At 67.6% G+C, this 55,701-nt stretch carries 60 protein-coding genes (1 of these 60 only partly in view); 18 read left to right on the top strand and 42 right to left on the bottom strand.

Annotated elements, in window-relative coordinates:
- Positions 1–24, top strand: partial view of a DNA helicase RecQ gene (recQ, locus tag NX068_RS12815; RefSeq protein WP_263461656.1) — the 3' end only. The gene continues 1,836 nt to the left of window position 1, outside the view; only the last 24 of its 1,860 coding nucleotides appear in the window; its start codon lies off the left edge, out of view; it ends in the stop codon at positions 22–24.
- A 93-nt stretch (positions 25–117) separates the two neighbouring features.
- Here the strand turns inward: recQ and NX068_RS12810 are convergent, their stop codons facing one another.
- From NX068_RS12810 to NX068_RS12740, 15 genes are all read right to left on the bottom strand, one after another.
- On the bottom strand, positions 118–462 hold the full coding sequence (locus NX068_RS12810) for an FKBP-type peptidyl-prolyl cis-trans isomerase (RefSeq protein ID WP_004340455.1): 345 nt from the start codon (positions 460–462) through the stop codon (positions 118–120).
- Positions 463–532: 70 nt separating this feature from the next.
- The gene (msrA, locus tag NX068_RS12805; RefSeq protein ID WP_442806737.1) at positions 533–1,117 is read right to left on the bottom strand and encodes a peptide-methionine (S)-S-oxide reductase MsrA; all 585 of its coding nucleotides are present in this window, start codon (positions 1,115–1,117) and stop codon (positions 533–535) included.
- Positions 1,118–1,148: 31 nt separating this feature from the next.
- Positions 1,149–5,318: a translocation/assembly module TamB domain-containing protein gene (locus NX068_RS12800; RefSeq protein ID WP_263461654.1), complete on the bottom strand. Its 4,170-nt coding sequence runs from the start codon at positions 5,316–5,318 to the stop codon at positions 1,149–1,151.
- 97 nt (positions 5,319–5,415) lie between these two features.
- Positions 5,416–6,213 carry an indole-3-glycerol phosphate synthase TrpC gene (gene trpC, locus NX068_RS12795; RefSeq protein ID WP_263461653.1) on the bottom strand — a complete coding sequence of 266 codons (798 nt, stop codon included), beginning with the start codon at positions 6,211–6,213 and terminating at the stop codon, positions 5,416–5,418.
- Complete coding sequence (gene trpD, locus NX068_RS12790) at positions 6,213–7,256, bottom strand: anthranilate phosphoribosyltransferase (protein ID WP_263461652.1); 1,044 nt, start codon at positions 7,254–7,256, stop codon at positions 6,213–6,215. The genes trpC and trpD overlap by 1 nt, the downstream gene beginning before the upstream one ends.
- Before the next feature lie 14 nt (positions 7,257–7,270).
- Entirely contained in the window at positions 7,271–7,858 is a 588-nt protein-coding gene (locus tag NX068_RS12785) for an aminodeoxychorismate/anthranilate synthase component II (protein WP_263461651.1), read from the bottom strand.
- Positions 7,859–7,868: 10 nt separating this feature from the next.
- Complete coding sequence (trpE, locus tag NX068_RS12780) at positions 7,869–9,344, bottom strand: anthranilate synthase component I (RefSeq protein WP_263461650.1); 1,476 nt, start codon at positions 9,342–9,344, stop codon at positions 7,869–7,871.
- A 253-nt stretch (positions 9,345–9,597) separates the two neighbouring features.
- Positions 9,598–10,281: a phosphoglycolate phosphatase gene (locus NX068_RS12775; protein ID WP_263461649.1), complete on the bottom strand. Its 684-nt coding sequence runs from the start codon at positions 10,279–10,281 to the stop codon at positions 9,598–9,600.
- Complete coding sequence (rpe, locus tag NX068_RS12770) at positions 10,278–10,973, bottom strand: ribulose-phosphate 3-epimerase (RefSeq protein ID WP_263461648.1); 696 nt, start codon at positions 10,971–10,973, stop codon at positions 10,278–10,280. Before rpe ends, NX068_RS12775 begins: the two co-directional genes overlap by 4 nt.
- Before the next feature lie 53 nt (positions 10,974–11,026).
- Positions 11,027–11,794: a 3',5'-cyclic-nucleotide phosphodiesterase gene (locus tag NX068_RS12765; protein WP_263461647.1), complete on the bottom strand. Its 768-nt coding sequence runs from the start codon at positions 11,792–11,794 to the stop codon at positions 11,027–11,029.
- Between the two features lie 130 nt (positions 11,795–11,924).
- Positions 11,925–12,647, bottom strand: coding sequence for an FHA domain-containing protein (locus NX068_RS12760; RefSeq protein WP_263461646.1), 723 nt, complete (start codon positions 12,645–12,647; stop codon positions 11,925–11,927).
- Between the two features lie 116 nt (positions 12,648–12,763).
- On the bottom strand, positions 12,764–13,657 hold the full coding sequence (gene sucD / locus NX068_RS12755) for a succinate--CoA ligase subunit alpha (protein ID WP_263461645.1): 894 nt from the start codon (positions 13,655–13,657) through the stop codon (positions 12,764–12,766).
- A gap of 12 nt (positions 13,658–13,669) precedes the next feature.
- Complete coding sequence (gene sucC / locus NX068_RS12750) at positions 13,670–14,830, bottom strand: ADP-forming succinate--CoA ligase subunit beta (RefSeq protein ID WP_263461644.1); 1,161 nt, start codon at positions 14,828–14,830, stop codon at positions 13,670–13,672.
- A gap of 223 nt (positions 14,831–15,053) precedes the next feature.
- Positions 15,054–15,608, bottom strand: a complete 555-nt coding sequence (locus NX068_RS12745) for a DUF2889 domain-containing protein (RefSeq protein WP_263461643.1) — start codon at positions 15,606–15,608, stop codon at positions 15,054–15,056.
- Between the two features lie 61 nt (positions 15,609–15,669).
- Positions 15,670–16,419: a Nif3-like dinuclear metal center hexameric protein gene (locus NX068_RS12740; RefSeq protein ID WP_263461642.1), complete on the bottom strand. Its 750-nt coding sequence runs from the start codon at positions 16,417–16,419 to the stop codon at positions 15,670–15,672.
- Positions 16,420–16,493: 74 nt separating this feature from the next.
- Here NX068_RS12740 and NX068_RS12735 point away from each other — a divergent pair, with 74 nt between their 5' ends.
- Positions 16,494–17,654 (top strand): Do family serine endopeptidase, encoded by a 1,161-nt coding sequence (locus NX068_RS12735; protein WP_263461641.1) that lies wholly within the window; start codon positions 16,494–16,496, stop codon positions 17,652–17,654.
- Between the two features lie 225 nt (positions 17,655–17,879).
- Here NX068_RS12735 and tatC read toward each other — a convergent pair whose 3' ends face one another.
- The 10 genes from tatC to hisB form a co-directional block, all read right to left on the bottom strand.
- Positions 17,880–18,701 carry a twin-arginine translocase subunit TatC gene (gene tatC, locus NX068_RS12730; protein ID WP_263461640.1) on the bottom strand — a complete coding sequence of 274 codons (822 nt, stop codon included), beginning with the start codon at positions 18,699–18,701 and terminating at the stop codon, positions 17,880–17,882.
- Positions 18,698–19,111, bottom strand: coding sequence for a Sec-independent protein translocase protein TatB (gene tatB, locus NX068_RS12725; protein ID WP_263461639.1), 414 nt, complete (start codon positions 19,109–19,111; stop codon positions 18,698–18,700). Before tatB ends, tatC begins: the two co-directional genes overlap by 4 nt.
- Positions 19,112–19,202: 91 nt before the next feature.
- Positions 19,203–19,430 (bottom strand): Sec-independent protein translocase subunit TatA, encoded by a 228-nt coding sequence (tatA, locus tag NX068_RS12720; RefSeq protein ID WP_263461638.1) that lies wholly within the window; start codon positions 19,428–19,430, stop codon positions 19,203–19,205.
- A gap of 10 nt (positions 19,431–19,440) precedes the next feature.
- On the bottom strand, positions 19,441–19,788 hold the full coding sequence (locus NX068_RS12715) for a histidine triad nucleotide-binding protein (protein ID WP_263461637.1): 348 nt from the start codon (positions 19,786–19,788) through the stop codon (positions 19,441–19,443).
- Positions 19,785–20,111, bottom strand: a complete 327-nt coding sequence (locus tag NX068_RS12710; RefSeq protein ID WP_068636971.1) for a phosphoribosyl-ATP diphosphatase — start codon at positions 20,109–20,111, stop codon at positions 19,785–19,787. Before NX068_RS12710 ends, NX068_RS12715 begins: the two co-directional genes overlap by 4 nt.
- The gene (gene hisI / locus NX068_RS12705) at positions 20,108–20,503 is read right to left on the bottom strand and encodes a phosphoribosyl-AMP cyclohydrolase (protein ID WP_263461636.1); all 396 of its coding nucleotides are present in this window, start codon (positions 20,501–20,503) and stop codon (positions 20,108–20,110) included. The genes NX068_RS12710 and hisI overlap by 4 nt, the downstream gene beginning before the upstream one ends.
- Positions 20,500–21,258, bottom strand: a complete 759-nt coding sequence (gene hisF / locus NX068_RS12700; RefSeq protein ID WP_263461635.1) for an imidazole glycerol phosphate synthase subunit HisF — start codon at positions 21,256–21,258, stop codon at positions 20,500–20,502. The genes hisI and hisF overlap by 4 nt, the downstream gene beginning before the upstream one ends.
- Positions 21,259–21,280: 22 nt before the next feature.
- The gene (gene hisA, locus NX068_RS12695; protein WP_263461634.1) at positions 21,281–22,030 is read right to left on the bottom strand and encodes a 1-(5-phosphoribosyl)-5-[(5-phosphoribosylamino)methylideneamino]imidazole-4-carboxamide isomerase; all 750 of its coding nucleotides are present in this window, start codon (positions 22,028–22,030) and stop codon (positions 21,281–21,283) included.
- Positions 22,031–22,081: 51 nt separating this feature from the next.
- A complete protein-coding gene (gene hisH, locus NX068_RS12690) occupies positions 22,082–22,720 on the bottom strand; it encodes an imidazole glycerol phosphate synthase subunit HisH (protein WP_263461633.1) in 639 nt (212 codons plus the stop codon).
- 61 nt (positions 22,721–22,781) lie between these two features.
- Entirely contained in the window at positions 22,782–23,369 is a 588-nt protein-coding gene (gene hisB / locus NX068_RS12685; RefSeq protein ID WP_263461748.1) for an imidazoleglycerol-phosphate dehydratase HisB, read from the bottom strand.
- A gap of 172 nt (positions 23,370–23,541) precedes the next feature.
- Here hisB and hisC point away from each other — a divergent pair, with 172 nt between their 5' ends.
- Positions 23,542–24,615, top strand: coding sequence for a histidinol-phosphate transaminase (hisC, locus tag NX068_RS12680; protein ID WP_263461632.1), 1,074 nt, complete (start codon positions 23,542–23,544; stop codon positions 24,613–24,615).
- Positions 24,616–24,659: 44 nt separating this feature from the next.
- Here hisC and hisD read toward each other — a convergent pair whose 3' ends face one another.
- Together hisD and hisG are read right to left on the bottom strand one after the other, a co-directional pair.
- Complete coding sequence (hisD, locus tag NX068_RS12675; protein ID WP_263461631.1) at positions 24,660–25,967, bottom strand: histidinol dehydrogenase; 1,308 nt, start codon at positions 25,965–25,967, stop codon at positions 24,660–24,662.
- A 10-nt stretch (positions 25,968–25,977) separates the two neighbouring features.
- Complete coding sequence (gene hisG / locus NX068_RS12670) at positions 25,978–26,622, bottom strand: ATP phosphoribosyltransferase (protein ID WP_263461630.1); 645 nt, start codon at positions 26,620–26,622, stop codon at positions 25,978–25,980.
- A 186-nt stretch (positions 26,623–26,808) separates the two neighbouring features.
- Here hisG and rnk point away from each other — a divergent pair, with 186 nt between their 5' ends.
- Positions 26,809–27,216 carry a nucleoside diphosphate kinase regulator gene (rnk, locus tag NX068_RS12665; RefSeq protein WP_068637001.1) on the top strand — a complete coding sequence of 136 codons (408 nt, stop codon included), beginning with the start codon at positions 26,809–26,811 and terminating at the stop codon, positions 27,214–27,216.
- 97 nt (positions 27,217–27,313) lie between these two features.
- On the opposite strand, the gene murA is transcribed toward rnk, so the two are convergent.
- From murA to NX068_RS12615, 10 genes are read right to left on the bottom strand one after another with little or no spacing between them, the layout of a single operon-like run.
- Positions 27,314–28,564, bottom strand: coding sequence for a UDP-N-acetylglucosamine 1-carboxyvinyltransferase (gene murA / locus NX068_RS12660; RefSeq protein ID WP_263461629.1), 1,251 nt, complete (start codon positions 28,562–28,564; stop codon positions 27,314–27,316).
- 7 nt (positions 28,565–28,571) lie between these two features.
- A complete protein-coding gene (locus NX068_RS12655; protein WP_263461628.1) occupies positions 28,572–28,829 on the bottom strand; it encodes a BolA family protein in 258 nt (85 codons plus the stop codon).
- A gap of 10 nt (positions 28,830–28,839) precedes the next feature.
- Complete coding sequence (locus tag NX068_RS12650; RefSeq protein ID WP_263461747.1) at positions 28,840–29,613, bottom strand: ABC transporter permease; 774 nt, start codon at positions 29,611–29,613, stop codon at positions 28,840–28,842.
- Positions 29,614–29,650: 37 nt separating this feature from the next.
- Entirely contained in the window at positions 29,651–30,547 is an 897-nt protein-coding gene (locus NX068_RS12645) for an ABC transporter ATP-binding protein (RefSeq protein ID WP_263461627.1), read from the bottom strand.
- Positions 30,544–30,837: an STAS domain-containing protein gene (locus NX068_RS12640; protein ID WP_263461626.1), complete on the bottom strand. Its 294-nt coding sequence runs from the start codon at positions 30,835–30,837 to the stop codon at positions 30,544–30,546. Before NX068_RS12640 ends, NX068_RS12645 begins: the two co-directional genes overlap by 4 nt.
- Complete coding sequence (locus tag NX068_RS12635; protein WP_263461625.1) at positions 30,834–31,469, bottom strand: MlaC/ttg2D family ABC transporter substrate-binding protein; 636 nt, start codon at positions 31,467–31,469, stop codon at positions 30,834–30,836. Before NX068_RS12635 ends, NX068_RS12640 begins: the two co-directional genes overlap by 4 nt.
- A 54-nt stretch (positions 31,470–31,523) precedes the next feature.
- A complete protein-coding gene (locus NX068_RS12630) occupies positions 31,524–32,255 on the bottom strand; it encodes an MlaA family lipoprotein (protein ID WP_263461624.1) in 732 nt (243 codons plus the stop codon).
- Between the two features lie 33 nt (positions 32,256–32,288).
- A complete protein-coding gene (mlaD, locus tag NX068_RS12625) occupies positions 32,289–32,765 on the bottom strand; it encodes an outer membrane lipid asymmetry maintenance protein MlaD (protein ID WP_263461623.1) in 477 nt (158 codons plus the stop codon).
- 2 nt (positions 32,766–32,767) lie between these two features.
- Positions 32,768–33,568 carry a lipid asymmetry maintenance ABC transporter permease subunit MlaE gene (gene mlaE, locus NX068_RS12620; protein ID WP_263461622.1) on the bottom strand — a complete coding sequence of 267 codons (801 nt, stop codon included), beginning with the start codon at positions 33,566–33,568 and terminating at the stop codon, positions 32,768–32,770.
- Positions 33,565–34,419 carry an ABC transporter ATP-binding protein gene (locus NX068_RS12615; RefSeq protein WP_263461621.1) on the bottom strand — a complete coding sequence of 285 codons (855 nt, stop codon included), beginning with the start codon at positions 34,417–34,419 and terminating at the stop codon, positions 33,565–33,567. Before NX068_RS12615 ends, mlaE begins: the two co-directional genes overlap by 4 nt.
- A gap of 183 nt (positions 34,420–34,602) precedes the next feature.
- Between NX068_RS12615 and NX068_RS12610 the strand changes: the two genes are divergently transcribed.
- The 14 genes from NX068_RS12610 to NX068_RS12545 all read left to right on the top strand — a co-directional run bounded on the left by NX068_RS12610 (position 34,603) and on the right by NX068_RS12545 (position 48,317).
- On the top strand, positions 34,603–36,264 hold the full coding sequence (locus NX068_RS12610; RefSeq protein WP_263461620.1) for a secretin GspD/PilQ domain-containing protein: 1,662 nt from the start codon (positions 34,603–34,605) through the stop codon (positions 36,262–36,264).
- Positions 36,261–37,964, top strand: coding sequence for a GspE/PulE family protein (locus NX068_RS12605; RefSeq protein ID WP_263461619.1), 1,704 nt, complete (start codon positions 36,261–36,263; stop codon positions 37,962–37,964). Before NX068_RS12610 ends, NX068_RS12605 begins: the two co-directional genes overlap by 4 nt.
- Positions 37,964–39,166 (top strand): type II secretion system F family protein, encoded by a 1,203-nt coding sequence (locus NX068_RS12600; RefSeq protein ID WP_263461618.1) that lies wholly within the window; start codon positions 37,964–37,966, stop codon positions 39,164–39,166. Before NX068_RS12605 ends, NX068_RS12600 begins: the two co-directional genes overlap by 1 nt.
- A 13-nt stretch (positions 39,167–39,179) precedes the next feature.
- Complete coding sequence (locus NX068_RS12595; RefSeq protein WP_263461617.1) at positions 39,180–40,577, top strand: hypothetical protein; 1,398 nt, start codon at positions 39,180–39,182, stop codon at positions 40,575–40,577.
- Positions 40,574–41,173, top strand: a complete 600-nt coding sequence (locus NX068_RS12590; RefSeq protein WP_263461616.1) for a hypothetical protein — start codon at positions 40,574–40,576, stop codon at positions 41,171–41,173. Before NX068_RS12595 ends, NX068_RS12590 begins: the two co-directional genes overlap by 4 nt.
- 116 nt (positions 41,174–41,289) lie before the next feature.
- Positions 41,290–41,658 carry a hypothetical protein gene (locus tag NX068_RS12585; protein ID WP_263461615.1) on the top strand — a complete coding sequence of 123 codons (369 nt, stop codon included), beginning with the start codon at positions 41,290–41,292 and terminating at the stop codon, positions 41,656–41,658.
- Positions 41,655–42,887: a hypothetical protein gene (locus NX068_RS12580; RefSeq protein WP_263461614.1), complete on the top strand. Its 1,233-nt coding sequence runs from the start codon at positions 41,655–41,657 to the stop codon at positions 42,885–42,887. Before NX068_RS12585 ends, NX068_RS12580 begins: the two co-directional genes overlap by 4 nt.
- Positions 42,875–43,591, top strand: coding sequence for a type II secretion system protein (locus NX068_RS12575; RefSeq protein WP_263461613.1), 717 nt, complete (start codon positions 42,875–42,877; stop codon positions 43,589–43,591). Before NX068_RS12580 ends, NX068_RS12575 begins: the two co-directional genes overlap by 13 nt.
- A gap of 73 nt (positions 43,592–43,664) precedes the next feature.
- The gene (locus NX068_RS12570) at positions 43,665–44,303 is read left to right on the top strand and encodes a prepilin-type N-terminal cleavage/methylation domain-containing protein (RefSeq protein WP_263461612.1); all 639 of its coding nucleotides are present in this window, start codon (positions 43,665–43,667) and stop codon (positions 44,301–44,303) included.
- Between the two features lie 165 nt (positions 44,304–44,468).
- Positions 44,469–45,449, top strand: a complete 981-nt coding sequence (locus tag NX068_RS12565; protein ID WP_263461611.1) for a KpsF/GutQ family sugar-phosphate isomerase — start codon at positions 44,469–44,471, stop codon at positions 45,447–45,449.
- Positions 45,450–46,028, top strand: coding sequence for an LPS export ABC transporter periplasmic protein LptC (lptC, locus tag NX068_RS12560; protein WP_263461610.1), 579 nt, complete (start codon positions 45,450–45,452; stop codon positions 46,026–46,028).
- Entirely contained in the window at positions 46,025–46,576 is a 552-nt protein-coding gene (gene lptA, locus NX068_RS12555; protein WP_263461609.1) for a lipopolysaccharide transport periplasmic protein LptA, read from the top strand. Before lptC ends, lptA begins: the two co-directional genes overlap by 4 nt.
- A 30-nt stretch (positions 46,577–46,606) precedes the next feature.
- Positions 46,607–47,383 (top strand): enoyl-CoA hydratase, encoded by a 777-nt coding sequence (locus NX068_RS12550; protein WP_263461608.1) that lies wholly within the window; start codon positions 46,607–46,609, stop codon positions 47,381–47,383.
- A 367-nt stretch (positions 47,384–47,750) separates the two neighbouring features.
- Positions 47,751–48,317, top strand: a complete 567-nt coding sequence (locus NX068_RS12545; protein WP_263461607.1) for a phasin family protein — start codon at positions 47,751–47,753, stop codon at positions 48,315–48,317.
- Positions 48,318–48,649: 332 nt separating this feature from the next.
- On the opposite strand, the gene NX068_RS12540 is transcribed toward NX068_RS12545, so the two are convergent.
- The 5 genes from NX068_RS12540 to NX068_RS12520 all read right to left on the bottom strand — a co-directional run.
- Complete coding sequence (locus tag NX068_RS12540) at positions 48,650–49,390, bottom strand: lysophospholipid acyltransferase family protein (RefSeq protein WP_263461606.1); 741 nt, start codon at positions 49,388–49,390, stop codon at positions 48,650–48,652.
- 83 nt (positions 49,391–49,473) lie between these two features.
- Positions 49,474–50,013: a D-glycero-beta-D-manno-heptose 1,7-bisphosphate 7-phosphatase gene (gmhB, locus tag NX068_RS12535; RefSeq protein WP_263461746.1), complete on the bottom strand. Its 540-nt coding sequence runs from the start codon at positions 50,011–50,013 to the stop codon at positions 49,474–49,476.
- A gap of 26 nt (positions 50,014–50,039) precedes the next feature.
- Entirely contained in the window at positions 50,040–52,127 is a 2,088-nt protein-coding gene (gene glyS, locus NX068_RS12530; RefSeq protein WP_263461605.1) for a glycine--tRNA ligase subunit beta, read from the bottom strand.
- The gene (gene glyQ, locus NX068_RS12525) at positions 52,127–53,041 is read right to left on the bottom strand and encodes a glycine--tRNA ligase subunit alpha (protein ID WP_263461604.1); all 915 of its coding nucleotides are present in this window, start codon (positions 53,039–53,041) and stop codon (positions 52,127–52,129) included. Before glyQ ends, glyS begins: the two co-directional genes overlap by 1 nt.
- Positions 53,042–53,182: 141 nt before the next feature.
- Positions 53,183–55,701: efflux RND transporter permease subunit (locus NX068_RS12520; RefSeq protein ID WP_263461603.1), on the bottom strand; the 2,519-nt coding region annotated here is incomplete at its 5' end.

The raw sequence follows: 55,701 nt of genomic DNA, 5'->3' as shown, positions 1-55,701 counted from the left end.
GGCATCGTCGCCGAGACGACCTGAGAGACGCGGCTACCAGCCACATGGAAACGGGGCACGATCCGTCGGATCGCACCCCGTTTCCTGGAACTACGGGAACGCTCTGCGGCAGGCCGCTTACAGCACCTTCAGCAGTTCGACTTCGAACACCAGCGTGGCGTTGGGCGGGATCACGCCGCCAGCGCCGCGGGCGCCATAGCCCAGTTCCGGCGGAATCGTCAGCTTGCGCTTGCCGCCTTCCTGCATGCCCTGCACGCCTTCGTCCCAGCCGCGGATGACGTGGCCGGCGCCGAGCGGGAAGTTGAACGGATCGTTGCGATCCTTCGACGAATCGAACTTGCGGCCGTCGGTCAGCCAGCCGGTGTAATGCACCGACACCATCTTGCCCTTGACGGCGGTTTCGCCGCTGCCGGTTTCGATGTCGTCGATGACGAGGCCGCTGGCGGTGGTGGTCTGGGTCATGCGCTTCTCCTGCTCCGGGGGATAAAGGCTGGGATTCTACCTGCCGCTGCGGCCTTCCTGCCGCCGCCCGTCATCGTTCGCGGCGGCGGCCGGCGAAGCGGCGGCCGGCGAACCGGGCGCGGAACTTCGCCAGCTTGGGCGCCACCACCATCTGGCAGTACGGCTGCTCGCCGTTGCGGGCGAAGTAGTCGTGGTGCTCGACTTCGGCCGGCCAGAATGCAGGCGCGGCTTCCACCGTGGTGACGATCGGCGCGGCGAAGACCTGCTCCGCTTCCAGTTCGGCGATCATCGCCAGCGCGGCCTGGCGCTGCGCTTCGCTGGTGGCGAAGATCGCCGAGCGGTACTGCGGGCCGCGGTCGTTGCCCTGGCGGTCCGGCGTGGTCGGATCGTGGATGGCAAAGAAAACATCCAGCAGCTCACGGTAAGTGATCACTGCGGGGTCGAAGTCGATCTTCACCACTTCGGCATGTCCGGTGGTGCCGGTGCAGACCTGGCGGTAGCTCGGCGAGTCGACATGGCCGCCGCAATAGCCGGACATCACCGCATGGACGCCTTCGACTTCGAGGAAGACCGCCTCCAGGCACCAGAAGCAGCCGCCACCGAAAATGGCGGTTTCCAGCCCCGGATTCACGTTCGTTTCAGTCGTCATGATCATGCCCCCTTGCTTGGCAGATCCGCCGGCACGCTCAGCGGAAGGAAAAACCGTAATGGAGATCCAGCGAAGTATCGGTGCCGCCGCGCGCCACCACCGACAAGCGCCGCGACAGTTGGTAGCTGAGCTTGACCAGGGTTTCGGCGCCGCCCAGGCTCTGCTCGAAGGACAGGAACAGGTCGGGACTCAGGCGCTTGCCCAGGCTCAGCACCTGGCCAGCCACCGACGGGTCGCTGGCGACGGTCGAACCGCTGCCGAGCACCCGGCTGCTGGCTGCGCGCGAAGTGCTGTTGAGCTCGCCCTGGCCGATCGAGAAGCTGTCGAAGCCCAGGCTGCGCGACAACTCTTCGGTCATGCCGCCGCCCGGGCCGCCGAGCAGGGCCTGCGCAGCCGGCAGCAGCAGGCCGAGGTCGGCACCGGAGCCGGAATCGGGCGCGCGGCCGAGCACGATCCACGACAGTTTGTCGGGGTCGGGCACGTTCGGCTCGGACACCAGCCGTATCTGCGGCCGCTTGGCGCTGCCGCTGACGGCCACGCCCGCCTCGACCGCCAGGCCCTTGCGCAGGGCGACGATGTCCAGCCCCGGCGCGTCGAGCGGCCCCTGGAAGTTGACCACGCCGCGGTCGATGACGAGGCTCTGGCCGTAGCCGCGATAGGAGCCGCCGACGGTGGCGATGCTGCCGATCGCCGACATCGGCAGGCCGGGGCGCATGCGCAGCTTCAGTTCGCCCGCCAGCCGGGTCTCCAGCCCCATCGCCGACAAATAGAGCGCATTGCCCAGATTGACGCCGATATCGGCGGTGAGCGCGAAGCCGCCCTCGGCCGGCTTCTCGTCGCGGCCGAGCACGACGACGTCGTCCGACAGGCTGGGCGGCGGCGTTTCGGCAAATTCGATGTAGCCGGCATCGGTACGGAAATCCGCATTCAGCACCAGTGAGGTCCAGGTGCTGCGCGCCGTGCCTTCACCCGACAGCAGCATCCAGCGGTCGTCGCGCTGCAGCAGCGGCAGGCGGTCGGCGCGGAAGCTGAAATCGCCGTCGCCGCTGTCGAGCTTCACTTCGCCGCTGGCGGTGAACGTGCCCGGCGTCGCGGTCAGGCGATCGAAGGGAATGCGGTTCTCGCGCGGGCGCACGCGATTCGGCGACACGAAGGACAACCGGTCGAGACGCACGCGATCGTTGTCGAAGCTGGCATCGAATTCGCCACCGGACAGGTGCAGCCCCTGATCGACCAGCGCAATCTCCAGCGTGCGGCCGCTGACGCGGCCGGAAGCACGTGGCGCGGCCAGCGTGCCGCCCAGCTCGACGCTGCCCTTCAGGCTGCCGCCGGCTTCGATGCTCTCGGGCACCAGGCGGCCCAGCCAGCCGATCGAGGGTACGTCGAGCTCGGCCGAGCCCGCCAGCGCAGCATCCGGCGGCACCGACCACAAGCCGTCCGCGCCGCGCTGCGCCTGCAGCCCGGCATTGGCCTGCAGGCTGCCGATTTCGCTGCCGCGCGCCTGGGCCGTCAGGCTCAGGCGGTTGCCGCTGGCCTTCAGCACCGCCTCCAGCGTCTCCAGGCCGAGCCGGGTGCGGGTTTCGCCTTCGATGGTGATGTCGCCCGATTCACGGAACAGACGCGCCTGGCCGTCCAGTGTCGTGCCGACGCTCAGGTTCCAGTCGGCGCCCAGCACCAGCGGGCCGGGCCCCCGCCTCGGCTGGCCATCGGCGCGCGTCAAGGGGCCGAAGGCGAGGCCGGTCAAGGTCCCGCGCGCCACGCTGCGCTGCGGCGACCAGGCGGTCTCCTGCAGGTGCAGGCGGCCCTTTTCGCCCAGATCGAGCCGTGCCTCGCCGATGCTGGCGGCTTCCGGCGACAGATCGAGCCGTGCCGGCGCCAATAGCCGGGCGGCAAAGCGGCCGGCGCTCTCCAGTGCGCTCAGTTCGCCCAGCCAGCGCGGGCCGGGCCGCTGCGCGCTCGGCGCCTGCAAGCCGCCCTTCAGGCTCAGCTTCAGCGTGTCGCCGGCACCGTCCAGCTCCGGCGTGGCGAGATCGAGCTCGATGTCGTGGCGCGCCCGGGTGCCCGAGGCGGACAGGCGGGCATTGGCCAGCCAGTCGGCTTGCACCCTGCCATCGGCGTCCCTTGCGGTCGGCCCCAGCCCGGACAGCCCCATCGACAGCTGGAACGGACCATCGGCGCCGGCATCGAGCCGGCCGACGCCGTTGACGCCGAGCAGGCGCACGCCGCCCGGCAACCGCAGCGCCTCGCCGAAGAACTGCAGTTCGCCCGACGGCAGCTCCAGCGTGCCGCTCAGCCGTCCGCTGGCACCGGCCTTGCCGGCCAGGCCGTGGCCGAGGGCGTCGAGCTTCAAGGCGTCGAGGGCGAACTTGAGCACATCGCCGGGGGCGCCCCAGGCGCCTTCGGCCACCAGCGAGTTGCCGGCGATGTTCAGATCGAGCGCCACTTCGGGCAGACGCTCGCCCTCCAGCCTCAAGCGGCCCTTGCCGCCGAGCGCGAGATCTTCGAGGCGGCTGTCGGGAATCTGGAAGACGACTTGTACCGCCTGCGGCAGGCCGGCTTCCGGTAGTTCGCCGGAGGCATCGAGATCGAGATTGAGGCGTGCTTTCGGCGCTTCCGGGAGCAGCGCGCGCGGGTCGACTTCGCGCAGGCGGGCATTGACCGAAAAACGCCGTGGGGGCGCAGCGGCCACGGTTTCACCTGCGGCCGGAGCGCCGCCACCGGCCGCAGGTTTGCCGGCCGCCGAAACGTCGACCGCCGGGTCGCCGGCCGCAGCCTCTCCTGCCGCCTGCGCGAGCAGTTCGGCTCGCGCATCGATTCTGGCTGCGCCGAGCGTCAGCGCCAGCTCCGCCTGCTGGCGCTGCGCATCCGCCTCGGCGTCGATGCGGCCCGCCAGGCGCTGCCTGGGCAGGCGGGTATCGAGGGCACGGGTATCGATGCCGGCAAGCTCGAGCACGGCAACGAGTTGCCCGATGTCCGCCACCTTGGACTGCCCTGCTCGATCCGTCTCCGCGCCCGCATCACCGGCGGCCGGCGGCTGCCAGGCAAGCCGGCCGCCGATGCGGCCATCGCCCGGCAGGCGGATGTCGAGCTCGTCGACGTTGATCGCGGTGGGTTTCAGGTCCAGCCGGCCGGACACGGAGGCGACGGGAATGCCGCCCGCATCCACGGCTGCCGGCTGGCGATTCAGCAGGCGGAACGGTCCGGCCAGGTTCGGGCCGGCCGATTGCGGCTCGGCCGGCAGACTGCCGCCCTCGGCGACAGCCGCGAGTTCGGCTTCGAGCCGAAGCGCGGCGTGCGGCAAGCCTTCGACAAAAGCCGAAGGATCGATTTCGCCCGCCTCCAGCTTCAGCGCGCGCAGCGGCATCGGTTCGAAAGGCGCGGCTTCCGCCACCACATGGGCGTTCAGGCCTTCGGCAGCGGCCGTGAGCTCGACATGCGGTGCGAGCAGCGTACCGGAAGCGGCAAGCCTGGCCTCGAGCGGGCGCTCTTCGATGACGCCATCGAAACGGATGTCACCCGTCAGCGCGAAAGGCTTGAGGCCATCGAGCGCAGCTTCGAGCATGACCTCGCCCTGCGGCAACTTGAGCGCCAGTTCACGCACCTGGTGGTGCCTGCCGTCGCTGCCGAGCGCAGCGCTCAGGTCGGCGACCCAGAAGCCTGCCGTGGGCGGCGCATCGCCCGGCTCCGGCGCCCATTCGTGCAGCTCGAAACGTCCCAGCTCCAACCGGCTCAGTTCGATTTCGAGCGGAATCTGCAAGTCCTCGGGCGCCGCCAGCGGCTCGCGCTCGGTCTCGTCCTTCTCCTCACCACGCTGGGAGAAATCGATGCGTTCGACGGCAAGGCGATCGACGGCCAGCTTCCGCCCGAGCAGGGCCGCAGGCTGCCAGGCCAGCTCCAGCGTCTGCAGGTCCAGGCGCAGGTCCTCCGTGTGGTAATGCAGCGCGTCGATCTTCAGCGGCCCCAGCAGCCGGCCCTGCGCACCTTCGATCCGCAGCGCGCCGTCCGTCGCCCGCTGGCCGAGGGCGATCGCGGCGTCCAGCCCCGAGCGCGTGCCGAGCAGCCAGGCGGCCGCGCCCAGCACCAGCGCGACGACGACGAGTACGGCGATCAGCCCGCCGACCAGCCAGCCGCGCAGGCCAAGCCGGCGCCTGGCCGCCGGGGAGTGATTCGCTTGCTCGTTCGTCGAAGGCTGTTCCGGTTTGTCCATGCGTCATCAGGCTGAGGAATTCATGAGGCCGATGCCGTCGCTGCCCTGGCCTCGGACCGGCGATGAATCGCCGGCGAAGGCGACGGCATGAGGCGGTTCAGCCGAACAGGTCGCGCAGGCCTTCGCCCGGCTCGTCGACGCGCATGAAAGCCTCGCCGACCAGGAAGGTCTGTACCGCGTTGCCGCGCATCAGTGCGACGTCTTCGGGTTTCAGGATGCCCGATTCGGTGACGACGATGCGGCCGGCGCCTGCGCTGGCGATGCGCGGCAGCAGGTCCAGTGTGCTCTGCAGCGAGACTTCGAAAGTACGCAGGTTGCGGTTGTTGATGCCGATCAGCGGAGTCCGCAACTGCAGGGCGCTTTCCAGTTCGTCCGCATCGTGTACCTCGACCAGCACCGCCATGCCGAGTTCGCCGGCGATCGTTTCCATGTCGCGCATCTGCGCCAGATCGAGGCAGGCGGCGATCAGCAGGATGGCGTCGGCGCCCATCGCGCGGGCTTCGTACACCTGCCAGGCATCGACGAGGAAATCCTTGCGCAGCGCCGGCAGCGCGCAGGCGGCGCGCGCGGCCTGCAGGTACTCGGGCGCGCCCTGGAAGAATTCGCGGTCGGTCAGCACCGACAGGCAGGCGGCGCCGGCCTGCGCGTACGAGCGGGCGATGTCGGCGGGATGGAAGTCGGCGCGGATCACGCCCTTGGACGGGCTGGCCTTCTTGATCTCGGCGATCACCGCCGGCCGGCCGGCGGCATGGCGGGCGCGGATGGCGCCGACGAAATCGCGCGCGGCGGGTTGGGCCTCGGCTTCGGCACGGATGGTTTCGAGCGGTTTGAGCGCGCGGGCAGCGGCGACTTCTTCGACCTTGACCGCGCAGATCTTGTTGAGGATGTCGCTCATCAGGCGCTCCGGAATTGCTGGGTGAAGCGCACGAAGTCGTCCAGCCTGGCGCGCGCCGCGCCGCTGGCGATGGTTTCGCGCGCAAGGGCGATGCCGGCACCGATCGAATCGGCGATATTGGCGGTGTACAGCGCCACGCCGGCATTGAAGACGACGATGTCGCGGGCCGGGCCGGGGCGGTTGTCGAGCACGCCGAGCAGCACCTGGCGCGACTCGTCGGCGTCGGCGACGCGCAGGTTGCGGCTGCTGGCCATCGGGATGTCGAAATCCTCGGGGTGGATCTCGTATTCGCTGACCTTGCCGTCCTTGAGCTCGCCGACCAGGGTCGCACCGCCGAGGCTGACTTCGTCCATGCCGTCCATGCCATGCACGACCAGCACGTGGTTGGCGCCGAGGCGCTCCATGACGCGCGCCTGGATGCCGACCAGGTCGGGGTGGAACACGCCCATCAGGGTGTTGGGCGCGCTCGCAGGGTTGGTCAGCGGACCGAGGATGTTGAACAGCGTGCGCACGCCCATCTCGCGCCGCACCGGGGCGACGTTCTTCATCGCGCTGTGGTGGGCCGGCGCATACATGAAGCCGATGCCGGTGGCCTCGATGCAGTCGGCGACCTGGGCCGGGGTGAGGTCCAGATTGACGCCGAGCGCTTCGATGACGTCGGCGGCGCCGGACTTCGACGACACGCCGCGCCCGCCATGCTTGGCGACGCGTGCGCCCGCCGCCGCGGCGACGAAGATGGTGGTGGTGGAGATGTTGAAGGTGTTGGCGCCGTCACCGCCGGTGCCGACGACGTCGAGGAAGTGCTCGTGCGGCGGCTTGACCTCGACCTTGGTCGACATCTCGCGCATGACGATGGCGGCGGCGGCGATCTCGCCGATGGTCTCCTTCTTGACCCGCAGGCCGGTGAGGATGGCGGCGGTCATGACCGGCGACACCTCGCCGGCCATGATCTGGCGCATCAGCGACAGCATCTCGTCGAAGAAGATTTCGCGGTGTTCGATCGTGCGTTGCAGGGCTTGCTGGGGCGTGATCATGTCGGGCATCGTCTCGTTCGGCATCAGGCGGCAGCAGGCACGGGCGCGCTGCGGTCGAGGAAATTGCGCAGCAGCTCATGGCCGCACTCGGTCAGGATCGATTCGGGGTGGAACTGCACGCCCTCGACGTCCAGCGTCCGGTGGCGCACGCCCATGATTTCACCGTCTTCGGTCCAGGCGGTCACTTCCAGACAATCGGGCAGGCTGTCGCGTTCAATCGCGAGCGAGTGATAACGCGTGCACACCAGCGGATCGGGCAGGCCGCGGAACACACCGGCGCCCTGGTGGCGCACCGGCGAAGTCTTGCCGTGCATGAGCTGCTGCGCATGCACGATGCGGCCGCCGAAAGCGGCGCCGATGCTCTGGTGGCCGAGGCAGACGCCGAGGATGGGCAGTTTGCCGGCGAAGGCCTTGATCGCCCGCACCGAGACGCCGGCCTCGGCCGGCGAGCACGGTCCGGGCGAGATCACGAGCTGATCGGGCTTCATCGCCGCGATCTGGTCGAGAGTGACCTCGTCGTTGCGGTAGACCTCGACCCGGGCACCCAACTCACCGAAATACTGCACCAGGTTGTAGGTGAAGCTGTCGTAGTTGTCGATCATCAATAGCATTTCGCGCTCCTCACTGCACCTGGGTGTCCAGTCCGCCTTCGGCCATCTCGGCAGCACGCAGCATCGCGCGCGCCTTGTTCCGGGTTTCCTCCCATTCGGAATCGGGATCGGAGTCGGCAACGATGCCGGCGCCCGCCTGGACGTGGATCTGGCCGTCCTTGACGACGGCGGTACGGATCGCGATGGCGAGGTCCATGTCGCCATGGAAGCCGAGGTAGCCGACCGAGCCAGCGTAGATGCCGCGCTTGACCGGTTCGAGCTCGTCGATGATCTCCATCGCCCTGACCTTGGGTGCGCCCGACACCGTGCCTGCCGGGAAGGTGGCGCGCAGTACGGCGAGCGCATTGAGCCCGCTCTTGAGCCGGCCCTCGACGTTGGAGACGATGTGCATCACGTGGGAATAGCGCTCGATGCTGAAGCGCTCGGTGACCTTGACCGTGCCGGTCTGCGACACCCGGCCGGCATCGTTGCGGCCGAGGTCGAGCAGTTGCACGTGTTCGGCGATTTCCTTGGCGTCCGCCAGCAGCTCCTTCTCGAGCGCAAGGTCCTCGGCCACCGTGGCGCCGCGCTTGCGCGTGCCGGCGATCGGGCGCACGGTGACGACATCGTCCTCGAGCCGGGTCAGGATCTCCGGCGAGGCGCCGACGACGTGGAAGTCCTCGAGGTTGAAATAGAACATGTAGGGCGACGGGTTCAGCGAGCGGATCGCGCGGTAAAGCGCCATCGGGCTGGCCGCGTAGGGCTTGCTCATGCGCTGCGACAGCACGACCTGCATGACGTCGCCGTCGACGATGTACTGCTTGGCGCGGCGCACCGCGTCCTTGAAGGCGTCCTCGCCGAAGCTCGACACCGCCTCCGCGGGCTCGGCGCAGCATTCCTCGGGTATCCGCACCGGTGCCCGTAGCCGCGCCAGCAGTTCACGCAGGCGCTTCTGGGCGCGCTTGAAAGCGCCAGGCACTTCCGGTTCGGCATAAACAACCAGGGTCAGCTTGCCGCTGAGGTTGTCGACGATGGCGACTTCCTCGGACAGCAGCAGCAGGATGTCGGGCGTGCCGATGGTGTCGGTCTTCTCGGTCTGCGCCAGCTTCGGCTCGATGTAGCGCACGGTGTCGTAGCCGAAGTAGCCGACCAGGCCGCCGGCGAAGCGCGGCAGGTGCTCGCGCGGCGGCACCTTGATGCGGTTCATGAATTCGGCGACGAAGTTCAGCGGGTCGCCGTAGTCGCGGCGCTCGACCAGGCGGTTGCCGGTGAGCAGCAGCGCGGAACGGCCATAGACTTCGATGCGGGTCGGCGAGGACAGGCCGATGAAGGAATAGCGGCCGAAGCGCTCGCCGCCCTGCACCGATTCGAGCAGGTAGGTGTAGGGCTCGTTGGCGAGCTTCAGGTAGATGGACAGCGGCGTGTCGAGGTCGGCAAAGGTCTCGAGCGTGACCGGGATGCGGTTGTAGCCCTGCGAGGCAAGGGCGTTGAATTCCTGTTCGAGCATGGGGGCTCCACGTAAGTCGATTCGATCGGAAGGTGCTGCAGCAGGCGGGGTGGTGCGCAAGGCGCAGCCGACACCCCGCGGAGGGAGGTCGCGTCAGTGGCCCAAAGGCCAACGCCAGCCGCCGCGCCAGCCCTGCTGGACGGTTGCGGAAGCGGCGAGGAAGCGATCCCGGAGTGCGAGCATCACGATGTCGAGTATGAGTGGAGTGCCTGGCGAAACTCGTCTGGACCGGCCCATCGGAAGCCCGGGCCGGCTACTGTGCCGGAACGATGTGATCCAGCAGTTGAAGCGCGTCCGATAGTAGCCCATCGCATTCGATGGTGTCCACCGGCACGCCTTCGCTGTAACCGTAGCTGACGAGCAGCACCGGCATGCCGGCGCCCTGCGCCGATAGCGCATCGTTGGCAGAGTCGCCGATCATCAGGGCTTCGGCCGGGGCGACGCCGAGGCGCTCGCAGGCCAGCCGTACCATGGCCGGATCGGGTTTCTTGACCGGCAAGGTGTCGCCGCTGACCACGGTGCCGAAGTAAGCGGCGATGCCCATGCGTTCGAGCAGCGGCAGCGTGAAGGCTTCGGCCTTGTTGGTCACCACGGCGAGCGGGATGGCGCGGGCATCGAGCGCCCGCAGCACCTCTTCGATACCGGGATAGATGCTGGCACGCCTGCCGTTGACCACCACGTAGTGGCGGCGGAAGACGTCGACGGCGGCGTCGATCTCGGCCTCGCTCGCAGTCGTGCCTTCGGTCATGCAGCGCCGCACCAGGTTCGGGATGCCCTTGCCGACGAAGCGGTGGATCTCGTCCTGGGGGCGCTGCGGCCGGCCCAGCTCGGCCAGCATCAGGTTGGCGGCGTCGGCCAGGTCGCCGATGGTGTCGAGCAAGGTGCCGTCGAGGTCGAACAGCACCGCCCGCGGCGAAAAGCGCACCGCCCCGCTCATGCCGCCACCCTGGCCAGTTCGCCGCGCAGCGCGCCGATGATCGAGTCGTAGCGGTTGGGGTCCTCGTCCCTGCCGGCGCCGAACACCGCCGAACCGGCGACGAAGGTGTCCGCTCCGGCACGGGCGATTTCGGCGATGTTGTCGGTCTTCACGCCGCCGTCGATCTCGAGCAGGATGCGCCGACCGCTGCGTGCCGCGTAGGCGTCGATCCTGTCGCGCGCGGCACGCAGCTTGTTGAGCGTCTCGGGGATGAACTTCTGCCCGCCGAAGCCGGGGTTGACGCTCATCAGCAGCACCACATCGAGCTTGTCCATGACGTGGTCCATGTGGTGCAGCGGCGTGGCCGGGTTGAACACCAGGCCGGCCTGACAGCCGGAGTCGCGGATCAGACCGAGGCTGCGGTCGATGTGCTCGGACGCTTCGGGGTGGAAGGTGATGATGTTGGCGCCGGCCTTGGCGAAGTCGGGAATGATGCGGTCGACCGGCTTGACCATCAGATGGACGTCGATCGGCGCGCTGGTATGGGGGCGGATGGCTTCGCAGACCAGCGGCCCGATGGTCAGGTTGGGCACGTAGTGATTGTCCATCACATCGAAGTGGATCCAGTCGGCGCCCGATGCAACGACGTTGCGGACTTCGTCGCCGAGGCAGGCGAAATCCGCGGACAACAGACTGGGGGCGATGCGGTACATGGGAATCTCCGGGAAGGCTTTCAAACCGGGATTCTAACCGCCAGCCGCAGCACTCAGAAGTTCAGCACCTGGCCTTGCAGCAGACGGCGGGGTTTGAGCGCTGCATCGCCCGCTTCGATCTGGGCCATGATGCGATCGTCCACGCCCGGCTTGAGGTGGGTGACATGCACTTCCGGCTGCCCGGTCAGCTCCGCCAGCACTTCGAACAGCATGCTCGGGCACAGGTGGCGCGAGGCGAGCGCAAGCCCTTGCTGCTCGTCGGCGAAGGCAGTCTCGATGATCAGATGGCGCAGCGCCGGCTGGGCGTTGATGGCGGCAATGAGCTCGGGGCAGTAGGCGGTATCGCCCGAGAACACAAGCTGGCCTTCGCCGCTGTCGAGGCAGAAGGCAGCCATCGGCACGGTATGCTGGGCCGGCAAGGCAGTGACGGCGCGTTTGCCGAGCCGAGTGGTTTCCCCCACTTTCAGGGGCTGGAAGCGCATGAAGGGGTGATTCCTGTCCGGTATCGCCGAGAAATCCGGCCACACCAGCCAGTTGAAGATGTGCGAGTGCAGGATGCGGATGGTTTCCGGCAGCGCATGCACGATCAGCGGCGTGGTCCTCAGCTCACCGACGGAGTCGATCAGCAGCGGCAGCGAGGCAATGTGGTCGAGATGGGCGTGGGTGATGAAGACGTGATCGATCCTGCACAGCGCCTCGAACGGCAGATCCCCCACGCCGGTGCCGCAATCGATGAGGATGTCATCGTCCACGAGCAGCGCGGTGGTGCGCGCCTGCGCCCCGCCAATACCGCCACTGCACCCCAGCACCGTCAGTTTCATGCCCGATCGCGGCACGCCTGTCAGGGCGTACGCCGTTACGATTCCCAGTTGTGTCGTCGGAGGAAACCTTATCACTCCACCGGGGGCATCGATAGGCAAAAAATCACGGCCCCCCGGCCGCCTGCCGGGCTCAGGAACGCAGGAAGAATTCCATCTTCACGCCGGCCAGATCGATGATGTCGTGATCCTTGAGCGGATGTGCCTGGGCATCGATCGGCTTGCCATTGACCTTTGGAAAGGAGGCGCCTTCGACATGGGTGATGAAGTAGCCGTGCGGACGGCGGGTGATGACCGCCACCTGCCTGCCCGGCTTCCCCAGCGTGGTCAGGGATTTGGTCAGTTCCAGTTCGCGCCCGCTGTTGGCGCCGCTCAGCACCTGGATCACGCCGACGCGGCCGGCACTGGCGGCGGCGGCCTTTTCCGCACGCTCGAGCGCGCCGGCGGCGACGATCTGCGTTTCGCTGGGACCCGGTTTGGGCTCGGCAGCGGTGTCGGCCGGCGGCAGTTCGAAGGCCTTCAGCGCAACGGTATCGATCATTTCGGCAGCCGCCTGTCCGGCCGGCGGCGCAGTGACGAGATACTTGATCCGGTACTTGCCGAGTTCGACGACGTCGTTGTGGTGCAGCACATGCTTCTTCACCGGCTGGCCATTGACGTAGGTGCCGTTGGTGCTGTTCTGGTCCTCGAGAAAGGCGTCGTTGAGGATGCAGGTGATCACCGCGTGATGGCCGCTGATTGCCAGATTGTCGATCTGGATGTCATTGTCCGGCTTGCGCCCGATCGAAATCCGCTCCCTGTCGAGCTCGATCTCCTTGAGGACGAGTCCGTCCATGCTGAGGATCAACTTCGGCATTGCCTGTACCCGCTTTGATGTTCGTGGCCCGCAGTTCCGCCGGCCGTCCGGGGACATTCTAAAGCAAAAAAAACGCCGGACAGGCCGGCGTTTTCTGGGTCGTGCAGATCAGGCGGTCAGAGCATCGCCTTCAGCAGCTTGCCCATTTCCGACGGATCGCGCGTTACCTTGAAGCCGCACTCTTCCATGATGGCGAGCTTGGCATCGGCGGTATCGGCGCCGCCCGAGATCAGCGCGCCGGCGTGGCCCATGCGCTTGCCGGCCGGCGCGGTGACGCCGGCGATGAAGCCGACGATCGGCTTCTTCATGTTGGCCTTGCACCACTGCGCGGCTTCAGCTTCGTCCGGACCACCGATCTCGCCGATCATGATCACCGCGTCGGTGTCCGGATCGTCGTTGAACATGCGCATCACGTCGATGTGCTTGAGGCCGTTGATCGGGTCGCCGCCGATACCGACCGCCGAGGACTGGCCCAGGCCGATCTCGGTGAGCTGCGCCACGGCTTCATAGGTCAGCGTGCCGGAGCGCGAAACCACACCGATGCGGCCCTTGCGGTGGATGTGGCCGGGCATGATGCCGATCTTGACTTCGTCCGGCGTGATCAGGCCGGGGCAGTTGGGACCGAGCAGCAGGGTTTCCTTGCCGCCGGCGGCAACCTTCTGCTTCATCTTGTTGCGCACGACCAGCATGTCGCGCACCGGGATGCCTTCGGTGATGCAGATCGCCAGATCGAGGTCGGCTTCGCAGGCTTCCCAGATGGCGTCGGCGGCACCTGCCGGCGGCACGTAGATGACCGACACGGTGGCGCCGGTTTCAGCCGCAGCTTCCTTGACCGAGGCGTAGATGGGCACGTCGAAGATCTTCTCGCCGGCCTTCTTCGGGTTCACGCCGGCGACGAAGCAGTTCTTGCCGTTGGCGTACTCGATGCACTTCTCGGTGTGGAACTGGCCGGTCTTGCCGGTGATCCCCTGGGTGATGATCTTGGTATCTTTGTTGATCAGGATGGACATTCGCAACGCTCCTTACTTGACCGCAGCGACGATCTTGGTCGCGGCTTCCGCCATGGTGTCGGCGGTGATGATCGGCAGGCCCGACTCGGCGAGGATCTTCTTGCCGAGGTCTTCGTTGGTGCCCTTCATGCGCACCACCAGCGGGACGGAGAGATGCACTTCCTTGGCCGCGGCGACGACGCCGGTGGCGATGGTGTCGCAGCGCATGATGCCGCCGAAGATGTTGACCAGGATGCCCTTGACCTTGGGGTTCTTGAGCATGATCTTGAAGGCTTCGGTGACCTTCTCGGTGGTGGCGCCGCCGCCGACGTCGAGGAAGTTGGCCGGCTCGGCGCCGAACAGCTTGATCGTGTCCATCGTGGCCATCGCCAGGCCGGCGCCGTTCACCAGGCAGCCGATGTTGCCGTCGAGGCTGATGTAGGCGAGGTCGAACTTGGAAGCCTCGATCTCGTCGGCATCCTCTTCATCGAGGTCGCGGTAGGCGACGATCTCGGGATGGCGGTAGAGCGCGTTGGAGTCGAAGTTGAACTTGGCGTCGAGCGCCTTCACGGTGCCGTTGCTTTCGTGGATCAGCGGGTTGATCTCCGCCAGCGAGGCATCGGTTTCCATGTAGCAGGTGTAGAGCTTCTTCAGCGTGTCGACCGCCTGGGCCATCGAATTGGCCGGCATGCCGATGCCCTTGGCCAGCTCGGTGGCCTGCTCGTCGGTCAGGCCGACCAACGGATCGACGAAGACCTTGATGATCTTCTCGGGAGTGTTGTGCGCGACTTCCTCGATGTCCATGCCGCCTTCGGAGGAGGCCATCATGGCGACCTTCTGGGTGGCACGGTCGGTCAGCGCGGCAACGTAGTACTCGTGCTGGATGTCGGCGCCTTCCTCGATCAGCAGGTTGCGCACCTTCTGGCCTTCGGGGCCGGTCTGGTGGGTGATCAGCTGCATGCCGAGGATTTCGCTTGCGCACTTGCGGACGTCGTCGAGCGACTTGGCGAGCTTGACACCGCCGCCCTTGCCGCGGCCGCCGGCGTGGATCTGGGCCTTGACCACCCAGAAATTGCCGCCGAGTTCCTCGGCAGCCTTCACCGCGCCCTCTACGCTGGTGCAATGGATGCCACGGGGCGTCACGACGCCGAACTTTCTTAGAACTTCTTTTGCCTGATACTCATGAATCTTCATGGTTGCCCTTCGTTCGAAGTCACGACGGCAGGCCCGTCGCAAACAGGTTGATGGCATGCTTCGGAGCGTCCCGCTCCACGGCAGGCGTCGTCTCCCTCGACCGCCACCCGCCGCCTTCGGCCAGCGGAGCCGGCCCAGCCTCGTGACATGCAGGCGCGAGCGCTCGCCTGCCGCAAGACTCCATAATTATAACCAGTTTTGCGCAGTGCACTGTGGGCGCGGATCAGCCGGCCGCGCCGGGCTTCCGGTACCACTTGGGATAGTAGCGGCGCACGGCCTTCGACGATGTGTCCAGGGCATGGCAGCGATCGAGCTGAAAGGGCTTCTCGCCGGTGTCCTCGTTGTCCCGCATGAAGGTGGCGATCGTCTGGATCGCCGCCGTCGGCAGCGAGTTGAGCATTTCCGTCATGTGCGAACAGCCGCGGACGTCGGCGAACATCTCGCCGATGGTGCGGCGGAAGCCGCGCACCAGGTTCAGCCCGATCAACTGCCGGTATGCCGGCCCGATGGTGTCGCAGTAGCCGGGATAGGGCACGCCATCCGAACAGGCCACCGCGTCGCGGACGTTGAAGGTGGTGTCGAAGACGATCCTCAGCCGCATCAGATGGACCGGCACACCCGCAGGGCGGATGCCGGACGCAATCGGATAATCGACATCCTTGACGTCGGTCAGCGAGGCATCGAGTTCGTACAGGCCGTCCTCGCGCAGGAAGCCTTCGACTTCGATGCGCCGGGTGTGGATGCGCCGGCGGGGCGCGGAACTGGCGGGCAGAGGCATCTTCTATTCACGTACGCGGACGTATGGAGAAGCGGATTCTAACCAATCGCGCACGGAAGGCTCAGACCGGATTGGGCAGATCGACGAAATCCGCAGCCAGGCCGAGTTCATCCGCCAGCCAGGCCGCGATCGACTTCGCGCCATAGCGCTCGGTCGCATGGTGGCCGGCGGCGATGTACGGGATACCCGTCTCGCGCGCCAGATGCACCGTCTGTTCGGAAATCTCGCCGGACACGAATACATCGGCGCCCGCCGCGATCGCCTGCTCGAAGTAGCCTTGGGCACCGCCGGTGCACCACGCCACCCGCCGCACCGGCCGCGACGCATCTCCCGCCAGCAGCGGCTCGCGCTGCAGCCGCTCGGCCAGCGCACAGGCGATCTGCCCCGCTGGCTCGCCCGGCCTGGCCGGGCGGCCGAACCAGCCGAGATCCTGGTCGGCGAAACGCCCTTCCGGCACCCAATCCATCAGCTTGCCGAGCTGGGCGTTGTTGCCGTGCTCGGCATGGGCATCCAGCGGCAGATGGTAGGCGAGCAGGCTGATGTCGTTGGCCAGCAGGCTCTTCAGCCGTTGCCGGCGGATGCCGGTGATGCGCCCGTCCTCGCCCTTCCAGAAATAGCCGTGATGGACGAACACGGCGTCATAGCCGCCGGACACCGCGAGATCGACGAGCGCCTGGCTGGCGGTCACTCCGCACAGCACCCGCGCCACTTCGGCGCGTCCTTCCACTTGCAGACCGTTTGGGCAATAATCCTTGAAGCGCGGAGCGTCGAGCAGTGCGTCCAGACGCGCCGTGAGCTCACCGAGTTGCATGCGGCCTCCTGTCGTTCCGGCCTGGCCGGGCACCCCGCCCGCCAGGCTCCACCCTCTTTCGAACCCATCACATTATGCGCCGTCTGTGGCTCATCTTCGCCCAGGCCGTGACCATCAGCGTCGCCGGCCTGTTCGTCCTCAGCACACTCAAGCCCGAGTGGCTGCGCGACAGCGCACCCGCTTCGGTCGTCGCCATCCTGGAAGCGCCTGCCGACAGCGGCGCGCGCGCGCCGGCGTCCGGCTCCTACGCCAGCGCTGCGCAGCGCTCGATGCCTGCGGTCGTCCATATCTTCACCAGCAAGGCCGGCGCCGGCGCCCGCCATCCGCTGTTCGACGACCCGATGTTCCGCCACTTCTTCGGCGAACGCCCGAACAGCGGCCCCAGCCAGCGCCCCTCGGGCCTGGGTTCGGGCGTGATCGTCAGCCCCGACGGCTACATCATCACCAACAACCACGTCATCGAGACCGCGGATCAGATCGAGATCGCGCTCAACGACGGACGCAAGTTCAGCGCACGCCAGATCGGACGCGACCCCGAGACGGATCTGGCGGTGCTGAAGATCGACACCGACGACCAGTTGCCGGTCATTACCCTGGCCAGCGGCGAGGCCCTGAGCGTGGGCGATGTCGTGCTGGCGATCGGCAATCCCTTCGGCGTCGGCCAGACCGTGACGATGGGCATCGTCTCCGCGCTGGGGCGCAGCCAGTTGGGCATCAACACCTTCGAGAACTACATCCAGACCGATGCCGCGATCAACCCCGGCAACTCGGGCGGCGCGCTGGTCGACAGCGCCGGCAACCTGGTCGGCATCAACACCGCGATCTACTCGCGCTCCGGCGGCTCGCTCGGCATCGGCTTCGCCATCCCGGTCTCCATCGCCCGCAACGTGCTCGAACAGATCGTCGCCACCGGCGAGGTCACGCGCGGCTGGGTCGGCGTCGAGATCCAGGACATCACCCCCGAACTGGCGGAATCCTTCGGCCTGCGCGGCACCCAGGGCGCGCTGATCGCCGGCGTGCTGCGCGCCAGCCCGGCCGACCGTGCCGGCATCCGGCCGGGCGACGTGCTGATCGCGGTCGATGGCACCAGCGTCCGCGATCCGCGTGCGATGCTCGACATGGTCGCCGCGCTGCCGCCCGGGCACACGGCCAGCTTCCGCGTCCTGCGCGGCGACAAGGAAGTGGAGCTGGAAGTGGCGGTCGGCCGCCGTCCGACGCCTTCTGCCAATCGCTGAAGAATCCGGCCCGCAGCGGACGATGCGCTTCGCCCTTGGCCCAACCACAACGGCAACCGGCCCTTGTAAGCGGCTTCACAGCCACGAATGCGGGCCGCAGGCCTGCCTTCTTCATCGGGAAAAGGGGCGCTGTCACACCCTACCGCGGCCAGGCGTCCCCGGCTAAATCCACTCCGAAAAGCTGGGGCTCGCCCCATACCGGCACGGCCTCGCCTGCCTGGCCGCTCAGCGCTTGTCGGCGCCCTCACCGGCTTCGATGCGGTCCAGCTCCTTGTCCATGTCCTCGATGGACGGAGGAACGTAGTCTGCCTCCGCTGCGGCAGCGGCAGGCGCCGATTTCACCATCCAGTTGGCAAGGATGATGCCCAGCTCGTAGAGCAGGCACATCGGAATCGCCAGCATCAGTTGCGAAACGACGTCGGGCGGCGTGACGATGGCGGCAACCACGAAGGCACCAACGATGACGTAGGGACGCGCCTCGCGCAGCTTCGCCACGCTGACGATGCCGGCCTTGGCCAGCACGATCACCACCACCGGCACTTCGAAAGTGATGCCGAAAGCGAGGAACATCGACATCACGAAGGACAGGTACTGCTCGATGTCCGGCGCCGGCACGATGCTCTTGGGGGCGAATTCGGCGATGAACTTGAACACCATGCCGAACACGAAGAAGTAGCAGAAGGCCATGCCGGCGATGAACAGCAGCGTGCTGCCGGCCACCAGCGGCAGCGCCAGGCGCTTCTCGTGCGCATACAGCCCCGGCGCGATGAAAGCCCAGGCCTGGTACAGCACCCAGGGCAGGCACAGCACGAAGGCGACCATCATCGTGACCTTGACCGGCACGAAGAACGGCGTCACCACGCCGGTGGCGATCATGTTCGTGCCCGCCGGCAAGGTGTCCATCATCGGCTTGGCGAGGATGTCGTAGATGTCGCCCGCCCACGGCATCAGGCAGACGAACACGATCACCAGCGCGAGCAGCGCGCGGATCAGGCGGTCGCGCAGCTCGATCAGGTGGGAGATGAAAGTTTCTTGTTGGGTGCTCATGCCTGGGTCTTGTCCGCCGTACTGGCCTGCGGTTTGGCATCGAGCCCGAGATCGAGCTGCTTTTCCGTTGCCGCAGCAGAGTCGGTCGAAGGATCCAGGGCCGCCGCATCCGGCAGCGTGGAGCGCAGTTCGTCGACCGTGCTGCCGATCTGGTTCTCGACGCCGGCGACGCCAGTGCGCACCGAACTCTCAAGCTCCTGCGCCTGCTGCTTGACCTGCTCCTGCAGCTTCTTCAGTTCCTCGAGCTGCATCTCGCGCTGGATGTCGGACTTGACGTCCGACACGTAGCGCTGCAGCCGTCCCAGCAGGTGCCCGGCCGTACGCGCGACCTTGGGCAGGCGCTCGGGGCCGACCACGATCAGGAGCACCACCCCGATCACAACGAGTTCAGAAAAGCCGAAATCGAACATGTTTCGCCGCTATGGAGGCACATCATGCATGTGCCGCACGAAAACAAAGGGGCGCTCCCTGATGGGCGCCCCCTCCATCCAGACGCAAGGCTCAGGAAGCGGACTTGTCGACCTTTTCCCGCGCCTCGCCTTCGATCGTCTGCCCTTCGGCGATCTTCTGCTGCGCGGCGGCGTCGGTATCACCTTCCTTCATGCCTTCCTTGAAGCCCTTGACCGCGCCGCCCAGGTCCGAGCCGATGTTGCGCAGCTTCTTCGTCCCGAACACCAGCAGGACGATGACCAGCACGATCAGCCAGTGCCAGATGCTCAATGAACCCATACCGCTCTCCTCAATGCTTCAACATGGGCGGCAGGGGATTGGGGCCACCCAGAATATGAAGGTGCAGATGATACACCTCCTGCAGTCCCACCCTTCCGGTGTTGACGATGGTCCGGAAACCGTCGGTGCAGCCCTGCTCGCGCGCAATGCGCCCCGCCGCAACCATCAGACGCCCCATCGCCACCTCGTGTTCCTCACCGAGCTGCGCCATCGAATCGACGTGGACCTTGGGGATCACCAGCACATGCACCGGCGCTGCGGGATTGATGTCGTGGAAGGCGAAGACGTGCTCGTCCTCATAGACCTTCTTCGACGGAATCTCGCCGCGGGCGATGCGACAGAAGATGCACTCGCTCATTGCGCCGTCCGCGACTTCTTCTCGTCGATGCCCGACACGCCTTCGCGGCGGCGGAACTCGGCCAGCACGTCCTCGACCGACAGGCCGTGGTGGGCCAGCAGCACCAGCGAGTGGAACCACAGGTCGGTGACTTCCCACACCAGGTGCAGCCTGTCCTGGTCCTTGGCCGCCATGATGGTCTCGGCAGCCTCCTCGGCGACCTTCTTGCAGATCTCGTCCGTGCCCTTGGCGTACAGGCTGGAGACGTAGGAGGCGTCGGGGTCCGCCTTCTTGCGCGCGACCAGGGTATCGGAAACACGGCGCAGCACTTCGATATCGATCACTTGTAGATCTCCTTCGGGTCTTTCAAAACCGGTTCGACGGCTTCCCAGCGGCCGTCGGCAAAATATTTCTGGAAGAAGCAGCTGTGGCGTCCGGTGTGGCAGGCGATGCCGCCGACCTGCTCGATCTTCAGCAGCACGACGTCGTTGTCGCAGTCGATGCGGATGTCGAGCACCTTCTGCACATGGCCGGACTCCTCGCCCTTGTGCCACAGTTTGCGCCGCGAACGTGACCAGTAGATGGCTTCGCCGGTTTCCGCCGTGCGCTGCAGCGCGTCGCGGTTCATCCAGGCGAACATCAGCACGTCGCCGCTGGACGCTTCCTGCGCGATCACCGGCACCAGGCCGTTGTCGTCCCACTCGATCTCGTCCAGCCAGGCCGCATTCGCGCTCACAGTCTCACCTCGATCCCGCGTGCGCGCATCAGCTCCTTGGCTTCGCGCACTGTGTGTTCGCCGAAATGGAAGATGCTCGCCGCCAGCACCGCATCGGCGCGGCCTTCGGAGACGCCGTCGGCCAGGTGATCGAGCGTGCCGACGCCGCCGCTGGCGATCACCGGGATGCGCACCGCGTCCGACACCGCGCGCGTCAGCGCCAGGTCGAAGCCGCTCTTGGTGCCGTCGCGGTCCATGCTGGTCAACAGGATCTCGCCCGCACCCAGCGCTTCGATCCTGCGCGCCCACTCGATGGCGTCCAGCCCGGTGTTGCGGCGCCCGCCGTGGGTGAAGACTTCCCACTTGCCCGGCGCGGTCTGCTTGGCGTCGATCGCCACCACGATGCACTGGCTGCCGACCTTGCTCGACGCGTCGTGCACCAGTTGCGGGTTATTCACCGCCGCAGTGTTCATGCTGACCTTGTCGGCGCCGGCATTGAGCAGGCGGCGCACATCCTCGACCGCGCGCACGCCGCCGCCGACGGTCAGCGGGATGAAGACCTGCTCGGCGACATGCTCGACGACGTGCAGGATGATGTCGCGGTCGTCGGAACTCGCGGTGATGTCGAGAAAGGTCAGTTCGTCGGCGCCCTGCTCGTCGTAGCGGCGGGCGACCTCGACCGGATCGCCGGCATCGCGCAGTTCGACGAAATTGACGCCCTTGACCACGCGTCCGGCGCTCACGTCCAGACAGGGGATGATGCGCTTGGCCAGCATCAGCGGTACTCGGCGGAGAAAGTCATTCGGTGGTACCGCGCAGTTCGTCGGCACGGGCCTGGGCGGCGGCGAAGTCGAGCGTGCCTTCGTAGATCGCCCGGCCGGTGATCGCGCCCATGATGCCTTCGTCCTCGACCGCGCACAGTGCGTCGATGTCGCGCAGGTCGGTGATGCCGCCGCTGGCGATGACGGGAATGCGCAGCGCCTGCGCCAGCCGCACGGTGGCTTCGATATTGACGCCGGACAGCATGCCGTCGCGGCCGATGTCGGTGTAGATCACGCCTTCGACGCCGTAGTCCTCGAACTTCTTCGCCAGATCGACGACGTCGTGCCCGGTCAGCTTGGACCAGCCGTCCACCGCCACCTTGCCGTCCTTGGCATCCAGGCCGACGATGATGTGGCCGGGGAAGGCGCCGCAGGCATCGTGCAGGAAACCGGGGTTCTTCACCGCCGCGGTGCCGATGATGACGTAGCTGATGCCGTTGTCGAGGTAATGCTCGATGGTGTCGAGGTCGCGGATGCCGCCGCCGAGCTGCACCGGGATGTCCTCGCCGACTTCGTCGGTGATCGCGCGGATCGCGGCGCCGTTCTTCGGCTTGCCGGCAAAGGCGCCGTTGAGGTCGACCAGGTGCAGGCGGCGGGCGCCGGCGTCGAGCCAGTGGCGGGCCATGGCACCGGGATCTTCGGAAAACACCGTGGCGTCGTCCATTTCGCCCTGCTTCAGGCGAACACAGTGACCGTCCTTGAGGTCGATGGCGGGAATGAGCAGCATACCGGTTCTGGAATGGATGGGACGATGGAAAAAGGCAGTCTGGGCCGGTGCTCAGGGCTGCCAGCGGATGAAGTTCGCCAGCAGGCGCAAGCCGGCCGCAGCGCTTTTCTCGGGGTGGAACTGGGCCGCGAAGATATTATCCCGCGCTACCGCACTGGTAAAGCGAACCCCGTAGTCGGTGTCCGCCGCGGTCAGCGCCTCTTCGGCCGGCACGACGAAGTAGCTGTGCACGAAGTAGAAGCGCTCGCCGTCCGGGATGCCGTCCCACATCGGATGCGGGCCGCGCTGCCACACTTCGTTCCAGCCCATGTGCGGCACCTTCAGGCGGCTGCCGTCCGCTGCCAGCATCGCGGATTCGGGAAAGCGCATCACTTCGCCCCGCAGGATGCCGAGACCGGGCACGTCGCCTTCGGCGCTGTGCTCGAACAGCATCTGCTGGCCGATGCAGATTCCCAGGAAAGGCTTGCTCGCCGCCGCATCCAGCACCGCCTGGCGCAGACCGCGGCCGTCCAGTTCGCGCATGCAGTCGGGCATCGCCCCCTGACCCGGAAAGACGACCCGCTCGGCGGCCGCGACGCGCGCGGGATCGGAGGTGACGAAGACTTCATGGCCGGGTGCCACGTGCTCGATCGCCTTGGCGACCGAGCGCAGATTGCCCATGCCGTAATCGATGATGGCCACGGTGGTCATCGGCTTGACTCGCTTTCGTACAGGATGGCGGCCGTTGCGCACGGCCGCGGAAGGTTCTGGCTCAGAGCGCGCCCTTGGTGGAAGGAATCGTCCCCGCCGCGCGCTCGTCGACCTCGGCCGCCATGCGCAGCGCGCGGGCGAAGGCCTTGAACACGGTTTCGCACTGGTGGTGGGCGTTGTCGCCGCGCAGGTTGTCGATGTGCAGCGTGACGCCGGCGTGATTGACGAAACCCTGGAAGAACTCGCGCGCCAGGTCGACATCGAAGTTGCCGATGCGGGCACGGGTGTAATCCACGAAGTAATGCAGGCCGGGCCGGCCGGAGAAATCCACCACGACGCGCGACAGCGCCTCGTCGAGCGGCACGTAGGCGTGGCCGTAGCGGCGCAGCCCCTTCTTGTCGCCGACGGCCTTGGCGAAGGCCTGACCCAGCGTGATGCCGACGTCCTCGACCGTGTGGTGGTCGTCGATGTGGGTATCGCCCTCACAGTGGATGTCCAGGTCGATCAGGCCGTGGCGCACGATCTGGTCGAGCATGTGATCGAAGAAGGGGACGCCGGTATCCAGTTGTCCCTTACCCGTGCCGTCGAGGTCGATGCGCACGGAGATCTTCGTTTCGAGGGTGTTGCGAGTGACTTCGGCTTGCCGCATGGCTGCTGTGAGGCTCAAGAGTTGCAGGTTCGGGCCATGATAACATCGCCCGGCAAAATGGCCGCCTCGAATGACCGCTCATCAGGTCGGCAATAGCGTGCAGCTCGCAAGGTGGACAGCCACGGTGCGAGATGTTTCCCCCCGCCTTCGAACCCCGCACAGCAGACAGAACATGAGCCGCTTCTGGAGCGCCGTCGTCCACGGCCTGACCCCCTACGTTCCGGGCGAACAGCCCAAGCTCGACAAGCTGGTCAAGCTCAACACCAACGAACACCCCTACGGCCCCTCGCCCAAGGCTCTTGCCGCGATCCGCGCCGCCACCGACGACAGCCTGCGGCTCTACCCGGACCCGAACGCCGACACGCTGAAGGCTGCGCTGGCCCGCCGCCACGGCCTTCAGCCGTCGCAGATCTTCGTCGGCAACGGCTCGGACGAAGTGCTGGCGCACGCCTTCATGGCACTGCTGAAGCACGACCAGCCGCTGTGGTTTCCGGACATCACCTACAGCTTCTACCCGGTATATTGCGGCCTGTACGGCATCGAGCAGCGCGCGGTGCCGCTGGCCGACGACTTCTCTATCCGCGTCGACGACTACCTGCCGCAAAACGGCGGGCAGCCCGGCGCGATCATCTTCCCCAACCCCAACGCCCCCACCGGCCGCCTGCTGAGCCTCGCCGAGGTCGAGCGCATCGTCGCCGGCAACCCGGACGCCGTGGTGCTGGTGGATGAGGCCTACATCGACTTCGGCGGCGACAGCGCGATCACGCTGGTCGACAAGTACCCCAACCTGCTGGTCGTGCACACCTTCTCCAAGAGCCGCTCGCTCGCCGGCCTGCGCGTCGGCTTCGCTGCCGGCCACGCCGAGCTGGTCGAGGGGCTGGAGCGGGTCAAGAACAGCTTCAACTCCTATCCGCTCGACCGCCTGGCGCTGGCCGGCGCGGTAGCTTCGGTCGAGGACGAGGCGTTCTTCCAGGAAAGCTGCCGCAAGGTGATCGCGACCCGCGAAACCCTGGTCGGCCAGATGCAGGCCTTGGGCTTCGAAGTGCTGCCCTCGGCAGCGAACTTCATCTTCGCCCGCCATCCGCAGCGCGACGGCGCCGAACTGGCGACCGAACTGCGCAAGCGCGCGATCATCGTGCGCCACTTCAAGGCGCCGCGCATCGATCAATTCCTGCGTATCACGGTGGGCACGGACGAGCAGTGCGCCGTCCTGGTCGAAACCCTGAAGGAAATCCTCGGGCGTTGAGAAATGGCACCGCCATCATCGGTCATGGATGGTGGCGGACAGCATCAGACCTTCAGGCGCATCTCCGCCGAGCGTGCATGGGCCTGCAAGCCCTCGCCATGCGCCAGGATGGATGCCACCCTGCCCAGGTGCTGGGCACCGGCCTGCGAAATGTTGACGATGCTGGTGCGCTTCTGGAAATCGTAGGTGCCCAGCGGCGACGAGAAGCGCGCGCTGCGCATCGTCGGCAGCACGTGGTTCGGCCCGGCGCAGTAGTCGCCCAGCGCCTCCACCGCCCAGTGGCCGACGAAAATCGCGCCGGCGTGGCGGATGTGGTCGATCCAGGCTTCGGCATCCTCCAGCGACAGCTCTAGGTGCTCGGGCGCGATGCGGTTGGCCAGCGCGCAGGCCTGCTCGATGCTGTCGACGCGGATCAGCGCGCCGCGATTGGCCAGCGACTTGGCGATGGTCTCACGCCGCGGCATCGTCGGCAGCAGGCGGTCGATCGCCTCGTGCACCGCGTCGATGAAACCTGCATCGGTGCACAGCAGGATGGACTGCGCCAGTTCGTCGTGCTCGGCCTGCGCGAACAGATCCATCGCCACCCAGTCGGCGTGGCCGGAACCGTCGGCGATGATCAGCACCTCGGACGGCCCCGCCACCATGTCGATGCCGACGGTGCCGAACACCCGGCGCTTGGCTTCGGCGACGTAGGCGTTGCCGGGGCCGACGATCTTGTCCACCTGCGGGATGGTCTGTGTACCGTAGGCCAGTGCCGCCACAGCTTGCGCGCCGCCGATGGTGAACACCCGGTCGACGCCGGTTATCGCGGCGGCGGCCAGCACCAGCGGGTTCTTCTCGCCGCGCGGCGTCGGCACCACCATAATCAGTTCGCCGACGCCGGCGACCTTGGCCGGAATCGCGTTCATCAGCACCGAGCTCGGGTAGGACGCCCGCCCGCCCGGCACGTAGAGGCCGACGCGGTCGAGCGGCGTGACCTTCTGCCCCAGGCGGGTGCCGTCGGCTTCTTCGAACTCCCAGGATTCGCCTTTCTGGCGCTCGTGGTAGATGCGCACGCGGTCGGCAGCGACCGTCAGCGCTTCACGCTGGGCCGACGACAGGCTATCGAGCGCGGCGTGCAGTTCGGCTTTCGGCAGTTCCAGCGCCGCCATCGAATTCACCTCGAGGCCGTCGAAGCGGCGGGTGTATTCGACCACCGCGGCGTCGCCGGTGCTGCGCACCGCACGCAGGATCTCGGTCACCGCACCGTCGATGCGCTCGTCGGCTTCGGCCTCGAAGGCCAGCAAGGCGTCCAGCGTGGTCAGGAATTCGGGCTCGCGCACGTCGAGGCGGCGGATGGGCGTCTGGCTCATGATCGGTTCCTCAGGACTTGATCGCGCCGGCGAAGGCGTCGAGCACCGGCTGCAGAAGTTCGCGCTTGAGCTTCAGCGAGGCCTGGTTGACGATCAGGCGCGAGCTGATCGGCATGATGTCCTCGACTTCTTCGAGGTTGTTGGCGCGCAGCGTGCCGCCAGTGGACACCAGGTCGACGATCGCATCGGCCAGCCCGACCAGCGGCGCCAGCTCCATCGAACCGTAGAGCTTGATCAGGTCGACGTGCATGCCCTTGCCGGCGAAGTGCGCCTTGGCGGCATTGATGTACTTGGTGGCGACGCGGATGCGCCCGCCGGGCCGGGTGGCTGCAGCGTAATCGAAGCCCTTCTGTACCGCCACGCACAGGCGGCAGCGGGCGATGTCGAGGTCCAGCGGCTGGTACAGGCCGGCGCCACCGTGTTCGAGCAGCACGTCCTTGCCGGCGATGCCGAGGTCGGCCGCACCGTACTGCACGTAGGTCGGCGTGTCGGTGGCGCGCACGATGACCAGGCGCACGTCCGGCCGATTGGTGCCGATGATGAGCTTGCGCGAGGATTCGGGGTTGTCGGTCGGCACGATGCCGGCGGCCGCGAGCAGCGGCAGCGTCTCTTCGAAGATGCGCCCCTTGGACAGGGCGAGCGTGATGCTGGACACGTGAAAAACCTTGGTCGAACGGGCCGACATTGTAACCCGGCACCGCTTCTGTTAACCTTCGTCCAAACGGGTAGCCCCAAGGGCAGACTCAATGGGCTGAACTGCGAGCGGCAGTTCGGCCTTTTCTTTTGCATGTCCGCGCGGTTCGCAAGGTTTTCCGCGCAGGACGTCACGCAGGACGACATCATGAAGCCGCCAATCATCGTATCCAGCAGCGACCTCGAACGCCTCGAGGGCCTGCTGACCCTCCCCGCCTTCCGCAGCCGCAGCGACCTCGACGGCCTGCGCGAAGAGCTCGAACGGGCCGACGTGCGCGAACCCGAGGAGATGCCGGCCGACGTCATCACGATGAACAGCCGCGCCCGCTTCCTCGAAGAGGGCACCGGCCGCGAATACGAGCTGACTCTGGCCTACCCCAAGGACGCCAACGCCGAAGCGCGCCGGGTGTCGATCTTCTCGCCGGCCGGCAGCGCCCTGCTCGGGCTGGCCACCGGCCAGTCGATCGACTGGACCACGCCGGACGGCAAGGAACTGCACCTGAAGGTGCTGGAAGTGACCTGGCAGCCCGAAGCGAACGGTCAGTTCGATCTCTGAGCGATCTTTGAACGCGATCTCCGAGCGCTCCCCAGGCCCCGTGGCCTCAGGGCACTCCGCTGACGGCATCTGATCGCCGCTGCAGGCGCCAGCCCGTTCAGGCCAGGCGCCGCACCTTGGCGCCGAGCGCGGCCAGCTTCGCTTCCAGCCCTTCGTAGCCGCGGTCGAGATGGTAGATGCGCTCGATCACGGTCTCACCCTCGGCCACCAGGCCGGCCACTACCAGGCTGGCCGAAGCACGCAGGTCGGTTGCCATCACGGTCGCGCCCTGCAGCCTGTCCACGCCCTGGACGACGGCGGTGTTGCCGTCGATGCGGATGTCCGCGCCCAGGCGCTGAAGCTCGACCGCGTGCATGAAGCGGTTCTCGAAGATGGTCTCGCGGATCATCGCGACGCCCTTGGCGACGCAGTTGATCGCCATGAACTGGGCCTGCATGTCGGTCGGGAAGGCCGGATAGGGCGCGGTGCGCAGGCTGACCGCATTGAGCCGGGCCGGCGCCTCGAGGCGGATCGCGTCGCGTTCGGAAACGACTTCGCAGCCCGCGTCCATCAGCTTGTCGATGACGGCATCGAGATAGCACGAACTGGTGCCGGTCAGCCTCACCGAGCCGCCGGTGGCGGCGGCAGCGCACAGGTAGGTGCCGGTCTCGATGCGGTCGGGCATGATACGGTGAGTCGCGCCATGCAGCCGGTCCACGCCCTGGATGCGGATCACGTCCGAACCGGCGCCCGACACCCGTGCGCCCATCGACACCAGGCAGTTCGCCAGATCGACGATCTCGGGCTCGCGCGCGGCGTTCTCGATCACGGTCTCGCCGTCGGCCAGCACGGCGGCCATCATCAGGTTCTCGGTGCCGGTCACGGTGACCATGTCGGTGAACAGGCGCGCACCCTTCAGCCGCGGCACCGTGGCATGGACGTAGCCGTGCTCGACGCGCACGTCCGCCCCCATCGCCTGCAGGCCCTTGATGTGCTGATCCACCGGCCGGGCGCCGATCGCACAGCCGCCGGGCAGCGACACCTGCGCCTCGCCGCAGCGGGCCACCAGCGGGCCGAGCACCAGGATCGACGCCCGCATCGTCTTGACCATCTCGTAAGGTGCCAGCGGCTTGTTCAAGCCCGATGCGTCGAGCGTGACGGTGTCGCCGTCGCGTTCCACCTTGACCCCCATCTGTGCCAGCAGCGCCAGCAGGGTGCCGATGTCCTTCAGTTGCGGCACGTTGGTGAAGCTCACCGGTTCGGCCGTCAGCAGCGCCGCGCACAGGATGGGCAGCGCGGCGTTCTTGGCACCGGAGATGGCGACCTCGCCCGACAGGCGGCTGCCGCCTTCGATCAGCAGTTTGTCCATCGCGGTCTCACATGCCCAGGTCGCCGCGGCCTTCTTCCCATTGCGCGGGAGTGAAGGTCTGCAGCTGCAGCGCATGGATCTCGTTGCCCATCAGGCGGCCGAGCGTGGCATACACTGCCTGGTGCTGGCGTACGCGCGGCTTGCCCTCGAAGGCCGGGCTGACGACGATGCCGGTGAAATGCACCCCGTCGTCGCCTTCGATGGCGACGAATTCGCAGGGCATGCCCTGTTCGATCAGGCGCTTGATTTCGCTAGCTTCAAACATGATTCATCCTTTAGGAGCGCAGCTTGTAGCCCCGTCCGAGCAAGGCCAGGGTCAGCGCCGCGAGCAATACGAAACAGCCGGACACCACCGCAAGCGACAGCCAGGGCGAAGTGTCCGACTGGCCGAAGAAGCCATAACGGAACCCGTCGATCATGAAGAAGAACGGGTTGAAATGCGATACATCCTGCCAGAAGCGCGGCAGCGAATGGATCGAGTAGAACACGCCGGACAGCATCGTCAGCGGCAGGATCAGGAAGTTCTGGAAAGCGGCGAGCTGGTCGAACTTGTCGGCCCAGATGCCGGCGATGACGCCGAAGGAGCCCAGGATCGCCCCGCCCATCACGGCGAACGCCAGCACCCACAGCGGGCTGGCGATATCCAGATCGACGAAGGGCATCGCCACCAGCAGCACGCCACAGCCGACGAACAGCCCGCGCAGCGTCGCGGCGATGACGTAGGCGGCGTAGAACTCGCGATAGGACAGCGGCGGCAGCAGCACGAAGATGATGTTGCCGGTGATCTTGCTCTGGATCAGCGAGGACGAGCTGTTGGCGAAGGCGTTCTGCAGCACCGACATCATCACCAGGCCGGGCACCAGGAAGCTGGTATAGGCGACGTCGCCATACACGGTGACGTGACGGTCGAGCACATGCGAGAAGATCAGCAGGAACAGCAGCGCGTTGAGCACCGGTGCGGCGACGGTCTGGAAAGCCACTTTCCAGAAGCGCAGCACTTCCTTGTACAGCAGGGTACGAAAACCCGTTAGCGGCGCATCGGCGGCCATCGGCTCGATGCGCGGCGGCGTCGCGCCGCGGCGCGTTTCAGGCACGATGCATGACCTCCACGAAGACTCTTTCGAGATCCGGCTCTCCCAGCTGGATCTCGCGCAGCCCGGCACCGGCCTCGCGCAGACGCGCCAGCAGCGTCTCGAGCTTGTCGTAGCCCTCGAAGGCGAACTCCACCCAGCCGTCCTCGACCGCCACCCCGCCGAGTGCGACGGCCGCCTCGGCCCTGTCCACGCTGACGCGCAGGCTATGGGTGGCGAAGCGGTGCAGCAGGTTCTCGGTGGTGTCGAGGGCGACGACCTTGCCGGCCTTGAGCATCGCGATGCGGCCGCAGAGCGTTTCCGCCTCTTCGAGATAATGCGTGGTCAGCACGATGGTGTGGCCGTCGCGGTTGAGCTTGCGCACGAACTGCCACAGGCCCTGGCGCAGCTCGACGTCGACGCCGGCGGTGGGCTCGTCGAGCACGATCACCGGCGGCCGGTGCACCAGCGCCTGTGCCACCAGCACGCGCCGCTTCATGCCGCCGGACAGCATGCGCATGTTGTCATCGGCCTTGTGCGTCAGGTCCAGGCTGGCGAGGATCTCGTCGATCCAGTCGTCATTGCCGCGGATGCCGAAATAGCCCGACTGGATGCGCAGCAGCTCGCGCACCGAGAAGAAGGGATCGAACACCAGTTCCTGCGGCACCACGCCGAGATTGCGCCGCGCATTGCGGTAGTCGCGCACGACGTCGTGGCCCATGATCTCGAGCGAACCGCCGTCGGGCCGTACCAGCCCGGCCAGCGCCGAGATCAGCGTGGTCTTGCCGGCGCCGTTCGGCCCGAGCAGGCCGAAGAATTCGCCCTGGCCGATTTCGAGATCGACGCCGCCCAGCGCCTTCAGCGTTCCGTACTGCTTGGTGACGGCGCTGACCCTGATGGCCGGCACCGTCATTCACCGCGCTCCAGCGGCAGCAAGGCGTCGATGTCGTAGAGCGCGGCAAGGCTGGCGAGCCCCGGCGGCAGGCTGCGCAACACGATGTCGTGGCCTGCCTCGCGCGCGGTGCGCAGCCAGTCGAGGACCAGCGCCAGCGCCGCCGAATCGGCCGTCGGCACCGCCGCCATGTCGACCACCAGGGAACCGGCCTTGGCCAGCCGCCGCCCCTCTTCCAGCACCGGCGCGGCGCTGTGCATCGTCAACGGCCCCTGCGGCGCGAACACCGCCACCGCACCTGCATCGCTCATGAACGCTGCTGCTCCACTTCGAGTGCGCGATTCTTAGCTTCGAGCGACTTGATCAGGCCGTCGATCCCGCCGCTGCGCACGTCCTGGGCGAAGCTGCTGCGGTAGTTCGTGACCAGGCTGACACCGGCGACGATGACGTCGAACACTTTCCAGCCCGCGTCGGATTTTTCCAGCATGTAGTCGATGCCGATCGGCTGGGCGCCGGTCTGGCGCACTTCGGTGCGGACCTGCACGCGCTTGTCGGCTTCGCCGAAGCGGGTCGGCTTGAAGTCGATCGTCTGGTCGCGATACTGCGTCAGCGCATTGGAATACGTGCGCACCAGCAGGGTGCGGAAGGCATCGGTCAGGCGCGTCTGCTGCTCGGCCGACGCACTGCGCCAGTCGGGGCCGACCGCCAGCATGGTCATGCGGCGGAAATCGAAGTGCGGCAGCACCTTGGCATCCACCAGCGCCATGATCCGCTGCGGATCGCCGGCCTGGATCGCCTTGTCGGTACGCACGATCTCCAGTACTTCGTTGGTCACGTCGCGCACCAGCACGTCCGGACCCTGCTGGGCCGCAGCCTGGGCCACCGGCATCAGCCCGGCGGCGAGAAGGCAGAACAGGGTGAGTAGCTTGTTGAAGAAGTTCATGTCGCGTTTCCGTATGGGGTTGCACACTGGCGGGACGATCACCGTCACGCTCGTTCAATCCTCGAAATCTTCGTACTCGCGCATCACGTTTCCATCCGAAACCTTGTAACGGCGTTGTTCAAGGTAGAAATCGCGGATGTAGGCGTATTTGTCGGTCGTCGCCTCATCCACCGTCTTCTCGGTGCCGAGGAAGGTCGAGCGGATGTGCGTGAAGCGCAATGCGGTGTAACTGTTGCGCGTCGGAACGTGGTCGATCTGCCACGGATTCTGGCCCAGGTAATCGGCCGGCAGCGCAGCGGTATCGCGCACGGTGCGCGGCCCGAAGAACGGCAGCACGATGTAGGCGCCTTCGCCCACGCCCCAGCTCCCGAGCGTCTGGCCCAGGTCCTCGTCATGCTTGGGCAGCCCCATCGGCGTGGCGATGTCGATCAGGCCGAGCAGGCCGAACGTCGAGTTGAAGGCGAAGCGCATCAGGTCGGACAAGGCGTCGGCCGGCTTGCCCTGCAGCAGGTTGTTGATCGCGATCCAAGGATCTTCGAGATTGGCGATGAAGTTGCCGAAACCGGTCCGGGCAACGTCCGGCAGCACGAACTCGTAGGCCTGCGCCACCGGCTTGACGACCGCCTTGTCGACCTGCTCGTTGAAGCTGAACATCGCCCGGTTGTAGCCTTCGAGCGGATCGGGGTTGCCGGCCGTGGCACAGCCCCCGAGCAGCAGCGCCGACAGGGTGGCGACCGCCAGCGGCCGGCGCAGCGTGGCAGGGAAGTTGGGGATTCTGGCGTTCATGTCATTGTTCTCCAGCGATGTCCACTACGTTCTTCACTGCGCCGCCGGCGCGGCCGGCTCGGCGGCCTTGTCGAACAGGAACTGGCCGATCAGCTTCTCCAGCACCACGGCGGATTGCGTGATCATCAGGCGATCGCCCTCCTTCAGCGGCTCGACGTCGGCGCCCGCCTCGAGGCCGACGTACTGCTCGCCGAGCAGGCCGGAAGTCAGGATCGACGCCGAAGTGTCGGCGGGAAACTCGAAGCGCCTGTCGATATCCAGCTGCACGACCGCGCGATAGCTGTCGGTGTCGAAGCGGATGCCCTGCACGCGGCCGACCAGCACGCCGGCGCTCTTGACCGGTGCGCGTACCTTCAGCCCGCCGATGTTGTCGAAGGCGGCCTCCACACGGTAACTCTCGCTACCGTTGATGCCGGAAAAATTGCCGACTTTCATCGCCAGGAAGACCAGCGCGGCGAAGCCGATGGCAACGAAAATGCCGACCCACAGGTCGAGTGCGGTGCGACTCATCATCAACCCCGGAACATGAAAGAGGTAAGCACGAAATCGAGCGCCAGGATCGCCAGCGCCGACGTCACGACGGTACGGGTGATCGCGCGCGACACGCCTTCGGCGGTGGGCTCGCAATCGTAACCCTCGAACACGGCGATCAGCGACACCACGGTACCGAAGACAAAGGATTTGATGACCCCGTTCAGCACGTCGTGGTCGAACTCGACCGCCGCCTGCATCTGCGACCAGAACGCGCCGTCATCGACGCCGATGACGACGACGGTGATCAGCCAGCCGCCGAACACGCCCATCGCCGAGAACAGCGCAGCCAGCAGCGGCATCGACAACACGCCGCCCCAGAAGCGCGGCGCCACCACGCGCGCGATCGGGTTCACCGCCATCATGTCCATCGCCTTCAACTGCTCGGTGGTCTTCATCAGGCCGATCTCGGCGGTGATCGCCGAACCCGCGCGGCTGGCGAACAGCAGTGCCGCGATCACCGGCCCCAACTCGCGCAGCAGCGACAGCGCCACCATCACCCCCACCGCATCGGCCGAGCCGTAGCGCTGCAGGATGTCGTAACCCTGCAGGCCGAGCACCAGACCGACGAACAGACCGGACACGGTGATGATCAGCAGCGACAGCACGCCGCTGAAATACAGTTCGCGGATCGTCAGATGGATGCGGGTCAGCGACTGCCCCGAGGCCAGCAGCACCGCGAACATGAAGCGGGTGGCGAAACCCAGGCGCCAGATGCCGTCTATCGTCAGCTTGCCGACGTGGCGCAGCCCGGCGACGAGGCCGGCGAACAGGCCGTTCATGCGCTCCTCCCGCCCAGCAGGCTGTCGATCGGCGGCGCCGGATAATGGAAGGGCACCGGGCCGTCGGCCTCGGCATTGACGAACTGGTGGACGAAGGGGTCGGTCGAGGCGCGGATCTCGTCCGGCGTGCCTTGCGCGACGATGCGCCCTTCCGACACGAAGTAGATGTAGTCCACGATCTCCAGCGATTCATGCACGTCGTGCGTGACCATCACCGAACTGGCGCCGAGCGCATCGTTCAGGCGCCGGATCAACTGGCCGATGATGCCGAGCGAGATCGGGTCCAGCCCGGCGAAAGGCTCGTCGTAGAGGATCAGCATCGGGTCGAGCGCCACCGCGCGCGCCAGCGCCACCCGCCGCGCCATGCCGCCCGACAGCTCGCCCGGCCGCAGCGAGGCCGCACCACGCAGCCCCACCGCCTGCAGCTTCATCAGCACCAGGTCGCGAATCATGCCTGGCGGCAGGTCGGTGTGCTCGCGCAACGGAAAGGCGACGTTGTCGAACACGCTCATGTCGGTGAACAGCGCGCCGAACTGGAACAGCATGCCCATGCGCCGGCGCATCGCATAGAGCTCGGCTCCGCCGAGCTTGCCGACTTCATGGCCGGCGACTTCCACCGCCCCCGCATTCGCCTTCAACTGGCCGCCGATCAGCCTCAGCAAGGTGGTCTTGCCGCAACCGCTGCCGCCCATGATCGCCACCACCTGGCCGCGATGCACCTCCAGGTCGATGCCGCGCAGCACCGACCGCTCGCCATAGGCGAAACGGACGTCGCGAAGGGAAACGAGAGGCGCATCGCGCTCGGCTGCAGGGGCCACGAAAGCAGATTCTTTTGTTCGAGAACCGCGCATTCTAGCAGAGGCGGGCACCGCTTCCCGGCAATTTGTCGCAATGCAACAGTCCGTTACCCCATGCTGGGCCCGCGATCGCGCCCCCGCGGCGGCATCGAAAAATGTCATAGGAGTATTTTCTTATGTCATAAATTCATCTAGCATGAGTGCATGAGCCGCCGAGCCTCCATCGCCCTCTCGCCAATGTCATTTGCATTCGTCGTGCTGCTGGGCGCATGCACGCAACTCGGCGTTCACCGGGCGCCGGCCGGCCACCTCTCCGCCCCGCAGCCGCCGGCGGTGAGCGCGGACCCGCCGCCCGCAGTTACCGAGCCTCCTCTCCCCGCATCTACCGAAGCGCCGGCACCGGCTGTGCCGGCCAGGCGCGAAAAAACCTATTCGATCTCGGTACACGACATCCCCGTCCACCAGTTGCTGCTGGCGATCGGCCGCGACGCCCGGCTCGACCTCGACCTGTACGGCGGCATCGACGGCCGCGTCACCCTCAACGCCATCGACCAGCCGCTCGGCGAGATCCTCGCCCGCATCGCCCGCCAGGCACCGATCCGCTACGAGATCGCCGGCAGCCATCTCAGCGTGCGGCCGGATACGCCGTTCCTGCGCAGCTACACGCTCGATTACGTCAACCTGAGCCGCAGCATGCGCGGCACCGTCGCCACCAGCACGCAGATCTCCACCAGTTCCAGCAGCGCAGGCAATCATGGCGACGCCGCCGGCAACACCTCCGTGACCCAGATCGAAACCCGTTCGAGCAACGATTTCTGGCAGTCGATCCAGGCCAACATCCGCGCCATCCTCGACGACGGCGCAACAGGCCCGTCCCGCTGCGCCGGCAAGGGCGACGACTGCCGCGACGGCGACATCATGGTCAACAGGGAGAGCGGCATCGTCATGGTGCGGGCCACGGCCCGCCAGCACGAACAGCTCGCCGCCTTCATCGATCAGGTCCAGCGCGCCGCCCGCCGGCAGGTCATGATCGAAGCCACCATCGTCGAGGTCACGCTGGCCGATGGCTACGTCCAGGGCATCGACTGGAGCCGCCTCGGCCTGCCCGGCTGGAACATCAGCCCGCGCAGCAGCGCCGGCAGCGGCGCGCCGACCCTGAGCTACGCTTCGGCCGACACCGATTTCAGGCTCGAGCTGCTGGAAACCTTCGGTACCGTCAAGGTGCTCTCGAGCCCACGCCTGTCGGTGCTCAACAATCAAACCGCGATGCTCAAGGTGGTCGAGGAATACGTTTACTTCCTCGTCGATGCCACCACCACCGAATACGGCGACAGCGAGCGCGAGAAGGTCACCGCGACGACGACGCCCCAGTCGGTCTCGGTCGGCATGGTGATGTCGGTGACGCCGCAGATCAGTGCCAGCGGCGAGATCACGCTGAACGTGCGGCCGACCGTCTCCGGGATTTCCGGTTTCCGCGACGACCCCAATCCTTCGCTGCGCGACATCCCCAACCGCGTGCCGCAGATCCGCACCCGCGAGATCGAATCGATGCTGCGCCTGCGCAGCGGCGAGATCGCCGTGCTCGGCGGCCTGATGGAAGACCGCGTGGACCACGACACCGGCCGCATTCCGCTACTGGGCGACATCCCGGTGCTGGGCGAGCTGTTCACCCGCCGCGACAATACCGTGCGCCGCACCGAGTTGCTGATCTTCCTGCGGCCGCTGCTGATCGACGACCCGAGCACCCGCGGCAACTACGCCGGCTATGCCGACCAGCTTCCCGGACCGGACTTCCTCGTCTCCCGGCCTTCGCCCGGCCGGCGCAACTTCCCGTCGATGCCGATGCGCCCGCTGCTGGTGCCGAGCCACGACGCCAGCGAAACGGAGCTCCGCCCATGAACGCCGCCCTGCCGATCGGCCAGCTCCTGCTCGACGCCCGCCTGATCGGCGCCGACCAGTTGCGCATCGCGCTGCACGAACAGCAGCAGCGCAAACGCCCGCTCGGCCAGGTACTGGTCGAACTCGGCTTCGTCAGCGATACCGCGCTGCGCGATGCCCTCGCCGCCCATTGCGGCCACCCCAGCGTCGATCTCGCCAACACCCTGGCCGACCCCGCCGCACTGTCGCTCGTGCCCCAGGCGCTCGCCAGGCGCCACAGACTGCTGCCGCTGGAATACCGCGCTGCCGAGCGCACCCTGGTCGTCGCCATCGCCGACGCCGGCAATGTCGTCGCCCTCGACCGCCTGCATGCCGAACTCGGCCCCGGCACCCGCCTCGAACTGCGGGTCGCCGCCGACGTCCAGCTCGAACGCGCCATCGAGCGCCACTACGGCCAGGCTGTCACCATCGACGACATCGTCCGCGAGATCGAGCAGCGCAGCTCCGGCCATGCCCCCGCAGGCAGCCGAGAAGACGGCCCGGCCGTGGTCCGCCTGGTCGACGCGATGCTGGCCGAGGCCGTCGCCAGCCGTGCCTCCGACCTCCATTTCGAACCCGAAGCCGGCTATCTGCGCATCCGCCTGCGCATCGACGGCACGCTGCGCCAGGTCCGTGCCCTGCACAAATCCTTCTGGCCCGAACTGGCGGTACGCCTCAAGGTCATGGCCGGGCTCGACATCGCCGAATCGCGCTGCCCGCAGGACGGCCGCATCTCGCTGGCCGTCGCCGGGCGGCCGATCGACTTCCGCGTCGCCACCCAGCCCACGCTGCACGGCGAAAACATCGTGCTGCGCATCCTCGACCGCGAAAAAGGCATCGTGCCGCTCGATGCGCTCGGGCTCAGCGACGCTCAGCACAACACGCTCGACCGCATGCTGTCCCGCCCGGAAGGCCTGATCCTCGTCACCGGCCCCACCGGCAGCGGCAAGACGACGACGCTGTATTCGATCCTCAACCACCTCAACACCGAAGCGGTCAACATCATGACGCTGGAGGATCCGGTGGAATACCCGCTCGCCCAGATCCGCCAGACCCCGATCGGCGACGCCAGCCGCCTCGGTTTCGCCGACGGTGTCCGCGCGCTGCTGCGCCAGGATCCGGACATCCTGCTGATCGGCGAGATCCGCGACGCCGATACCGCACAGATGGCGCTGCGCGCCGCGCTCACCGGCCACCAGGTGTTCGCCACGCTGCACGCCAACTCCGCGCTCGGTGCCATCCCGCGCCTGCTCGACATCGGCCTGCGCGCCGACCTGCTGGCCGGCAACCTGTCGGGCATCATTGCCCAGCGCCTGGTGCGGCGGCTGTGCCCGCATTGCCGGATCGAGGCCCCCGCATCGCCGGCCGAATGCCGCCTGCTCGGCCTGCCTGCCGAACGGCCACCGGCACTGTTCTCCCCGTCCGGCTGCGCCGAATGCGAGTTCCGCGGCTACCGCGGCCGCATCGCGATCATGGAATTGCTGCACATCGACGAAGAGCTCGACGAGCAGATCGGCGCCGGTGCCCGCCCCGGCGTGCTGCGGCCCCTGCTGCGCCGCCGCGGCCATGCCGGCCTCGCCGACGACGGCCTACGCCGGGTGCTGGACGGCAGCACCTCGCTGGCCGAACTGGCCCGCGTCGTCGCTCTCGACGGCCTCGCCACCCAAGTGGAGCACGCCTGATGAAAACCTACAGCTACCGCGCCATGAGCGCCGACGGCCGCCTGCTGCGCGGCCGGCTGGATGCGGCCGATCTCGCCGACCTGGAAAGCCGGCTGCGGGAACAAGGCCTCGCCTTCATCAACGGCGAAGCCAGACTCAGCCTGAGCCTGCCGGGCAGCAAACGGGTACCGCGCCGGGAGCTGATCCATTTCTGCTTCCACCTCGAGCAATTGCTGGCCGCCGGCGTGCCGCCTTTCGAAAGCCTCGCCGCATTGCGCGACGCCACCACCCATCCGCGCATGCGCACGGCGGTCATCACCCTGCTTGCCGACATCGAGCGCGGCCAGCCGCTGTCCGCTGCCGCCGCCCGCCAGCCCGGCGTGTTTCCGCCCGCCACCGTCGCCCTGCTGCGCGCCGGCGAACAGGCCGGCCGCCTGCCCGAGACCATCCGCGACATCGGCGCGGCGCTCGAACACGAAGACGAACTGGCCAATTACGCCCGCCGCATCGCCATCTATCCGGCCATCGTCGCCAGCCTGATGCTGCTCGCCGTGGTCGTCGCCCTGGTGCACGTCGTCCCCGAACTGGAAAAGCTGTTCCTCAGCAGCGGCCAGACCCTGCCGCTGCAGACCCGCCTGCTGATCGGCCTGTCGCATGCGGTGACGCAGGCCGGCTGGCTGCTGCCGGCCGGCATCGCCATCGGGCTGGCCGGCGTGCGCGGGTTCCTGGCACGCTCCGATGCCGCCCGCACCCGCCTGCACCACCTGCTGCTGCGGCTCCCCGTCGCCGGCGAGATCCTCACCAAACTCACGCTCGCCCGCTTCGCCAGCGTGCTGGCGACGCTCTACGCCGCCGGCATCACGATCATCGACGCGCTGCGCATCACCCAGGACATCACCGGCAATCTGGCCCTGCGCAAGGCCCTGCACACGGCCACCGGGCGTATCGAGCAAGGCTACGCGGTCTCGGCCGCCTTCGAAGCGACCGGCCTGTTCCCGCCGCTGGTCGAACGCATGCTCAGGGTGGGCGAACAGACCGGCGGGCTGGATCGCGCCCTCGGCAACGTCGCCGCGCTCTACCGGCGCGACGTCGCCGACGCCACCGCTCGCCTGCAAGCCGCCATCGAACCCTTGCTGACGCTGGCCATGGGCGCGCTGCTGCTGTGGATCGCCAGCGCAGTGCTCGGCCCCATCTACGACATCATCACCCGCCTCCCGACCTGACGCGGAGCCCGCCATGCCGAACACCATCCTGCTCCGCATCGACGCTCTCGGCCTCGAAGCATTCCAGGCCGGCAAACGCCCGCTGGCCCGCCTCGCCGGCTTCGCCACCGGCGAGCAGAGCGCATTCACCGACTGGCTCCGCGGCCAGCCCGGCAAGACCCGCTACCGCATGCTGGTGGACCTGGCCGACGAATGCCACGAAACCGAAACCCTGCCGCGCACCCGCGGCGCCGACCGCCGCGCCCTGATCGGCCGCCGCCTCGCCGCCTGGTATCCGCAAGCCTGCTATGCCAGGGCCGACACCCTGGCCATCGACCGCAAGGCCGATACCGAGCAGATCCTGTTCAGCGGCCTCGCCCGGCCAGCCGGTGTCGATGTCTGGGCGAGCGCCCTGCGCCGCGCGGGATGCAGTTGCGAGCGGCTGGTGCCGGCCAGCGAACTGATCGCCCATGCGCTGCCCGGCCCGGCTCGGCTGATCGTTTGCCGCAGCCGCGCCGGCATGCGCCTGACACTGGTCGCCGGGCATGCCACGCGGCTGTCACGACTGGTGGAACACATCGGCTCCGGCGCCGATGACGACCCCACCCGCGCCGAGTGGCAGCACGAGATCGAACGCACGCTGCAGTACGCGAACAAGCTGCAACTGCAGGCAGGCGAAGCTGCCACCGAAGATCCCGGCGGGCACCTCCAGGTCGTCCTGCTCACCGCCGGCCCCGCCCACGCGACCGAAGTCCAGCTACACCCCCTCGATCCGCTCGGCGCCGATTCCATTCACATCACCGACAGCAGCGAGCTACTGCTGGCCTGGCTGGCACGCGCCCCACGCAAGCTCGGCTGGCCCGGCCCCTCGCCGGACGCGGCATTTCCGCTGCGCCACGTCCGCAAGCTGGCCTTCGGCGCCGGCGTGCTGTTGTTCGCCGGCGGCACCGGCATCGCCGCCATGCACTGGCAGGCGGCGCGAGGCACCGAGGAAAGCCGTGCCGCACTGCAACGCGAAACCGCCCGCCTGCAGCACGAACTGACGGAGCTGACGGCCGCCCACGCCGGACTCGATGCGCCGCCCGCCCGCATCATCGACACCATCCGGCTGGTCGCGAACGAAAGAGGCACGGCCATCATGCCGCTGGACGTTCTTCGCCCAATCGCGGACAGCCTGGACCACGCGCCCGGGCTCGCGCTGCAGGCCCTGGAATGGTCGCCTGCCCCTGCAGGCGCCGAGCCTGCGCTCGTCCGCGTCAGGATGAATCTCTCGTCCGCTGCCGGCACCAACGCGTACGCAGCAATCGAAGCCATCGTCGCCCATCTCGCCAGGCGCGGTGCGCGGCTCATCGATACACGCGCCGATGCCGGCGGCGATACGCAGCTCGAACTGCTGCTGACACCGAAGCCCGTCCAGGTGCAGCCGCGATGAAAGCCACGCCGCTCACCATCGACACCCGCAGCATCGCCGCGCTGCTGCTTGCCGCAGGGTTTGCCGCAGGCGGCATCGGCGCTCTCGTCGCCTCGACCGGCGCGCGCGACGAAGCCCTGGCAAGGCTGGCGGCAACACAGCGCCAGCACGCCCGCCTCGCCACCGAGCTGGACGCGCTGCGACTGCAGCAGCCCGAGCTGGATGCCGCGCTCGAACACTGGAACGCCCTCGCCGCACTCGGCGCGATGCAGCCGCCCGCCGCCACGGCATGGGCCGCCCAAGCCGCCCGCAGCCTCGAACGGCAAGGCCTCGCCGGCAAGGAACTACAATTCACGCCGCCTCGGCCGGTGGCCGGTGGGGCGGATCCGGATGCACCGCACATTCTCGTCCACACCCTGGAGATCGACACCCCGCTGCAGCATGAAGGCCGGCTGCCGGTGCTGATCGCCACCCTGGCCGCCGTCCCCGGCGCGCTTGTGCTGCCGCGCAGCTGCACGCTGAACCGCCTCGACGGCGGCACGGCCGGACGCGTGCACGCACGCTGCCGGCTCGACTGGCTGACGATTTCGCTGCCGTCCGGCACGGGCGCAAGATGATGCCGGCCAGGACACCCGCCCGGCTTCGCCCCGCGCCGTGCGCATGCGCCGCGCAGCGGTCACGGCGCGGCCTGCTTGCGCTGCTCGCTTGCACGCTGGCGGCAGCGGCCCCAGCCATGGCGCAGACCCGCGGCAATCCACCAGCGATCGCCCAGCCCGCCGATGGCGCGTTCGGTCGCCTGTTCTTCACGCCCGGCGAGCGCCGCGCGCTGGATCAGCCTCCACCGCCGGCGCCTCCCCCCAAAACCGCCATGTCGGCGAGCCCCCCGAGCGCAGCGCCCCGGCGCATCGACGGCTTCCTGCGCCATTCGAACGGCGACACGACACTGTGGCTGGACGGTGTGCCCGGCCCGCTGCCGGCGGGCCTGCGTGCCGCGCCCTTCCCGGCGCTGGAACTGATCCCGGTGCACGCCCCTCGCCAGCGCCTGCGCACCGGCGACAGCTGGCAGGCGGCGCCGGACACTTCTCAGGGGCGACCGGAATGAAGCCCGCCCGCGTGAAAGCCGCCGGCCACGGCCTGGTCGCCGCCCTTGCGCTCGCCATCCTGCTCGGTGCCGGCGGATTGCTCGCCCACGGCGAACTCGATGCCCGCTTCCGCACCCGTGCCCAGGCCCGCAGCATCGCGGCGCTTTCGCAGGCGCGCGAAGCCCTGCTCGGCTATGCGATCAGCTATGACGAAAGCCACGCAGGCCAGGGCCAGGGCTACCTGCCCTGCCCGGACACCGGCAACACCGGCTCGACGGCACTCGGTGCCTGCGGCCCCCGCGGCGGCGTCGCCGCCGGCCGGCTGCCATGGCGGACCCTGGCCCTGCCGCAACTGCAGGACGGCTGGGGCGAATGCCTGTGGTACACGGTGTCCGGCAGCGTCAAGCACAACCCGAAGCCGCTCGCACTCAACTGGGACAGCCCGGGGCAGTTCAGGCTGTGGCGCGGCGACGGCCACAGCCTGCCTGCCGCTTCGCCGGACGGCCTTGCCATCGCCGTCGTGTTCGCCCCCGGCCCCGCCCTCGACGGCCAGCGCCGCCACGGCGCCGGCCACGCGCCTTGCACGGCCGGCACCAGCTTGAACGAGGCCGGTGATTTCATCGAGGCCGGCAGCGATCTGCCATCCATCGCGATATCGGACATCCATCAGGGCCAGGTCGGCAGCACCATCCGCAACGACCTGATCACCTGGCTGGGCATCGACGACATCTACGATGCGCTGCGCCGGCGCAGCGACTTCGCCCCGCGCATCGACCACATCGGCGAGACTGCCGCACTGCACCTGGCCTCGCGGCTCACCGACGCGGATTTCGTCGCCCGCCATCTGCACGAGACGCCGCATGGCCAGTTGCTGACGGGCAGGCTCGCCGCCGCCTCGGAACTCGGAATCGCCGCGCCCGCCGGCAGTGCCCACGACAACTGGCGCGACCAGTTCCAGGTCGCCCTGTGCAAGGACGACAGCGACTGCATCACCGTGATCGATCCGGAGCTGCCGCACACCGCAAGCTGCCGCGCGGTACTGCTGTTCGGCGGCGAACGGATCCGCAGCGGCGACGGGCGCCAGCGGCGCGGCACGGCGGCCGAACGGGCCGATGTCGCGCAATACCTCGAAGGCGACAATCCCCGCCATTTCCTGCTCGGCATCGCGGAATTCCACGGCACTGCCGGATTCCGCATCACCGATCCGCATCGCCCCGCCAGCCAGGATGTCGTCCGATGCCTGAGTTGAGTCCTCCCACCCGCTTCGCGGCCGCCGGCATGCGCCCACCACCCCCGTGCCGCCAGAGCGGCTTCACGCTGGCCGAACTCGCCGTCGTGCTGATCATCCTCGCGCTGCTGTCCGGCAGCATGCTGGTCCCACTCGCCAGCCGCATCGAAGCCCGTGACCGCCAGGCGACGCTGGACCGCCTGCGCGACATCCAGCAAGCGTTGACCGGTTTCGCCATCATCCACGGCCGCCTGCCCTGCCCCAGCATCGAAGCGGACCCGGCCCATCCGGACTACGGCCAGGAAGCGCCGCCACCCTGCAACACCGCCACCGAAGGCCTGCTGCCCTGGCGCACGCTGGGCATGCCCGCCACCGACGCCTGGGGCAGCACGCGCGTCAGCGCCGACGCCCCCTGGCAAGGCCACTGGCGCTATCGGGTCGACCGCAGCTTCAGCGACCAGCTCATCACTGCCGCGAGCGTGCCGGCCAGCAATCTCCAGATCCACGCGCACGACGGCCGCCGCATCACGGTCAGCGACTCCCAGGCCGTCGCGATCGTGTTCTCGACCGGCGCCAATCGCCGCGCCGACGGCCTCAACGCCACCTATTCCGCCACCGGCCCGACCTACCAGGCCGGCGAACCGACCGCCGACTTCGACGACATCCTGGTCTGGATCGGGCGTCCGCTGCTGATCGCCCGCCTTGCCCAGGCGGGCCGCCTGTGAGGCGGCCCCGGATGGCCGTCCCCCGGATGGCCGGCCCCACTTTTTCCACCCACGCAACAAGGAGGCAATACCGATGAAACCCCATCAACAAGGCTTCACCCTCGTGGAAATCGCCGTCGTCCTGCTGATCGTCAGTCTGCTGCTGGGCGGCGTGCTCAAGGGCCAGGAGCTGATCGACAGCGCCAAGGTCAAGAATCTGGCCCAGGATTTCCGCAGCCTGCCGGCCCTGGCCCACGCCTACCAGGACCGCTTCCGCGCGCTGCCGGGCGACGATGCCCGTGCCCGCCTGCACCTGTGCCCGAGCGGCGACGACTGCACCAGCGCGGGCAACGGCAACGGCACGATCGACGGCAACTGGAACGACGACGCCGACAGCGACGCATTCCGCTTCTGGCAGCACGTGCGCCTCGCCGGCCTCGCCACCGGCAGCAGCGACACCGGCAATGCCGGCTACCTGCCGCGCAACACGGTCGGCGGCCGGCTCGGCGTGCAGAGCGGCAGCCTGCTCGGCCTTCGCGGCAGCGTCCTGACCTGCTCGGGCGGCATCCTGGGCAAACTCGTGCGCCAGCTCGACCTGGCACTGGACGACGGTGATCCGGCGACGGGCTCGATGCGGGCCGGCATCGACAGCGGCACCGGCTCGCTCACGCCGGTCTCCGGTTCGGCTCCGCTGGACGACGGCATCAGCTATACCGTGTGCGCGAGTCTGTAGCCCCGGCAGCAGGAATCCGCACCGAACGGCGCGCCCGACCCGGACTTCCGGGCGCGCCGCCACGCCCATCGAGCGGCGCACCGACTGTTATACAATTGCGAGTCTCCGTCGGCACGGCACCGTGCCGGCGGAATCCGCAACCGACCCAGGCTTCCCGATCTCCCGATGACTCCAGCCGCCGACAGCCCCACGCTCGCGCTTGCCCGCCGCGTGCTCCGAATCGAAGCCGCCGCCGTCGCCGCGCTCGCCGACCGCCTCGGCACGGCATTCGAGCGCGCGGTCCAGCTCATCCTGCAGCGGCGCGGACGCGTCATCGTCACCGGCATCGGCAAATCGGGGCACATCGCACGCAAGATCGCCGCCACGCTCGCCAGTACCGGCACCCCCGCCTACTTCGTCCATGCCGCCGAAGCCGCGCATGGCGACATGGGCATGATCACGCCCGAAGACGTCGTGATCGCGCTGTCGAACTCGGGCACCAGCGAGGAAGTGCTGACCATCGTGCCGCTGGTCAAGCGCCAGGGCGCGCAACTGATCTCGATCACCGGCCGGCCGGAGTCACCGCTGGCGCAGCAGGCCGACATCCATCTCGAAGCCATCGTCGCCGAGGAAGCCTGTCCGCTCAACCTCGCCCCCACCGCCAGCACCACCGCCGCGCTGGCGCTGGGCGACGCGCTGGCCGTGGCCCTGCTCGACGCCCGCGGCTTCGGTGCCGACGACTTCGCCCGCTCCCATCCGGGCGGCGCCCTCGGCCGCCGCCTGCTGACCCACGTCGGCGACGTCATGCGCCCGGCCGAAGCCGTGCCGATGGTCGCAAGCGATGCGCCGCTGACCCAGGCCCTGCTGGCGATGACCGCAGGCGGCATGGGCATGACCGCGGTATGCGGCGCGGATTCGCGCCCGATCGGCATCTTCACCGACGGCGACCTGCGCCGCGCACTGGAAAAGGGCTGCGACGTCCGCAGCACCAAGCTGACCGAGGTGATGACGCGCAACCCGCGCTCGATCGGCCCGGAAGCCCTCGCCGCCGAAGCTGCGGAACTGATGGAACGCATGCGGATCAGCCAGTTGCTGGTGCTCGACGCGGACGGCGGCCTCGTCGGCGCGCTCACCACCCACGACCTGATGCAGGCCAAGGTAATCTGAGTGGTCAACAGCTATCGCCTCTACCCCATCATCATGCTCGCGCTGCTGGCCGGCGCTTCGGTGTGGCTGGAACGCATCACCCGCGTCGATGAGCCTGCCGCCGAAGCCGCGGAGCAGACCGGGCCGGACTTCATCGCCGAGCACACCCGCGTGGTCGGCTACGGCGCAAACGGCGCGCAGCGCTACGAACTGTTCGCCGACCGCCTCACCCACTTTCCGCAGGGCGACATCACCCGGCTCGACATGCCGCGCCTGCGCATGATCAACGAAGGCCGGGAAACGCACATCACCGCCCGACACGCCGAAGTCTCGCCGGGCGGCGAACAGGTCGACATGCAGGGCGAGGTGCGCGTGCGCCGTCCTGCGGTGGCGGACGACCCCGCCCTGGCGCTCGACTCCGAGACCCTCACCATATGGCCCGACACCCATCGGGCGCACACCGATTCGCCCGTGCAGCTGACGCGCGGCAGCACCCGCGCGGATGCGCAGGGCATGCGCGCCGACAACCTGTTCGGCACGCTCGAACTCATCGGCCAGGTACACGTCAACATGCCTCGCCGCCAAGGATCCGCTTCATGAACGCTCCGACCCTCCGCTCACTGGTTCCGCTGCTCTTCCTCGCCCTCAGCGCCATCGCCCGGCCCGCGCTCGCCGAAAGCGCCGACCGCCAGCAGCCGGTCAACATCGAAGCCGACCGCATGACGGTCGACGATCGCAACAAGGTGCACGTGTTCGAGGGCAACGTCGTCCTGACCCAGGGCAGCCTGCTGATCAAGGGCGACAAGCTCGTCGTCACCCAGGACGCCGCCGGCTTCCAGAACGGCGTCGCCACCGCCGAAGGCAGCAAGCTCGCCACCTTCCGCCAGAAGCGCGAAGGCACCAACGAATACGTCGACGGCGAAGCCGAACGCATCGAGTACGACAGCCGCAACGAGAAGGCACGGCTGTTCAATCGCGCACGCGTCACCAGCGGCGGCGACGAAGTCCGCGGCGCCTACATCGAGTACGACGCGATCACCGAGAACTACCTCGCCAAGAACGCACCGGGCGGCAAACCGAGCGGCGACGGGCGCGTTCGCGCGGTCATCCAGCCCAAGAGCGACAACAAGCCGGCCACGCAGCCGTAAGCCGACTCCTTCCACCTGCCCGGAGACAGCATGGACTACGAACTCATCCTCACCGAAACCCGCGGCCGCGTCGGCCTGATCACCCTGAACCGGCCCAAGGCGCTGAATGCGCTGAACGACCAGGTGATGGACGAAATCGGCGCGGCGCTCGACGGCTTCGAGGCCGACGAAGGCATCGGCGCGATCGTCATCACCGGCTCCGACAAGGCTTTCGCCGCCGGCGCCGACATCGGCGCGATGGCGGACTACTCGTACATGGACGCCTACAAGGGCGACTACATCACGCGCAACTGGGAACGCGTCAAGACCTGCCGCAAGCCGATCATCGCCGCAGTCGCCGGCTTTGCCCTGGGCGGCGGCTGCGAGCTGGCGATGACCTGCGACATCATCATCGCCGCCGACAGCGCCCGCTTCGGCCAGCCCGAAGTCAAGCTCGGCATCCTGCCCGGCGCCGGCGGTACCCAGCGCCTGCCGCGCGCAGTCGGCAAAGCCAAGGCGATGGACCTGTGCCTGACCGCGCGCTTCATGGATGCGGCCGAAGCCGAAAAGGCCGGCCTGGTGTCCCGCGTCGTTCCTGCCGACAAGCTGCTGGAGGAAGCCCTGGCCGCCGCCGAGACCATCGCCGGCTTCTCGCTGCCCGTCGTCATGATGATCAAGGAATCGGTCAACCGCGCCTTCGAGAGCAGCCTCAACGAAGGCCTGCTGTTCGAGCGCCGCGTGTTCCATTCCTCCTTCGCGCTCAACGACCAGAAGGAAGGCATGGCCGCTTTCGTCGGCAAGCGCAAGCCCAGCTTCAGGCACGACTGAAGCCCCTTCCGGCCGCGATGCAGCAGAACATGCGACCGCCCCCCGGCGGTCGTTTCACGTTCACGGCCTGCCCCGGCCCTGCCGCAGCCAAGGGATGGCTGCCTGGGTGGCTCCCGCTGCCCGCCGTCATGCTCACGCAAACTTTCCGAGACATGATGCCGTCCGCCATCTCCCCGAACGACCGATGGCCGGATGGCCATCGATGGCGATAGACGGAAATAATCGCATCGCCATTGTGCAATGCACAAAATACTTCTTGACAGCGGAAATGGCGTCCCTATAATTCAGTCCATGCTGCAACGCAACATCGCGGCAAGCAAGAAAGTCCGATGTTTCTGCATGACCTTATTTTTATCAGGAGATATCCATGTCCGCCTTCGTCACCCCCGAGCAGTTCGCCGCCACCAACAAAGCCAACGTCGAAACCCTGCTGACCCTGGCCAACGCCGCTTTCGCCAGCGCCGAGCGCCTGGCCGCCCTGAACCTGAACACCGCCCGTTCGATCCTGGAAGACGGCGTTGCCAACACCAAGGCTCTGCTGGCCGTCAAGGACGTGCAAGAACTGGTCAACCTGCAAGCTTCGCTGGCCCAGCCGATCGTCGAGAAGGCCGTCGCCTACGCCCGTAGCGTCTACGAGATCACCTCGCAGAGCCAGGAAGAAGTGTCGAAGGTCTTCGAAGGCCAGGTCGCCGAGCTGAACAAGGGTGTCGCTTCCGCCCTGGACAAGGCTGCCAAGTCGGCTCCCGCCGGTTCGGACGTTGCCGTCGCCGCCGTCAAGTCGGCCATCGCCGCCGCCAACAGCGCCTACGACAGCATGAGCAAGGCTGCCAAGCAAGTCGCCGAAATCGCCGAAGCCAACGTGGCTGCCGCGACCAACGCCACCGTCAAGGCCGTGAGCACCTCCGCCAAGACCGCTTCCAAGAAGGCTGCCTAAGCTTCTTCGGTAGAAAGCTGCAACGAAACGGCCCCGCGATGCGGGGCCGTTTTGCGTTTACGGTGGCTTCTTGTGCGCAATGGCGTCTGACGGCACCGCCGATGGAGGGCTAGCCGCGAAACGACCTTTGTTCCCCAAGCACCCGGATGTATCCGCAGGTGCTCCCCTATCAGCAGCGCAACGGTGCCCGGGGACGCATTGTAGGATGCCAAGGTAGGCCCGATTCGCGGCTAAAGCTAGCCGCCCCTATGAAAAGCAGAGCGGCCGTCGAGAATCAAATCGGGAGATATGTTCCTGCGTACAGCCGTCGATACAGATGCCACTTCCAAAGCTCACTGTTCAGGCACACGCTCATCGGCATAGTGATGCGGGAACAGCCGCCGCATCTCGGCTTCGATCCAGGCCTCGGCCTGCTTGTTGACCTCGTCGGCCTTGACGCCCTTGACCTCGATCACCGGGCCGATGCTGACGACGATCTCGCCCGGACGCTTGATGAAGGCGTTGCGGGCCCAGAACTCGCCGGCGTTGTGCGCCACCGGCACCACCGGCACACCGGCACGCTTGGCCAGAATCGCCCCGCCCGGCTTGTAGCGGCCCGTCTTTCCCGGTGCCGTGCGCGTGCCTTCGGGGAACACCACGACCCACAGCCCTTCCTTCAGGCGCTCGCGTCCCTGCTCCACGACCTGGGCCAGCGCATCCTTGCCCGCCGCACGGTCGATGGCGATGCCGGGAATGCTCGCCATGCCCCAGCCGAAGAACGGCACTTTCAGCACTTCCTTCTTCAGTACGTAGCACAGCGGCGGAAAGATCTGCTGCAGCGCGATCGTCTCCCACGCCGACTGGTGCTTGGACAGCACCACCGCCGGCCCGGCCGGCATGTTCTCGGCGCCGACGATCCGGTAGCGGATGCCCAGCACGTGCTTGATGATCCACATCATGATCGGCACCCAGGTCGTGATCAGGCGGTGTCGCGTCATCGGCGGCAGCCAGAAGATCAGGATGGCGAAGAGCGCGTACGGGATCGTGACCAGGGCAAGCAGGACGGCGAAGACGGAGGAGCGGATCAGGGGCACGGTCGGGACTCTGGAAATGGCCCCGCCGGACGGCGCGCCGGCGGGCGGATCGGGAAGGTGCGCGGAGCACCGGTACGAAAACTTCAGCGCGAGGCCGTCAACGCCGTGGCCACCGCATCGAGATCCGGGAAGATCCGGGTGCCGGGCGGCAGCTCCGGGCTCTCGCGCGTCGCTTCGCCCTTGCCGGTCAGCACCAGATAGGGCTCGCAGCCCAGGCGCACGCCCGCCTGCAGGTCGCGCAGGCTGTCGCCCACGCAGGGCACGCCGTTCAGGTCAACGTTGAAGCGCTCGGCGATCTGCTGGAACAGGCCGGATTTCGGCTTGCGGCAGTCGCAGGTCGAATCGGCGGCGTGGGGGCAGAAGAAGATCGCATCCAGGCGTCCACCCACCTGGGCCAGGCTGCGCACCATCTTGTCGTTGATCGCGTTCAGCGTGTCCATGCCGAACAGGCCGCGGCCGACGCCGGACTGGTTCGAGGCCACGACCACCCGCCAGCCCCACTGGTTGAGGCGGGCGATGGCTTCGAGCGAGCCCGGGATCGGCTTCCACTCCTCGGGCGACTTGATGAACTGGTCCGAATCGACGTTGATGACGCCGTCGCGGTCGAGAATGATGAGCTTCATCGGCATGGCGGGCGGTCCCTGCAGCGTCAGGCGGACAGGCGCGAAATGTCGGCCACCTGGTTCATCAAACCGGCAAGCTGGGCCAGCAGGGCCAAGCGGTTCTGGCGCGTCAGCGGCTCTTCGGCCATCACCATGACATCCTCGAAGAACTGGTCGACCGTGCCGCGCAGGCTCGCAAGCACGCGCAGCGCCTCGGTGTAGTCCTCGTTGGCGACGTGCGAACGCACCAGCGGCGCGACCTCGACGACGCGATGGAACAGCGCCTTCTCGGCCTCTTCCTGCAGCAGCGCGATGTCGGGCTCGCCCGGCTCGCCTTCGGCCTTCTTCAGGATGTTGACGATGCGCTTGTTGGCGGCGGCCAGCGCCTCGGCTTCGGGCAGCGCACGGAAAGCCTCGACCGCTGCCAGCTTGGCCGGCACCAGGTCGATGCGGGCCGGCCGGAGCGCCAGCACGGCGTCGATCACCGCGCCGTCGCGGCCGCGCTCGCGCAGCAGGTTCTTCAGCCGTTCGAACATGAAGTCCTGCAACTGCGCGGCGAAGCCTTCCGCAGTCAGCAGGCCGGGCTTGAAGCCGGCGGCGGCGGTATCGATGAGCCAGGGCAGCTCGAGCGGCAGCGGCGTTTCCATCAGGATGCGCAGCACGCCGAGCGCGGCGCGGCGCAGCGCGAAGGGATCGCGGTCGCCGGTCGGCACCATACCGATGCCGAAGAAACCGACCAGCGCGTCGAGCTTGTCGGCCAGCGCCACGGCGGCGGCGACGTTGCCGGCCGGCAGCGCATCGCCGGCGAAGCGCGGCTGGTAGTGGGCCTGGATGGCGTCGGCAACGACTTCACCCTCGCCGTCGGCCAGCGCGTAATAACGGCCCATGATGCCCTGCAGCTCGGGGAACTCGCCGACCATGTCGGTGACGAGATCGGCCTTCGCCAGGCGCGCGGCGCGCTTCGCCGCGCTCACATCGGCCTTCAGTTGCGCGGCGATCGCACCGGCCAGCGCTTCGAGGCGCTCGACGCGCTCCAGCACGCTGCCGAGCTTGTTGTGATACACCACCGGCGCCAGCCTCGCCAGGCGGGCGGCCAGCGGCTGCTTCTTGTCCTGCTCGAAGAAGAAACGTGCGTCCGACAGCCGCGGGCGCACCACGCGGGCATTGCCGCTGACGATGTTCGACGGATCGGCCACCCGCATGTTGGAAACGATCAGGAAGCGGTTCAGCAGCTTGCCGGCGCCGTCGAACAGCGGGAAATACTTCTGGTTGGCACGCATCGTCAGGATCAGGCATTCCTGCGGCACGGCGAGGAATTCGGCTTCGAACTCGCCGACATACACGGTCGGGTGCTCGACCAGCGCCGCGACCTCGTCCAGCAGGTCGGCGTATTCGCCGAGCAGTGCGCCCTGCTTGGCCGCCTCGGCGAGCAACTGGCGCTCGATGTCGTCGCGGCGCTCGGCGAAGCGCGGAATCACCTTGCCTTCGGCCAGCAGCGTCGGCTCGTAGGCATCGGCAGTGGCGATGTCGATGTCGCCGCGGCTCATGAAGCGGTGGCCGCGCGTGGTACGGCCCGACTCCAGGTCGAGCACGCGGCCCGGCACGACCTCGGCGCCGTGCAGCATGGTCAGCTTGTGCACCGGGCGCACGAAGGTGGCGTCGCCGTCGCCCCAGTGCATCACCTTCGGGATCGGCAGCGCCTTGATCGCATCCTGGACGATGGCGGACAGCACCTCGGCGAGCTTCGCGCCCGGCACCGTGGCGGTGTGGAACAGCGCCTCGGCCTTGCCGTCCATGCGGCGCTCGAAGCCGGCCACGGCCTCGGCCGGGATGCCCTTGGCTTCCATCTTCTTCAGCAGCGCCGGCGTCGGCTTGCCGTCGGCGTCGAGCGCGACGGACACCGGCATCAGCTTCTCGGTGACTTCCTTCGCCGCCGCTTCGGCGGCCACGTTCGCCACCGTCACGGCAAGGCGGCGCGGGCTGGCGAAGGCGTGGAAAGCGGCGTCTGCCGGCGCCAGGCCCTTGGCCTTCAGGCCTTCGGCGATCTTGCCGGCAAAGGTCTCGCCCAGGCGCGGCAGGGCCTTGGGCGGCAATTCTTCGGTCAGCAGTTCAACGAGCAGGGTCGCGCTGGTCATCACACGCCCTCCTTGCCGGCGTTCAGCATCGGGAAGCCGAGGGCTTCACGGGATTCGAAATAAGCCTGCGCCACGGCGCGCGACAGGTTGCGGATGCGGCCGATGTAGGCGGCGCGCTCGGTAACGGAAATGGCGCCGCGGGCATCGAGCAGGTTGAAGGTGTGGGCAGCCTTCAGCACCATCTCGTAGGCCGGCAGCGCCAGGCCGACTTCCATCACGCGCCTGGCTTCGGATTCGTAGTTGGCGAACAGCGAGAACAGGAAGTCGACGTTGCTGTGCTCGAAATTGAAGGTGGATTGCTCCACTTCGTTCTGATGGTAGACGTCGCCGTAGGTCACCTTGCGGCCGTCGGGCGCGATCGACCACACCAGGTCATAGACGTTCTCGACGCCTTGCAGGTACATCGCCAGGCGCTCGATGCCGTAGGTGATCTCGCCCAGCACCGGCTTGCAGTCCAGCCCGCCGACCTGCTGGAAATAGGTGAATTGGGTGACTTCCATGCCGTCCAGCCACACTTCCCAGCCCAGCCCCCAGGCACCCAGCGTGGGGTTCTCCCAGTCGTCCTCGACGAAGCGGATGTCGTGCACCATCGGGTCGATGCCCAGCGCACGCAGCGAATCCAAGTACAGCTCCTGGATGTCCAGCGGCGACGGCTTCAGCACCACCTGGAACTGGTAGTAGTGCTGCAGGCGGTTGGGGTTCTCGCCGTAGCGGCCGTCCTTGGGCCGGCGCGAAGGCTGCACGTAAGCGGCATTCCACGGCTCCGGACCGATCGCGCGCAGGAAGGTCGCGGTATGGCTGGTGCCGGCGCCGACTTCGAGGTCGTAGGGCTGCAGCAGCACGCAGCCGCGTTCGCCCCAGAAATGCTGGAGCGTGAGAATGACTTGCTGGAAGGTGGGTTTCTGAACGGACATGGCGCCTTGATCGGTGGGGGCGGCAAAGGCCGCACGAAGAACGCAAAGTCCGGGATTTTACTGGGATTCCGGCCTCAGGGGCGCACTTGCGCCTTACTTGCCCTTCACTCGTCCAGGCACACGGAGGTAAAAACGCCCCGTTCAGGAACGCCGGAAGAGCCTCGACACCCGTCCCTTGAAGCCCTCCACATAGGTGTACACCACCGGCACTACCAGCAGGCTGAGCACGGTCGAGGTGATCAGGCCGCCGATCACCGCGATCGCCATCGGCGAGCGGAAGCTGCCGTCGGTGGCGCTGGAGCCGATCGCGATCGGCATCATGCCGGCCCCCATCGCGATCGTCGTCATGACGATCGGGCGGGCGCGCTTGCGGCAGGCGTCGATCAGCGCCTCGGCACGCGACAGGCCGTGGTCGCGGTAGGCGACGATGGCATACTCGACGAGCAGGATGGAGTTCTTGGTGGCGATGCCCATCAGCATGATCAGGCCGATCAGCGAAGGCATCGAGAAACTCTTCTGCGCCGCCAGCAGCGCGACGAAGGCGCCGCCGAGCGACAGCGGCAGCGCGACCAGGATCGTGACCGGGTGCAGCAAGTCCTTGAACAGCAGCACCAGCACCGTGTAGATGCACAGCACGCCGGTCAGCATCGCCAGGCCGAAACTGGCGAACAGCTCGCCCATGACTTCGGCGTCACCGATCTCGATGATCCTGACACCCGGCGGCAGATTGCGTACAGACGGCAGTTGCGCCACCGCCGCGGTGACTTCGCCGAGCGGCACGCCGGATAGCTCGATCTCGAAATTGATGTTGCGCGAGCGGTCGTAGCGGTCGATCACTGCTGGACCGCCGGCCACTTCCAGCTTTGCCACCTGGCCTAGCATCACCGGCCCGCGCGCACCCGGCACGGCGAGACGTTCGAGCAGAGCGAGATCCTCGCGCGCGGATTCGTCCAGCCGTACCAAGATGGGTACCTGGCGCTGCGACAGGTTGAGCTTGGCCAGCGCCATGTCGTAGTCACCGACGGTGGCAACGCGCAGCGTGTCACCAATGGCACGGCTGGTCACGCCCAGGTCGGCGGCACGGGCAAAGTCCGGCCGCACAGCGATCTCGGGACGGATCAGGCTCGCGGTCGAAGCGATGCTGCCCAGGCCCGGGATGGTGCGCAGGTCGCGCTCGACTGCCAGCGCCGCCGATTGCAGCGCCCCGGCATCCTCACCGGACAGCACCAGGATGTATTTTTCGCCCGACCCACCCAACCCGACCTTGCTGCGCACGCCGGGCAGCATTTCCAGCACGGCGCGGATATCCTGCTCGATCACCTGCTTGACCGGCCGCTCCGCACGCGGCGACAGCAGCACCGTCAGCGTGGCCTTGCGCACTTCGGCCGCGCTCTTGGGCGCGAACGGATCGCCGCCGGCGCTGCCGCCGCCGATGGTGGTGTAGATGCTGCGCACGTGCGCGACACCACCGACCAGCAGACGCGCCTGCTCGGCCACCTCCAGCGTCTGCGCCAGCGTCACGCCCGGCGGCAGCTCCAGATAGACCTGGGTCTGCGAGTTGTCGTCGGGCGGAATGAAGCCGGTCGGCAACAGCGGGATCAGCATCACCGAGCCGATGAAGAAGGCCGCGGCGGCCAGCATGGTCAGCGCGCGATGGCGCAGGCAGCGCTCGGCCCAGCGCGAATACCAGACCAGCCAGCGCGGCTCGTCGTGCTTGCCGACGATGGGCTTCAGCAGATAGGCCGCCATCATCGGCGTCAGCACCCGCGCCACGACCAGCGAAGCGAACACCGCCAACGAGGCGGTCCAGCCGAACTGCTTGAAGAACTTTCCCGCCACGCCGCTCATGAAGGCGGTGGGCAGGAACACCGCGATCAGGGTGAAGGTAGTGGCGATCACCGCCAGGCCGATCTCGTCGGCCGCCTCCATCGCCGCCTCGTAGGGCGTCTTGCCCATGCGCAGGTGGCGCACGATGTTCTCGACTTCGACGATGGCATCATCCACCAGGATGCCGACCACCAGCGACAGTGCAAGCAGCGTGACGACGTTGATCGAGAAGCCGAGCAGGTACATGCCGAGGAAGGCCGGGATCACCGACAGCGGCAGGGCCACCGCCGACACCAGCGTCGCCCGCCAGTCGCGCAGGAACAGCCACACCACGATCACCGCCAGCGCGGCACCTTCGTACAGCAGCTTCAGCGAGCCGTGGTATTCCTCTTCCACCGGCGCGACGAAGTTGAAGGCTTCGGTGATCTCGACGTCCGGATGGGCCTGGCGCAGTTCGGCCAGCGCCGCCTGCACCGCGGCGCCGACTTCGACCTCGCTCTCGCCGCGGCTGCGCGCGACCTCGAAACCGACCACCGGCTTGCCGTCGAGCAAGGCCGCCGAGCGCCGCTCGGCCACGGTGTCCTCCACCTTCGCCACTTCGCGCAGGCGAAGCGTGCGGCCGCCGGCGAGCGCGAGCTCGATGTCGCCCAGCGCCTCGGCGTCGGCGACCGTCGCCAGCGTGCGCACCGGCTGTTCGCCGCTGCCCAGGTCGGCGCGCCCTCCCGCGCTCTCCACCTGCACGTCACGCAGCGTCTGCGACACTTCGGCCGCGGTCACGCCCAGTGCTTCGAGGCGCAGCGGGTCGAGCGTGACGCGCATCTCGCGCGTCACGC

It is taken from the genome of Thauera carbonicopians (assembly GCF_025699485.1).
Taxonomy (GTDB): domain Bacteria; phylum Pseudomonadota; class Gammaproteobacteria; order Burkholderiales; family Rhodocyclaceae; genus Thauera.
The sequence above is the reverse complement of the archived record's forward strand: the minus strand, read 5'-3'. Positions and strand labels throughout refer to the sequence as shown.

Coding starts and splice junctions, on each gene's coding strand:
- NX068_RS12810 (WP_004340455.1), bottom strand. CDS start 462: ATGACCCAGACCACCACCGCCAGCGGCCTCGTCATCGACGACATCGAA.
- msrA (WP_442806737.1), bottom strand. CDS start 1,117: ATGATCATGACGACTGAAACGAACGTGAATCCGGGGCTGGAAACCGCC.
- NX068_RS12800 (WP_263461654.1), bottom strand. CDS start 5,318: ATGGACAAACCGGAACAGCCTTCGACGAACGAGCAAGCGAATCACTCC.
- trpC (WP_263461653.1), bottom strand. CDS start 6,213: ATGAGCGACATCCTCAACAAGATCTGCGCGGTCAAGGTCGAAGAAGTC.
- trpD (WP_263461652.1), bottom strand. CDS start 7,256: ATGCCCGACATGATCACGCCCCAGCAAGCCCTGCAACGCACGATCGAA.
- NX068_RS12785 (WP_263461651.1), bottom strand. CDS start 7,858: ATGCTATTGATGATCGACAACTACGACAGCTTCACCTACAACCTGGTG.
- trpE (WP_263461650.1), bottom strand. CDS start 9,344: ATGCTCGAACAGGAATTCAACGCCCTTGCCTCGCAGGGCTACAACCGC.
- NX068_RS12775 (WP_263461649.1), bottom strand. CDS start 10,281: ATGAGCGGGGCGGTGCGCTTTTCGCCGCGGGCGGTGCTGTTCGACCTC.
- rpe (WP_263461648.1), bottom strand. CDS start 10,973: ATGTACCGCATCGCCCCCAGTCTGTTGTCCGCGGATTTCGCCTGCCTC.
- NX068_RS12765 (WP_263461647.1), bottom strand. CDS start 11,794: ATGAAACTGACGGTGCTGGGGTGCAGTGGCGGTATTGGCGGGGCGCAG.
- NX068_RS12760 (WP_263461646.1), bottom strand. CDS start 12,647: ATGCCGAAGTTGATCCTCAGCATGGACGGACTCGTCCTCAAGGAGATC.
- sucD (WP_263461645.1), bottom strand. CDS start 13,657: ATGTCCATCCTGATCAACAAAGATACCAAGATCATCACCCAGGGGATC.
- sucC (WP_263461644.1), bottom strand. CDS start 14,830: ATGAAGATTCATGAGTATCAGGCAAAAGAAGTTCTAAGAAAGTTCGGC.
- NX068_RS12745 (WP_263461643.1), bottom strand. CDS start 15,608: ATGCCTCTGCCCGCCAGTTCCGCGCCCCGCCGGCGCATCCACACCCGG.
- NX068_RS12740 (WP_263461642.1), bottom strand. CDS start 16,419: ATGCAACTCGGTGAGCTCACGGCGCGTCTGGACGCACTGCTCGACGCT.
- NX068_RS12735 (WP_263461641.1), top strand. CDS start 16,494: ATGCGCCGTCTGTGGCTCATCTTCGCCCAGGCCGTGACCATCAGCGTC.
- tatC (WP_263461640.1), bottom strand. CDS start 18,701: ATGAGCACCCAACAAGAAACTTTCATCTCCCACCTGATCGAGCTGCGC.
- tatB (WP_263461639.1), bottom strand. CDS start 19,111: ATGTTCGATTTCGGCTTTTCTGAACTCGTTGTGATCGGGGTGGTGCTC.
- tatA (WP_263461638.1), bottom strand. CDS start 19,430: ATGGGTTCATTGAGCATCTGGCACTGGCTGATCGTGCTGGTCATCGTC.
- NX068_RS12715 (WP_263461637.1), bottom strand. CDS start 19,788: ATGAGCGAGTGCATCTTCTGTCGCATCGCCCGCGGCGAGATTCCGTCG.
- hisF (WP_263461635.1), bottom strand. CDS start 21,258: ATGCTGGCCAAGCGCATCATCCCCTGTCTGGACGTGAGCGCCGGACGC.
- hisA (WP_263461634.1), bottom strand. CDS start 22,030: ATGCTGCTCATTCCCGCCATCGACCTCAAGGACGGTCACTGTGTTCGC.
- hisH (WP_263461633.1), bottom strand. CDS start 22,720: ATGACCACCGTGGCCATCATCGATTACGGCATGGGCAATCTGCGCTCG.
- hisB (WP_263461748.1), bottom strand. CDS start 23,369: ATGCGGCAAGCCGAAGTCACTCGCAACACCCTCGAAACGAAGATCTCC.
- hisC (WP_263461632.1), top strand. CDS start 23,542: ATGAGCCGCTTCTGGAGCGCCGTCGTCCACGGCCTGACCCCCTACGTT.
- hisD (WP_263461631.1), bottom strand. CDS start 25,967: ATGAGCCAGACGCCCATCCGCCGCCTCGACGTGCGCGAGCCCGAATTC.
- rnk (WP_068637001.1), top strand. CDS start 26,809: ATGAAGCCGCCAATCATCGTATCCAGCAGCGACCTCGAACGCCTCGAG.
- murA (WP_263461629.1), bottom strand. CDS start 28,564: ATGGACAAACTGCTGATCGAAGGCGGCAGCCGCCTGTCGGGCGAGGTC.
- NX068_RS12655 (WP_263461628.1), bottom strand. CDS start 28,829: ATGTTTGAAGCTAGCGAAATCAAGCGCCTGATCGAACAGGGCATGCCC.
- NX068_RS12650 (WP_263461747.1), bottom strand. CDS start 29,613: ATGGCCGCCGATGCGCCGCTAACGGGTTTTCGTACCCTGCTGTACAAG.
- NX068_RS12645 (WP_263461627.1), bottom strand. CDS start 30,547: ATGACGGTGCCGGCCATCAGGGTCAGCGCCGTCACCAAGCAGTACGGA.
- NX068_RS12640 (WP_263461626.1), bottom strand. CDS start 30,837: ATGAGCGATGCAGGTGCGGTGGCGGTGTTCGCGCCGCAGGGGCCGTTG.
- NX068_RS12635 (WP_263461625.1), bottom strand. CDS start 31,469: ATGAACTTCTTCAACAAGCTACTCACCCTGTTCTGCCTTCTCGCCGCC.
- NX068_RS12630 (WP_263461624.1), bottom strand. CDS start 32,255: ATGAACGCCAGAATCCCCAACTTCCCTGCCACGCTGCGCCGGCCGCTG.
- mlaD (WP_263461623.1), bottom strand. CDS start 32,765: ATGAGTCGCACCGCACTCGACCTGTGGGTCGGCATTTTCGTTGCCATC.
- mlaE (WP_263461622.1), bottom strand. CDS start 33,568: ATGAACGGCCTGTTCGCCGGCCTCGTCGCCGGGCTGCGCCACGTCGGC.
- NX068_RS12615 (WP_263461621.1), bottom strand. CDS start 34,419: ATGCGCGGTTCTCGAACAAAAGAATCTGCTTTCGTGGCCCCTGCAGCC.
- NX068_RS12610 (WP_263461620.1), top strand. CDS start 34,603: ATGTCATTTGCATTCGTCGTGCTGCTGGGCGCATGCACGCAACTCGGC.
- NX068_RS12605 (WP_263461619.1), top strand. CDS start 36,261: ATGAACGCCGCCCTGCCGATCGGCCAGCTCCTGCTCGACGCCCGCCTG.
- NX068_RS12600 (WP_263461618.1), top strand. CDS start 37,964: ATGAAAACCTACAGCTACCGCGCCATGAGCGCCGACGGCCGCCTGCTG.
- NX068_RS12595 (WP_263461617.1), top strand. CDS start 39,180: ATGCCGAACACCATCCTGCTCCGCATCGACGCTCTCGGCCTCGAAGCA.
- NX068_RS12590 (WP_263461616.1), top strand. CDS start 40,574: ATGAAAGCCACGCCGCTCACCATCGACACCCGCAGCATCGCCGCGCTG.
- NX068_RS12585 (WP_263461615.1), top strand. CDS start 41,290: ATGGCGCAGACCCGCGGCAATCCACCAGCGATCGCCCAGCCCGCCGAT.
- NX068_RS12580 (WP_263461614.1), top strand. CDS start 41,655: ATGAAGCCCGCCCGCGTGAAAGCCGCCGGCCACGGCCTGGTCGCCGCC.
- NX068_RS12575 (WP_263461613.1), top strand. CDS start 42,875: ATGCCTGAGTTGAGTCCTCCCACCCGCTTCGCGGCCGCCGGCATGCGC.
- NX068_RS12570 (WP_263461612.1), top strand. CDS start 43,665: ATGAAACCCCATCAACAAGGCTTCACCCTCGTGGAAATCGCCGTCGTC.
- NX068_RS12565 (WP_263461611.1), top strand. CDS start 44,469: ATGACTCCAGCCGCCGACAGCCCCACGCTCGCGCTTGCCCGCCGCGTG.
- lptA (WP_263461609.1), top strand. CDS start 46,025: ATGAACGCTCCGACCCTCCGCTCACTGGTTCCGCTGCTCTTCCTCGCC.
- NX068_RS12550 (WP_263461608.1), top strand. CDS start 46,607: ATGGACTACGAACTCATCCTCACCGAAACCCGCGGCCGCGTCGGCCTG.
- NX068_RS12545 (WP_263461607.1), top strand. CDS start 47,751: ATGTCCGCCTTCGTCACCCCCGAGCAGTTCGCCGCCACCAACAAAGCC.
- gmhB (WP_263461746.1), bottom strand. CDS start 50,013: ATGAAGCTCATCATTCTCGACCGCGACGGCGTCATCAACGTCGATTCG.
- glyS (WP_263461605.1), bottom strand. CDS start 52,127: ATGACCAGCGCGACCCTGCTCGTTGAACTGCTGACCGAAGAATTGCCG.
- glyQ (WP_263461604.1), bottom strand. CDS start 53,041: ATGTCCGTTCAGAAACCCACCTTCCAGCAAGTCATTCTCACGCTCCAG.